A 57,671-nucleotide genomic window follows, 5' to 3' on the forward strand; every position below is an offset into this window, starting at 1 on the left:
GCAAAAAAAATCGGCGACGGCGTGCGCGTCAACGCGGTAGCCCCCGGATTCTTCCTCAGCGAGCAAAACAGAACGCTGCTCACAAACGAAGACGGCAGCCTGACATCGCGCGGCAAGGACATCGTGAAGGCGACGCCCTTTGCGCGTTTCGGACGCTCCGACGAAGTCTGCGGGGCGGTGCACTACCTCTGCTCCGACGCGTCGTCGTTCGTGACGGGAACGGTCATGGCAATCGACGGCGGGTTCTCGTGCTTTTCGGGAGTATAGGGAGGACGCAAAAATGCAAAAGCTCAAAGAGGGTTTCAGATGGTACGGCGACAACGACCCCGTGCCGCTCACGTTCATTCGCCAAAGCGGCGCGACGGACGTATTCGCGTCGCTGCACCACATTCCCTACGGCGAATTGTGGACGGTAGAGGAAATCGAAAAGCACAAGGCGAAAATCGCCGCCTGCGGGCTTGAATGGAGCGTCGTGGAATCGCTGCCCGTCACGGAGGACATGAAACTGCGCTCCGGCGATTTCCGCCGCCACACGGAAAACTACAAGCAGAGCCTGCGGAATCTTGCGAAGTGCGGAATCACGAAAATCGTCTACAATTTCATGCCCGTGCTCGACTGGATTCGCACCGACCTGCACTACAAACTGCCCGACGGCTCGCAGTGCCTGCGCTTCGACCCCGTGCAATTCGCGGCTTTCGACATCTTCGTCTTGAAGCGCGGCGGCGCGGCGGAGGAGCGGACGCCAGAGCAGGTCGAAAAGGCAAAGGCGTTTTACGAATCGCTCGACGCCGCGCGGAAAAAGGCTTTCGAACGCTCGATTATCGACGTTTTTCCGGGGTGCAAAATGGGGCTTGAAATCGGCGACATGCGCAAAATGCTCGCCCGCTACGACGGAATCACGCCGCAGAAACTCAAAGAAAACCTCGCGGAATTTCTGAACGAAGTAGCTCCCGTCGCGGAGGAAGTCGGCGCGATTCTCGCAATCCACCCCGACGACCCGCCATTCCCCGTGCTCGGCCTGCCGCGAATCGCCTCGCGCGTGGAGGACTTCGAGGAAATGTTCGCCGCGTGCCCCTCGAAGGCAAACACAATCTGCTTCTGCACGGGCTCGCTCAGCGCGGGCGCACACAACGACATCTCGAAAATGGTAGACAGGCTCGCCGACAGAATCGGCGTGGCGCACCTGCGCAGCACGCAGGTCAACCCCGACGGCTCGTTCTTCGAGGCGGGACACTTGGAGGGCAGAGTGCCCATGGCGGAAGTAGTAGAAAAGCTCCTGAAAATTCAGGACAAGCGGCTCGCAACCGGCGGCGAAAGATTAATCTTCCGCCCCGACCACGGCCGCGACATGGCCGACGACCTCCTCAAACCGCCGCCCGACAACCCGGGGTATTCGTTCATCGGCAGAATGAAAGGCCTTTGCGAAATCCGCGGAGTGCAAACCGCTCTCTGCGCGGCGCAAAAATAGGGCAAAAAAAAAACGCAAACGCAAGCTTCGGGGAACAACGCCCCGAAGCTTTGTTATTTTCGGAATCGCCGCAATATAAGGTTGACGAGCGCGGAAAATTTTGGAGACTTTGCAATTACTTAATCGGCGGGAATTTTTTTGCGCCGCAAGGGGATTTTTATAAATGAAAGTCAAAGATTCGACAACTATCGACAGCGGATACGACGTTTTTAATTCGCTTGAATTCCTAAACCAAAACCTCGCGTACGCGGCAACTTGCGCGCTCGCCCGCGACACGAAAAAGGAATACATCTACGATTTTTCCCTGAACAGACATCTCGACAGGGGAACGACGCTTGCGGTTGCGCTCGCGCTCAAAGGGTATATCCAGAAGAATTTTCCGGACAGCCAGCGAATCGGCATCGCCCTGCCCGCGTGCTTCCCCGGGGTGGCGGTAAACCTCGCGGCGCAAATGGCGGGAAAATCCTGCGTGAACATAAATTTCACGACGGGGTCGGACTCAGCAAAGGCGTGCCTTGCAAAGGCGGGAATCACCTGCATAATCGGCTCTAAAAAGGTTCGCGAAAAGGTCTCGGCGCACGCGCCCGACTTCCCGTGGACGGACAACTTTGTAGACATCGGCGACATTCTCAAAAGCATAGGCAAAAAGGGCATTCTGCCGCATCTGATTGCCGCGCGGACGCTTTCGGGCAAAATGCTCTGCGCGCTCTACGGAATCCCGAAAACGGGCGGAGACAAAGAGGCGTCGATTATCTTTACGTCGGGTTCGGAGGCCGCGCCGAAGGCGGCGGTTCTCACGCACAGAAATTTGATGGCAAACGCCCGCCAAATGTCGGAAATCGGCATTGTGGGCTCTACGGACTCGCTCCACGCAAACCTGCCGCTGTTCCACAGCTTCGGGCAGTCCGTGCAAATGTGGTTTACGATGATTTTCGGCGTGAGAATCGTGATGGTGCAAAGCCCGCTCGAAGTCCAGACGAACTTGGAGGCTGCGCGAAAGGGCGGCTCTACAATCATGATTTCCACGCCCACATTCCTCCGCGCATACTATAAAAAGGCGACTTCCGCCGACTTCCCCAAGCTCAAACACGTCATCGGCGGCGCGGAAAAAACGCCCGACGGCTTCATCGAAGCGTGGAACGCAAAGTTTCCGCATGTGGCGTACCTCGAAGGCTACGGACTGACGGAGGCGTCGCCCGTGGTTAGCGTCAACCTGCCGCCGAACCTCAGACGCGGCAAGCTCTGCCCGCAGCCGAGCGCGACAAAAGCGGCGTCGGTGGGCGAAATCTTCCCCGGAATGCAGGCTCGCGTTGCCGACCCCGACAGCGGCGCAATCCTGCCCGTCGGCGAAGTCGGACTGCTGCAACTCAAAGGCGCGAGCATTTTCGGCGGATACCTCAACCAGCCCGAAGAAAACAAAAAGAAGCTCTCCGACGGCTGGCTCAACACGGGAGACCTCGCCATGCTCGACTCCGACGGCTTCATTTTCATCAAGGGACGCCTCTCGCGCTTCTCGAAAATCGGCGGCGAAATGGTGCCGCATTCGGGCGTAGAAGAGGCGATTGTCCGCGTGCTTGGGCTGCAAGAGTCGGAGCTGCCGCTCGTGGCGATAGGCTCAAAAATAGACCCCGCAAAGGGCGAAGCACTCGTGCTTCTTGCGGCGGTGGACATCGACATTCCGCAACTGCGCAGACTCCTTACCGAGGCGGGGCTTCCCAACCTCTGGATTCCCAAATACGTCGTGCGGGTTGAGGCAATTCCGCTGCTCGGAACGGGCAAGCTCGACCTCGGCACAATCCACAAAATCTGCAAAAGCGCGGGCTAAGAGCGGCGCAAGACGGGCTTTCACAATGCGCGGAGCGGCATACGCCCCGCGTTTTTTTTGCGCAAAACCGCCGCGGCGGCTCAACTGTAAAGTAAATTTCCGCAACTCTGGTTTGACAAGATGGCTGCGTCAATGTTCAGTATCGGCATAGGACAAAACAACTCAATATGCGGAAGGGGAACAATATGTTGAAAAAATTAATAGCTGCGGCGGCACTTATGCCCGCTCTCGCATTCGCAAGCCTCGACGTTAAAATAGACGCATCGAAAACCCACCAGAAAATCGACAACTTCGCGGCGGCGGACGCTTGGAGCGGACAGTTTGTAGGACAGTATTTCAACGACGCGCAAAAGGGACAAGTCGCAAAATGGCTGTTCTCGCAGAAAATCGGCGCGGACGGCAACCCCGAAGGCATAGGACTTTCGATGTGGCGCTTCAACATCGGCGGAGGCTCGCTCGAACAGGACGGCGCAAACATAGTTCCGTTCCAGCGCAGGGCGGAAAGCTTCCTCACAAAGGACGGCAAAGCCTACGACTGGGGCAAGTGCGCTGGGCAAATGTATTTCGTGAAAAAGGCGAAAGAGTACGGGGTAGAAAAGCTCCTGCTGTTCTCGAACACGCCGCCCGTACAGTACACCCGCAACGGACAGGGCTACGGCAAGCCCAACGACAACAAGGCGAACATCAAGCCCGACTGCTACGGAAAATTCGCCGACTACATGGCGGACGTCGCAAAGAAATTCGGAGAATGGGGCTACAAGGTAGACTACATCAGCCCCATCAACGAGCCGCAGGTAAATTGGGACTCAAACAGACAGGAGGGCAGCCCGTGGTACATCTCCGAAATGAAGCGCGTGTTCGTCGAGCTTGACCGCGCCCTCACCGAGCGCAATCTCGACACCCTCATTTACATAGGCGAAACCGCCCACCCCAAATACAACTATATGAACGCCGCGTGGGACACCCCGCCCTCCCGCTGGAACAAAGACCCCGAAGCGGAACGCCCCACATACATCATCAAAAACTTCTTCGACAAAAACAGCAAAGCCTACGTCGGCAACCTCAAACACATGCCGAAAATCGTGTCGGGGCACAGCTACCACGCGCACCTGCGCAACCCCGACATGGTCAGCGTCCACAAGGCTGTTGCGGCGGAGGCGGAAAAGTACGGCGTCGAATTCCAGCAGTCGGAATGGTGTCTGCTTCCGCACTATACGGCGGCGCAAATGGACGGCTTCACAAAAGACTGGTTCAGCGACAACCGCGCCGACATTCAAACGGCTCTTCTGATGGCGCGCATAATACATTCCGACTTCGTGAACACAAACTCGCGCGCTTGGGGCTACTGGAAAGGCATCGAAATCAAGGGAGACCACGCGCTTGTGGGCGTCTACCCCACGAACGGACGCCTCGAAGACGGCGGCGTTGCCCGCGCAAACAAACTGCTCTGGGCGCTCGGCAATTACAGCCTGTTCATTCGCCCCGATTTCAAGAGAATCGAGCTTTCGGGCGCAAACGATTTGGACAAAACCGCGGGCACGGCGTTCGTCTCGCCAGACGGCAAAAGAATCGTCGCGGTTTTCGTGAACTCGTCGTTCGAGCGCGACACCGCGAAAGTCTCGCTTCCCGAAAACTTCAAAAACGCGAAAGTCCGCGCGTTCAGAACAGACGCAAACTCCGACTTGGCGAACATATGGGCGGATGAATCCTCGCGCGAATTCACAATCGCCCCACGCTCGATTACAACTCTCGTGTTCGACCGCTAAACCGCGCCCGAACGCCCGAAATCTACCCGCAAAACGCGCTTCCGCCCGAAGCGCGTTTTTTATCGACATTGAGCAACAAAGCTCCATTATTTGCCGAAACACTTTCTAAAAACAAAAGGGATTATATGAAATACAAGGTGGGAGCGGTTGGGTTTGCCGCATTATTTGCGTCATTTTTTGCGTTTTGCGGGTGCAAAGAAAATTGCGCAAAGAAAATATTTTTTGCAGGAGCAACCCAAAACGCAAAAGTTTCGCCGAAAGCCGACGGAGCGATTTCGGACAAATTCATTTTCCCCGCGGAAGGCGCGGTGAAATTCGACGGCATGCTCGGAAAATCGCTCGATACGGCGATGAACGGCGACATTCTCGTCTGGAATACCGACGAGCTTCTGCGCCCGTACAGGGAACGCTACGAAAAAAAACCCACCGACTGGCAGTCGGAATTCGCGGGCAAATGGCTCGACGGCGCGGAGCTTGCGTACGCCTACGCGCCCACGGCAAAGCTCGATAAAATCCTGAAAAACATGTCAGGCGAACTGATAAAAACGCAGAAGCCCGACGGCTCGATAACGACGTTCGTTCCCGCCGCCGAATTTTCCGCCGTCTGGGATTTGTGGGGGCGCAAATACGTCATGCTCGCCCTGCTCTCCGAGTACAAAAGAACCGCCGACCCGAAAGTTCTCGACGCCCTCGTCAAATGCGCCGACAACATCATGGCGAACGTCGGCGACGGCAAACGCATAAACAACATCTGCTTCGGCTGGTGGTACGGACTGGTTTCGTCGAGCATTCTCGAACCCTTCGTGGGCGTCTACAAATACACGGGCGACAAAAAATACCTCGACTACGCCGAATGGATTGTCTCCTGCTGGGCGACAAGCAACCTCAAACCCGACCTCCTCAACAAGGGGCTTGCAAACACGCCCGTTGTCAAAATGTTCGCGCCGCGCAAAAGCGTTGTAAAAATTTATCAGGACGGCGGAGAATCGAAAGCCTACGAAATGATGTCTTGCTACGAGGGACTTATCGAACTGTACAGGGCAACGGGCAACGAAGACTACAAAAAAGCGGTGCTCAACACGGCAAGGCAAATCGCCGAACGCGAAATCACGGCAATCGGCTCAGGCTCTATTTGGGAACGCTGGGTAGACGGCAAATTCCTGCAACAGGAAGATTCGCCGTACTGGATGGAAACTTGCGTATCAACCACATGGATAAAGCTTTGCGCCCAACTTCTGCGACTCTCCGCCGATCCCGTTTACGCCGACTACGCCGAACTTGCCGCATACAACGCGCTCGCGGGAGCGCAGGGCGCGGACGGCAAATGGTGGTCGTACTTCGCGCCGCTCAAAGGCGCGCGCAACCCGTCGCCCGAACAGGTAAAAATGCACATAAGCTGCTGCGTGGCAAGCGGCCCGCGCGGGCTTTTTATCTTGCCGAAAATCGCCTACACAGCCGATTCGTCCGACGGGCTTTACGTCAATTTTTACGAAAACGGCGAAGCCAAGCTCGAAATCCCCGCATTTGGGGCAAGCGCGACGCTTAAAGTTTCGGAAGTCGATTTCGGGGCGGAAAAATTGCGGGCAAAAATCGCGGTTTCCCTGCCCGACGGCAAGCCGCAGAAATTCGCCCTCAACGCGAGAATTCCGTCGTGGAGCAAAAACACCGAAATTTTCGTCAACGGCAAAAAATCGGCTTCGCCCGAATCGGGAAAATACGCGGAAATCAGGCGGAAATGGAGGGACGGCGATACCGTCGAAATCGTCTTCGACTCCCGCGCATTCGTTGTCCGCGACCCGAACAATCCCGAAATTTACGCCCTCCAAAGAGGCCCCATTGTCTTCGCCCAAGACCTGCGCTTTGAGCCGAACATAGACAAGCCTTTCAAGTTCGAATTCGAAAACGGCGATTTTGTAAAGAATGTCGAAGTGGTTAAGATTAACGGCACAAACGCCGCGCTCAAAGTAAAAACCGCCGACGGCGGCTACCGCACCTTTGCCGACTACGCTTCGTGCGGAGCTACTTGGGACAAAAACTCGCGGCTGCGGGTTTTCGGCGGCGCGTTTTAATCCGAGCGGCGCGTTTTAATCCGAAAAAACCGGACTTTAAGTCTGGTTTTTTTGCGCCCAGAGAAAACGCCGCAAATTCGGCAAAAAATAGTTGACCGTTTAACTAATTTGCATTTTCATATTTCCGACAAGAGGAAACAAATGAAAAAGAAATTCATCGAAATACTGACAGGGCTTGCCGCGCTCGCATTGCTTGCGGCTTGCGGGGAAAAGGAATCGGGTAAATCGGAAGCTTCGGCAAGTCTCGACGGCAACTGGACACTCTCATACGCCGAACAACCAGAAATTGCGGCGCGCACGCCGTCCGACTTCAAAAAACTGCGCGGGCTTAAAACGATTCCCGCAAAAGTTCCGGGAACGGCGCAGCTCGACCTCCAACGCGCGGGCGTCGAGCCCGACGCCATGATTGGCGACAACGTCTATAAATACCGCAAGTACGAAGCGTTCGAATGGATGTTCTCGCGCGAATTTAAATCGCCCAAGCTCGCAAATGGCGACCGCGCGGTACTCAACATGCGCGGCGTAGACACCCTCGCCGACGTGTTCGTCAACGGCAAGCTTGTAGGAAGCCCCGAAAACATGTTCATTGAGCACGAATTCGACATCACCGACTTCTTGAAAAAGGGCGGCGTAAACAAAATCGACGTAATTATACGCTCGCCCGTAATCGAATCGAAAAAGTACGCAAACATAATCGGCTCGGGCACGGCGGAGCGCACGGAGTATATCAATATCAGAAAAGCACCGTCGAGCTTCGGCTGGGACATTCACCCGCGCATCATCACCGCGGGGCTTTGGCGCAGCGCAACGCTCGAAATCCGCAACGAAGTGCACATCGAAGACGTCAATATTTACACGATTGCGGCGGACGCGAAAAATTCGCAGGTGAAGTTCGGTCTCGAAACAAAAATCGACGCTCCGTACTCGAAATTCGACTCGCTCTTTATGCGCGTTGAGATTTCCAAAGACGGCAAAAAGGTTTTCGAATCTAAAACGCCTTTCATGACGTACGTCAACAAAATCGGCGGCACGCTTCGGAACGCCGAGCTTTGGTGGCCGCGCGGCTACGGGGCGCAAGCGCTCTACGACGTGCGCGTAGACGTTTGCGACGAAAAGGACAGCGTTTTAGCCTCAAAAAAAATGCGCACGGGCTTCAGAACGGTGCGCCTCGAATTCGCCGAAGTGGAGTTGCCCGCGGGCGAATCTTTCAAGTACGCCGGCGCGGGAACGGCGTTCGGCAAAACCGACCTCAAAAAGCTCAAAGGCGAATTTAAATTCTACGTCAACGATGTCCCGATTTTCATGAAGGGCACGAACTGGGTGCCGCTCGACGCCTACCACAACCGCGACAAAGAGCACGTCAAGGCGGCGGTGGACATGCTCGCCGACCTCAACTGCAATATGGTTCGCTGCTGGGGCGGAAACGTCTACGAAGACCACGATTTCTTCGACCTTTGCGACAAGTACGGCATTCTCGTTTGGCAGGACTTCTCCCTTGCGTGCTGCATAACGCCGCAAAATGCGGACTTCGCCAAGAAGATGGAGCAAGAGGTTGCAAGCGTTGTCCGCAAGCTCCGCTCGCACCCGTCGATTGCGCTTTGGGCCGGCAACAACGAGATAGACCAAGCCTACTTCTGGCGCAAAGTCTCCCCCAAGCCGATTAACCCCTCGCACGATAAAATCAGCCGCCAAACAATCCCGAACACGATTTTCGAATACGACTGGACGCGCCCCTACCTGCCGAGTTCGCCGTATCTCTCCGAAAAGGCGTTCGCCAACCCCGAAAAATATTCCGCCCCCGAAGTCCATCTCTGGGGCGCGCGCGGCTACTACAAGACGCCGTTCTACAACGCTTCGCTTGCGCCGTTTGTCAGCGAAATCGGCTACCACGGCTGCCCCAACCGCAAAAGTCTCGAAAAAATGATGACGAAAAAATGCGTCTATCCGTGGAACAAAAAGGGCGAATTTAACAAAGAATGGCAGGCGAAAGCCACAATGCCCTTCCAAAACGGCAAAAGCTGTATTACCCGCAACAATCTCATGGTAAATCAGGCAAAGCTCCTCTACGGCGAATGCCCGAAGGATTTGGACGACTTCATCTTGGCGTCGCAGCTCGTGCAGGCGGAGGCAAAAAAATATTTCATCGAGCTTTGGCGCACAAAGAAATTCGAGAACAAAACGGGCATTCTCTGGTGGAATCTCCGCGACGGCTGGCCGATTCTCTCCGACGCAATCGTAGACTACTACGGCTCGAAAAAGCTTGCGTACTCGTTCATCAAGCGCGTCCAAACCGACGTCTGCGCCATGATTGACGACGACTTCAAGCTCGTCGCCGCCAACGACACCCTCAAAGCCGCCAAGGGGCACGTCAAGGTAATCGACGCCGACTCCAAGAAAACCGTCTTTGAGGGCGACTTCGAAGTGCCCGCAAACGCAAAGACCGACATCGCCCGACTGCCCGCGCAGGACGGGCAGGGCGTGCTGCTTATCGAATATACCGTAGACGGCAAGCCGCAGTTCAACCACTACATGTACGGCAGACCGCCCTTCAAGCTTGCCGACTGCAAACGCTGGCTGAAAACAATCAACGCCAAATAACGCGCGGGGCGCAATCCTCCGTTTGCAAGCTCCGCTTCCGACAAGGACGCGGAGTTTTTTATGTCCCGACAGCCGCGCGACTATTTATGCGCTGTTGTCTGCGCGGCATCAGTTGCGGCATGGCGCAGCCCATTATTATGACAGCCCGTCGCGGGCGCGTCGCAAACAATGAGTTTTAGCATTTAAGAATGCGCCGCGCCGCTATTTACGCCCTATTGAGGGAGTCGCGCGTTATGTGTGTGCCGCATTGGAAGCCGCCTGTGGGCGCATTCTGCGCGGAATTTCGGCGGGGATAAAATGTAGGCGTGTGTATACAAAAAATCTCCGCCTCTACATTCGAAAGGCGGAGTGTGTAAGATAACGAGGAAGCCCTCGGAAATTTCGCGAGACTACTTTCTGACGCGCGAGAATTTCTTCTGGAATTTCTCAACGCGGCCAGCCGTGTCAACGAAACGCTTTTCGCCCGTGTATGCGGGGTGCGAATCAGCCGTGACGTCGCGGGAAATCATGAAGCATTCAACGCCGTCGATTGTTTCGACCTGCTTGCTCTTCATTGTCGAACGCGTAACGAAACGCGCGCCGGACGAAACGTCCACAAAGCAAACGGGGTGTACATCGGGATGGATTTTGTCTTTCATTATATAATGCTCCGAAAAATTAGCCCTGCTTAGCCTTGAAGCGGGGGTTGGTTTTATTGATGATATAGACGCGTCCCTTTCTGCGGACTACTTTGCAGTCGGGGTGGCGGGTCTTCAAAGATTTGATTGATGATACGACTTTCATCTTTTCCTCGTTTCTAATTTAATGAAAAGTGCAAACTTTACTTCCCCCAACGCGTTCGTCAACACTTTTTTTCATTTTTTGAAAACCGCCCTCCCCCGCCCCCCCCCGAAACCCGCCGTGCAAAATCGCGCCCGCCCCGCCGCTTTCGTTTGACTTTTCCGCCGACTAATGAAAACATTTTCCCCAACGACAATAGCTCCGATAACTCTAAAATACGGGAGATTTTTCATATGAAGATGATTAAAGCGGTTATCAAACCCTTCAAACTCGACGAAGTAAAAGAAGCCCTCGCCGAAATCGGAATCGACGGAATGACCGTCTCGGAAGTTAAAGGCTTCGGCAGACAAAAAGGACACTCCGAAATCTACCGCGGCAGCGAATATACCGTGGAACTCCTCCCAAAAATCGTCCTCGACATCTGCGTGCCCGCCGATATGGTAGACAAAACCGTCGAAACTATCCTCAAATCAGCCCACACAGGCAAAATCGGCGACGGCAAAATCTTCGTCATGCCCGTCGAACAAGCCTACCGCATCAGAACCGCCGAAAAAGGCCTCGCCGCCATCTAGGGCGCGAGCCGCGGGCGCGAGTCGCGCCTCCCTACGGAACTTCGTTCCTTTCTGTGATTATGCGGCGCGGGTATCCCCGCGCCTTTTGTCGTTCAGTCCCGTATTGGCTTCGCCAATTACTGGCGGCGGAATTATTCTACGGCAGAAAGAAACTTATCTAAATAGACGCGCTACGCGCGAAAAAATAAAAGCGGAAATCCCACAACTTGGAATTTCCGCTTTTTGTACACTCAACTTTTCTCACAAAGCACTCTAAAAATCTTCGTGCGCAAGCACTGTAATTTTAGGCGCGTCAAAATGCCGTTCAGACGGCGGCTTTCACGCGCTTGCGGGTGCGTGGCGTACGCGGCTTTCCGCAAACATTAGACAACTGACGAAACGCCCCACCCAACTTTTATCCCAAAGCACTCTAAAAATCTTCCGCGCCGTGCGCTGTAATTTTAGGGGCGTCAAAATGCCCCTATAAGAGTGGCTTTGCGAGTGGCTCAGGGTGCGTGGCGTACTGACGTACGCGAGCAGTCTGAGACATTCGCGAAACGCTCTTAGAGGGGCGTTTTCACGCCCCGTGTAAAAAGCGGAGGGATATGTAAAGAGTCGATATCGAGAGGGAGATTAGAACCACAACTACCCCGTTTTTCAAAAACTGCATGAACGAAATCGGGCAGCCGTGCTTTGCCGCGTTTTCGGAAACTATGACGTTTGCCGCCGCGCCGATTAGGGTCATGTTTCCGCCCAAGCACGCGCCGAGCGAGAGACACCACCAGAGCGGGAGGGCGTATTCCGCGCCCATGGAATTGCGGATTTCGGAAATCATGGGAGTCATGGTCGCGGTGTAGGGAATGTTGTCAATCACGCCGGAAATCACGCCCGACGCCCACAGAATCATCAGAGCCGTCGCCGACTGCGAGCCGTGCGTAATTTTCAGAACTTCCTCGGCCATGAGCTTTATGCCGCCCGACGCCTCCAAGCCGCCGACTATTACAAACAGCCCGATGAAGAAGAAAATCGTGTTCCATTCGACCTCCTTGAAGATGTCGGCGGGCTTTTCGAAAATCAGCAAAATGCTCGCGCCGAAAAGCGCGACGACCGACGTTTCGATTTTGAGAATGCCGTGGAGCATGAAGCCCGCAATCACAAGAAACAGCACTAGCAGCGAACGCACCGTAAGGCGCATATCGACGATTTTCGAGAACGAGTTGTCGATTTTCGCAATCTGCGCCATGCGTTCTGGGGTAGTTTTGAGCGAGTGCCTGAACGCGAACGCAAGAAACAGAACCGTCGCGAAAAATATCGCGAACACGATTCCCGTAAGCTCTTCGAGAAAATCGACAAACGACAGCCCCGCCGCGCTTCCGATAATGATGTTCGGAGGGTCGCCGATGAGAGTCGCCGTGCCGCCGATGTTCGAGGCGAAAATTTCGGTAAGCAGAAACGGCACGCAGGGGACGTCGAGCTTTTTGCAAATCGCGAAAGTAATCGGCATGACGAGAATGACGGTCGTTACGTTGTCGAGAAACGCGCTGACAAGCGCGGTAAAAAGCCCGAGCGAAACCAGAATGAGCACGGGGCGGCCGCGCGTCTTCTTCATGATTGCGTTGGCAAGGTAGGTGAAGATTCCGCTGCGGGTCGTGATTGAGACAATAATCATCATCGAAATCAGCAGGAATATGACGTTGAAGTCTATGAAATTTACAAAATAGTTCGGGTTGGGAGAGCCGTCGGGAAGGGATTTCGTCTGCCCCACAAGCCCCAAGAGAATCGCCAAGCACGCCCCCACGAGAGCCACGACCGATTTCGAAACGATTTCGGCGGCGATAAACACATACGCCAAAAGCAGCAAGCCCGCCGACACTGCGACGGAATTTGCCGCAACCCAATTCATTAAATCTTCCATATAAAAAACTGCGATTATGCGGGAAAATCGTCCGTTTTTATAAATATTGCAATCGAAAAAATTTTGTGAAAAAATGCGCGGCAAAAATCGAAATGGACATGGAAAACAAACCTCTTGTAAGCATAGTTTTGGGAAGCGTCAGCGACTGGGACACAATGCAGCACTGCGCCGCGACCCTCGAAAAATTCGGAATCCCCTACGAGCGCAACATCGCAAGCGCGCACCGCACTCCCGCAAAGGCGTGCGAAATAGCGTCCACGGCAATGGAGCGCGGAGTGAAAGTAATTATAGCCGCCGCGGGCGGCGCGGCGCATCTTGCGGGAGTTCTTGCGGCGCACACGCAGCTGCCCGTGCTTGGAGTGCCCATGAAAGGCTGGGCGACCGACGGAATGGACTCGCTTCTTTCGACGGTTCAAATGCCGCGCGGAATACCCGTTATGACGCTCGCGATAGGCAAGGCGGGCGCGGTAAACGCGGCTGTGTCGGCGTTGCAGATACTTGCCCTTTCCGACGCCGGCTACGCGCAAAAACTCGCCGACTTCCGCAGGAGGCAGACCGAAGAGGTCTTGGCGGCAAAATTCCCCGACGAAAAATAATGCCGCAGAAAATCGGATTTCCCGCAGGAGTGCTCGGCGAAAACCCGCTGAGGCTCGACGTGCTTGCGGCAAACGCGCCGCACTTTGTCGCGCTCGACAAACCCGCAGGCATTTTGCTGGACTCGTACCTCGGCTCGCCGAAAGGCAAGTCGGTAATGCTCGCCATGCGCGACACGCCCGAAAAGCCCGAATTCAAGCGGCTCGGTATAGTCTCGCCCTACGCGGTCAACCAAGTCGATTTCGAAATATCGGGCGCGGCGGTGGTCGCGTGCGACAAGGATACGTCGGTAAAAATGCGCAACGCGATGTGGTCGGAGGCTATGGAATTTCAGTACCTGCTGCTGGCAAAGCCCGTAAAGCCCCTCGAAGACGTCTTCGACGCCGACCTGCCCATTCTCATGCACAAGGAACGCCCTGTGTGGCTTGTCTCGCACAGATTCGGGAAAAAGGCGCGGACGCGCTTCGAGATAGTCGAAACCGTCGGCGCGTTCCAGCTCTGGCGGGCGACGACGCGCACAGTGCGCCCGCACCAAATACGCGTGCACGCAAACGAAAACGGGCTGAAAGTAATAGGGGAGCAGCTGTACTCGCGCACGCCGCACGTCTATATGTCCGACCTAAAAGAGGAACGCTACAAAATAGGCTTCGGCGAAGAGGAGCGTCCGCTCTACCCGCACATTTCAATCCACCTGTCGAAAATAACTTTCGACGGCGCGGAGACGGGCTGCGACGGGGTCGGGAAAGTCGAGATAAACTCGCCGCTTCCGAAAGGCTTTGCAACGCAGCTCAAACGCCTCGGCTTCAAAACCCGCGCGTAATTTTTTTGACATTCAGGCAAAGCTCCGCAATATTTTCCGAATGAAAAAGATGTTGCGGAGGTTTCTTATTGCAAATTGTCTAACGCTTGCCCTGTGCGCAAGCGCAATCGGGGCGGAAAACGCGGATACGCAAAAATACGCGCCCGAAGATTTCAGAAACTATTTCGGGCTTGCGTGGAACTCGACGCCTGCCGAAATTCTGCAATACTGCAAAAACGTGGGGCACACATGCGTAATGTACAAGGAAGGCATGGAAAGGAACCCGCTCTCCGACGGCATGACTTTCGTGATTGAAACGCCCGAGTACGCGGCGTATCGGCGGACAATCGACCTGTCGAAAAAATACACAAAAGAGGAAATTGCGAAAATCGAAAGCCTCTGCGCAGTCGCCTTTCCCGAAAAGCCGTTCCCGCAGAACATGGCGACGGGCTGGTTTTTCAACAAAAACCAAGTGAGCATGCAGCTCGACATGCAACAAAAGGCGGTTCACGACATCATAATAAAAAGGATTTTCGAGCGCGTCGAAAAAATCGAAAAGCGCAACCCCCGCTTCAAATTCGCGGGATTCTCGTGGGACGTTCCGCAGCCCTACGGCGACTTCAACATATACGTCGAAAAATCGAAAAACAGAAACAGGCAAACCACCCTCTCCCACTGGACGGGCTTCGACGGAACGCCCGAACGCGCGGGAATCAAGCACGACTACCCCACATATTTCGAGGGCTATTTCGAATTCTACCGCGCCCTCATGGAACGCGCCCGCGCGAAAAATCCGCAGGCGAAATTCATAGTAGAGCCCTACGACATCTACCACGACTGGATTAGACACGCCGAAAGCGAATTCATAAAATCGAAGGGCGCGGACGCAAAAAAATACATGCCCGACTTCATCTGGGCGGAGGGGCGCGGAACGGCTTTTGTCAACGACGCCCGAATCTTCAAGTCGGGACTGTTCACAAAGCGCGACGTGGGGAACTCGTGCCCCGCCGAATTTGCCGAGCAAAAAGTGCGCGCAACGGCGTCAGCCGCCGCAAAGGCCGGCGCGTGGACCGCGTTCTTTGGACGCTACGGCGGCTACAACACCGCCCCGCACGCAAAATCGATACGCGACATCGCCGCCCGCGTGAAGCTCGCAAAGCTTATCCCCGTGTGGGAGAACCTCAACAACACGCCGCTTTCGGAAAGAAAACTCGAAAACGGAGTCTACCAAAGCCCGACCGCGCACATGTCCGCCGACGCGTACTCTGCGGTGCGTCCGCAGGGCGACGGCATGTTCTTTGTGTTCATTACCGACAACGGCTCGGTAAAAATTCCGCAGGGCAAAAAGCTCGACAAGGTCGTGTACCTCGACGGAATTTTCGGAGAATGCGGAGTCGTGCCGAAGGGCATTCTCAAAAACGCGGACGGGGCAATCTACCCGATAACGGGAGGTCTTGCGGGGCAGGCGTTCTGGGCGAAATTCAAATAAACGCGCTTGACCCGCAAACGCGGCGCATTATTTTACTCAAATTTGACACAATCAATATATAGATAGAAGGAGAAAACATACATGACAAGACTCACCCTTGCAACGTTCTGCGCCGCAACGGCAATGCTGTCGTTCGGCTGCGCGTCGAGACCCGACGTTTCGAAAGTCGGCGACAACCGCGTGGAATACAAATTTGAGGACAACAAAAAGCCTCTCGTAAACCCCGGAATGGGCTGGGTGCACCACTACTATTCGGGCAGAACGGGCAACTACGGCTACTACCTGAAACCGTCCGACTCTCTCGACTGGTTTCCGGGGGCAAACGTGCAGTACATGCGCATTCCTTGGGCTTTCGTAGAACCCAAAGAGGGAGAATACAACTGGTCGGTTTTCGACACGCCCGCGCAACGCTATGTGCAAAGCGGCAAACAGTTCGCAATCCGCATAAACTGCTGCGAACACTGGATTCCGTGGGCGACACCCAAGTGGCTTAAAGACAAGGGCTGCAAAGGCGTACAGTTCACAGTCCGCCGCGGGCCCGACCCCAACGGCGCATGCTGGGAGCCCGACTACCTCGACCCCATTTATCTCGAACACCTCGAACGCCTCATAAAGAACCTCGCCGCCCGCTACGACGGCGACCCGAACATTGCGTTTATCGACATCGGCACTTTCGGACTCTGGGGCGAAGGCCACACGGGCGCAAGCAGCAGGCTTCCCCGCGACGTGCAAATAAAGGCGGTCAAGCTGCAAATCGACATCTACACGAAATACTTCAAAAAGACGCAACTCTGCATTAGCGACGACGTTGACGGCTGGAAGGAACAGGAAAAATTCCCCGTGCTCGACTACGCCCGCGCAAAGGGCGTCTCGCTCCGCGACGACTCGATTTTGGTTGACATTCCCGAAGCCCCGAACCCCAACAAAAAGGGGCACAAAAAGGCGTCGTGGTACCACGACGGACTCGCGGGAAAATACTGGCCGACAATGCCCGTAATCGTCGAACACGAGCACTACGGACTTTCAAAAGCCCGCGGCGCGTGGAAGGGCGAATGGCTCGAAAACAGCGTGGAAGCCTACCACTGCTCTTTCCTCTCAATCCACTGGTGGCCCGAACAGTTCTACAAGGAAAACAGGGAGTCAATCGAACGCATCAATTTGAGACTCGGATACAGACTCAATTTGAAGTCGCTCGAAATGCCGAAGTCGGTTGAAATCGGCGAACGCTTCCCCGTGCGCTTCGCGTGGGCAAACGTGGGCGTCGCGCCGTTCTACGCGGGCGGATACGCGACAATCACAATCAAGGACAAAAAAGGCGGCATAGTGGCGGTTCTCGTTGACGACACACTGAACCTCTCGACACTCCCCGTGGAGGAAAAGGGCAAAGAAAAAGTCGTTTCGAGCACAAAGACATTCAATATCGGCTTCCTCAACCCCAAGGAATTCTTCAACGAATTTACGCTCAATATGGAAAAGCGCGACGGCGCGGAATTCTACGGCGCGCCCGTAGTTCCCGCAACAAAGGCGGGCAAGTACGACGTCTACGTCTCGGTGGGCATGCGCGACGGCACTCCGCAAATCGCGCTTCCGCTCGACCTGCCGACGGACGGACACAAACGCTATAAAATCGGAACAATCCGCGTGAAAGAGCCGAGCGTCCCAGGGGTTGAAATCAAGACGCCCGAAAACGCGCCGCTCTCAACGATGGACTACGACGCCAGCGGCAAAAAATTCAAGTGGTAAACCCCGCCGCGCAAACAACACAACGCGCGACAAATAAAAACACAAACCGCACTCCCAACGGAGCGCGGTTTTTTGTTTTGAGAAAACGCCAGAGAGAAACAGCCCCTTTAGTGTTTTGCCTTTTCATAAAGCTAATACACAAAAAATGCGGAAGCATTTTTTAAGAAAACGGCAATCCGCATACTAATCTAAAAAACTTCATGCGCGGCTGTGCGCGGGGAGACAGGCGGAAATTTTCGCGGTAGCGAAAACCGCCTTTTGGGGGCGGCAGCCCCCTCTGCGGCGTGCAGGCTCCAGCCTGCCCCCAAGATAAGAGTGGCGCGGCTCGCGCCCAGATTCACAAGCCAAATCGGCACTTGGGCTATCCGCTAAGCCTCCGCTTATTCGTAAAACTTCCGCAAACCGCCAAGCCACAAAAAATGCGGACGCATTTTTTCAAAACGGCTATCCGCATACTAATCTAAAAAACTCCATGCGCGGCAGCTGTGCGCGGGGGGACAGGCGGGAATTTTCGCGGTAGCGAAAACCGCCTTTTGGGGGCGGTAGCCCCCTCTGTCGGCGTGCAGGCTCCAGCCTGCCGCGCTGCTTAGGCTTGTCAAGCTGAACGAAGAAATGCGGCTTTGCGTAGCGAGGCGCAGGGAGCGTACTAACGTACGTGACCAAGCCGCAGCAAGCGAAACGCATTTATCCGTCAGCTTCACAAGCCCAAAAAAAGCTTGGGCAATGTCTAACCCTCGGAATCTTCTTCGCCGAGAGTCATGCCGCCGACGACCGTGGTGTTGCCCTCAATCGCCGCGCGTATCTTGTCGCAAACTTCGGGGTGCTGCATGAGGTACGCTTTCGCCGCCTCGCGCCCCTGCCCGATAAGCTCGCCGTCGTAGGAAATCCACGCGCCTTTCTTTTCGAGAATCTTCTGCTCAATGCCGAGGTCAATAAGGCTGCCCGTCTTGGAAATGCCTTCGTCGTACATAATGTCGAATTCGCATTCGGTAAACGGCGGCGCAACCTTGTTTTTGACGACCTTGATTTTCGTGCGATTGCCCACAACCTTGCCCGACGGGTCTTTAATCTGCCCGATTCTGCGAATGTCGATGCGCACCGACGCAAAGAATTTCAGGGCGCGTCCGCCGGGGGTTGTTTCGGGGTTGCCGAACATCACCCCGATTTTCTCGCGGATTTGGTTTGTGAAGACGCAGATGCACTTGGTCTTGCTGATTGCCGCGGTGAGGCGGCGCATTGCCTGACTCATCATGCGCGCCTGCAAGCCCACGGTAGTGTCGCCCATCTGGCCTTCAAGCTCCTGACGCGAAACGAGCGCGGCGACGGAGTCTATCACAACGACGTCGATTGCGCCCGAACGGATAAGGGTTTCGGCGATGTTGAGGGCGTCCTCTCCGCATTCGGGCTGGGAAACCATGAGGTTTTCGAGATTGACGCCAACGACTTTCGCGTACTTGGGGTCGAGAGCGTGCTCGACGTCGATGAACACCGCGTTGCCGCCCCTTCGCTGCGCCTCTGCTATGAGCGAAAGACAGAGAGTGGTTTTTCCCGAAGATTCGGGCCCGTAAATTTCGACGATTCTGCCGCGCGGAAGCCCGCCGACGCCAAGCGCGAGGTCTATCGCTATCGAGCCCGTGCTTATGGTTTCGACATTCATCTTGAACGCTTCGCCGAGCCTGATGAGCGAGCCTTCCCCGAACTGCTTGTTTACCATGCCTAAGGCGGTTTCGAGAGCCTTGTCGTCCTTGTTTATAATAGTTATTGGTATTTTCTGTTTTGCCATAATGTTATAAATCCTGCTAAGATAAAAGGCGCAAAGCCTTAAAATTTAATCCGCAGGCAACCCTATTTAAAAAGCCGCAACGTGTCCACAAAAATGTTGATTAAAATTTTTTCTTGCAAGTCGGCGGGCGATGCGCATTAATTGTCGGCTTAAACGAGGAGACGCCGACGCATTCGGCGGCAACCCCGATGGGGGCGTAGCTCAGCGGATAGAGCAGCGGTTTTCTAAACCGTTGGTCGAGGGTTCGAGTCCCCCCGCCCCTGCCATTTAACGCACAGGCGCAAGGTGCGCCACCCTACGGAACTTCGTTCCTTATGATGATTATGCGCGGCAAGTATACTTGCCGCTTTCCCCGATTAGTTCGTATTGACTTCGCCAATTACTCGCGTTGGGAAATTGCATACATAAGAAAGAAACCAATAAAAATAGACGCGCTACGCGCGGGCGCGAGCCGCGCCGGTCGTCGGAGTTTCGCCCCTTTCTGTAATAATGCGGCGCGGCTATAACCGCGCCTTTTCTGTATCAGTTCGTATTGCCTACGGCAATTACTGGCGTTGGGATATGCGATATTTAACGAAGAAACCAATTAAAATAGACGCGCTACGCGCGGAAAAAGAAAAAGCGGAAATCCGCAAACATGGATTCTCCGCTTTTTTGTAAACTCTTCTTTTCTCCCAGCGCATTCTAAAAATCTTCGTGCGTCTGCACTGTAATTTTAGGCGCGTTAGAGTGCCGTTCAGGCGGCGGCTTTCACGCACAGGCAGGGCGCGTGGCGTACTTTCGTACGCGAGCGGTCTGACTGTGCGGGGAAACGCCGCATCAACGGTGCTATAACGCGCCGCCTTTAGGGGCGTCAAAATGCCCCTATAAGAGTGGCTTTGCGAGTGGCTCAGGGTACGTGGCGTACTAACGTACGCGAGCAGTCTGAGACACTCGCGAAACGCCCTACTTAACTTTTATCCCAGCGCAACTTAAAAATCTTCCGCGCCGTGCGCTCACTTGTTAGGCGCGTCAAAGTGCTTTCATAAGGGTGGCTTTCCTGTGCGCACAGGGCGCGTGGCGTACTTTCGTACGCGAGCGGTCTGGGCGCACAGGGAAACGCCCTTAGGGAAGTGCTTTCACGCGCCGTCTAAACGCCATGCGCTGTAATTTTAGGGGCGTCAAAATGCCCCTATAAGAGTGACTTTGCGAGTGGCTCAGGGTGCGTGGCGTACTAACGTACGCGAGCAGTCTGAGACACTCGCGAAACGCTGTTAGAGGGGCATTTTCACGCCCCGTCTCAGATGGAGCCTTTTGTTGAGGGTATATTCGCGCCGCGGCGGGGGTCTTTTGCAACCGACATCGACAGCGCCTTTGCAAAGCACTTGAACGCGCCCTCCGCGATGTGGTGCGGTTCGTCGCCGTATTCAAGCTTGATGTGGAGGTTTGCGCCCGCCTCGTTGGCGAACGCCTGAAAGAACTCGCGGCAAAGCGACACGTTGAAATCGCGCACGCGGGCGTCGAAGCTGCCCAAATTGTAGACAAGAATCGGTCTGTTCGAGAGGTCTATTACCGCGCGGACAAGCACTTCGTCCATGGGGAGAATGAAGAAGCCGTAGCGGTTCATGCCCGCCTTGTCGCCGACCGCCTTTTTCACCGCCTGACCGAGCACAATGCCGACGTCCTCAACCGTGTGGTGGTAGTCGATGTCGATGTCGCCGACCGCCTTGATTTTGAGGTCGAAAAGCCCGTGCCGCGCGAAAAGTTCGAGCATGTGGTTAAAGAACGGAATGCCCGTGTCGATTTCGTAGTTTCCCGCGCCGTCGAGGTTTATTTCAAGCTCGATTTGCGTTTCCTTTGTGTTGCGGACTATTTTTGCGCTGCGTTGATTCATTGGACTCTCCTATTTTTGCGCCCATTCGAGCGCGGCTTTCTTGAAAAGTTTCATCTGCGCCGCCGTGCCGATGGACAGGCGGATACCGTCGGCTATTTTCTTTTGGGTCGGGAAATAGCGCATGAGGATTTTCTTTCCCCGCATGAATTCGAAGAGGTCGGCGGCGACTTTCGCGCCCTTTTTGCCGTTTTTATTCGGGCGGAAGAACACGAAGTTTGCGGAGCTTTTGTGGTACTGCCAGCCGAGCTTGTCGAAGAATTTTTCTACGCTCTCGCGCTCGGCGATGACCGCGCCGCACTTCTGCGCGTAGTAGGGGGCGTCGGCAAGCGCGGCTATTCCCGCCGCCTGCGCGAGTCTGTCGAGGTTGTAGCTGTCGCGCACTCTGTCGAGCACTTCGATTATCGCGGGGTTCGCGAACGCCCAGCCGATTCGCATGCCCGCAAGCCCCAAGCCCTTCGACGACGTTCCCGTGACGATGAGGTTGGGGTATTTTTCGACAAGCGGCACGCAGGAGTAGTCGGCAAAAGGCGCGTACGCCTCGTCAACAAGGACGATTCCGTCGAAGCCCGCGGCGATTTTTTCGACCGTCGCGCAGTCGAAGCCCACGCCCGTGGGGGCGTTGGGGTTTGTGAAGAAAAAGATGTTCGCCCCGCAGGAAAAGATTTTGTCGAAATCTATTTCCATATTCTTTTTGAACGGAATCTGGACGAGCTTGGAACCCTGTAATTTTGCGAGGACGGGATAGAGAGAGTAGCTGGGGTCGAGGGTGGCAATCGGGCGGGAGTCGTCGGAGAACGCGCGGATTACGACGTTCAGGGCGTCGTCCGAGCCGTTTGCGGCGAACGCGCACGCGGCGGGCACGCCGAAGTATTTGCCGAGCTGCTCGCGCAGCTTGGAGCTTTCGGGATTAGGGTAGAGGCGCAGCGACGCGCCGTCCCTGCCAAGCTCGTTTTTAATAGCCTCGACGACTTTCGGGCTGGGCGGGAACGGAAATTCGTTCGTGTTGAGTTTCACCCATTTTTCAATGTCTTTCGGCTGTTCGCCGGGGGTGTAGCCCGCCATGTTGGCGACGGATTTTGAAATGCGTTTTTTCAGATTAAATTTTTTCATTTTTCGGATTCCCTCGTTTCCATGACATACCCGCGAATGTCGGGAATTTGCTTTACGCGCGCGCCGTTGGCGAGCCGCTCCATGTAGGGGTCGGGCTTGCGTTCGAGGCTGAAAGGTTCGTCGGGTATGTTGTTTTCGTCAATGTCAAGCTCGTCGATTGGGTCGATGTCGTCGAAGAGCATTGAGATTCTCCGCGCCTCCTCGATGAGAAGCTCGACGGGGTTTGCGACTTCGAATTTTTTATCTACAAGCTCGAAGCGCATTGGGTAGCAGAGCTTTTCGTAGCGCGATTTTATGTCGGCGATGTCGCGATTCGGGACGCCCGAACGGCGCGAAAGCAGCATGCAGTCGGCAAAATGCGCGAGAGCGTCGGCGAAGGGGGCGCATTCGTCGCGGTGTCGGACAAGCGTTGCGCAGTCGAGCACGCTCCAAATGCGGGCGAGCCTGATTTTCCCGCAATCGACGGTCTTCTTGAACTCCTCGATTTCGTCGGCGGGGTTTTTCGACGAGTCCGCGACGTAGAAAACGTGCGTGAAGCGCGATTCGTCGAGCGCGTCGATTTTCGCGCGGGCGTCGGCGGCGTCGGAATAGCGAACAAAGCCCGCGTTCGGAGCGGAGGCTATTTTTTTGTCGAAGTCCGTGCGGGCTTCGTTTTCGGAAATGAAAACGCCGCAAAAATCGTCGTCGCCCAATGCCTTGTAGATTACGTCGGCGCAGATTCCGCAACGCCCCGATGTCGGCGTGCCCAAAATCAAATATGCGGGAATGCTCATAAAATTCGGCTCCTTACTGTTCGTTGTATCAATATTGCATCGGCACAAACCAGAGCCGCCATAGCCTCGACAATCGGCACTGCCCGCGGAAGCACGCACGGGTCGTGCCGCCCCCTGCCGACGACGGCGGTTTTTTCAAGCCCGCGCGTAAGGGTGGGCTGCTCCTTTGCGATTGTTGCGGTGGGCTTGAACGCCACGCGGAAATCGACGGGGCGCGATGTCGTTATTCCGCCGAGCACGCCGCCCGCGTTGTTCGTGCGCGTGGTGATGCCGCCGTCTTCCGACAGTTCGAAAATGTCGTTGTTCTGCGAGCCGAACATGCGCGCCGACGCAAAGCCGCCGCCGATTTCAAAGCCCTTTGTCGCGGGAATCGAAAGCATCGCCTTTGCAAGCTCCGCCTCGAAGCGGTCGAAGACGGGGTCGCCAAGCCCCGCGGGAAGCCCCTCTATTCGGCAGCGGATAACCCCGCCCACGCTGTCGCCCTCGGCGCGGGCCTTTTTGATGAACTCTTCCATTCGCGCCGAAACCTGCGGATTCGGGCAACGCACGGGGCTTTTTTCGACGTCCTCGAAACTCGGCATCTCGCGCTGCAAGGGCATTGCTATTGAATGCACGCTCTCAACCCACGCGGTGATTTTCACGCCGCCGCCCAAAAATTTCCGCGCGACAGCCCCCGCCGCCACGCGCCCGATTGTCTCGCGGGCGGAGCTTCTGCCGCCGCCGCGCGGGTCGCGCAAGCCGTACTTGGCGTCGTATGTGAAGTCGGCATGCGACGGACGCCAGAGCTTTGCGATTTCGGAGTAGTCTTGCGAGTGCTGGTTTTTGTTGCGCACAACAACGCAAATGGGCGTCCCCAGCGTCTTGCCCTCGTAGACGCCCGAAAGGATTTCGCAGGCGTCGGCTTCGTCGCGCGGCGTCGTGAGCGAATTCTGACCGGGTCTGCGCCTGTCGAGCTGGAATTGAATGTCGTCGGACGAAAGCTCCAACATCGACGGACAGCCGTCGATAATGCAGCCGACCGCCGCGCCGTGGCTCTCGCCGAAAGTCGATACCCTGAAAACTCTGCCGAAAATGCTTCCCATTTGTTTTATATAACACACGAAAGCCGCCCGCGTTTCAAGCCAATTCGCGCCTCCGCCCCGCCGTTTGAACAAAAAAAAAGAACGTCCTCTTACGAGGACGCCTTTTAACCTACTCTACTACTCTAATTCCGAAACCGCCTTGCGGCGTTCCGAAATCGGGGACGATAATAACATATCCAGCCCCCGCCTCCAAACTTTAAAAACGGGTATTTTTTCAAAAATGGGTATGTTTTACCGCAACGGACACACGAAACAGGTTGCGCACAGATAACATTGCATAAAAACGACATACAAATAAAAACCGACAACGCAACAAAACGGCAAGAACTGGCAAAAGACAAATTTTTTGCAAATAGGTCGGATTTTTTCGAAAGAAAAATTCAAAACGCGGAATGGCGAAAATGCAAATACGGAAAAAACGCCGCATACAAGCCGCGCCGCGTAAGAATCCCATTACCATGAAAAATGTGAAAAATTTGCTTGCGCCAAACGCGCCCTTGGTGTTTCATGCAAACTTTTTCCGAAAATCGCACGGTGCGGCTTTCGATAAAAACAACCTCAAAACAATAGAAATATCCCAGGTTTGCCGAAAGGCAAATACGGAGCATAACATCATGAATATCACAGTAAAAGACCTCCTCGACGCAGGCGTGCATTTTGGTCACCAGACACGCCGCTGGAACCCGAAATCGAAGCCCTATGTCTACGACCACCGCTCTGGCGTTTCGATTATCGACCTCGAAAAAACCTACGCGCAGCTCGAAAAAGCCGCCGCGTTCCTCGAAGAAATCGTTGCGTCGAACAAGGACGTCATGTTCATCGGCACAAAGCGTCAGGCTCAGGAAATCCTCCGCGAAGCCGCCACAATGTGCAACATGCCCTTCTGCGTAAACCGCTGGCTCGGCGGCACGCTCACAAACTTCGAAACAATCCAGTCGAGCCTCAAAAAATACAAGAAGTTCCTCGACATGGAAGCTTCGGGCGCACTCGACAAGCTCTATGCAAAGGAAGCGGCAGCTATCCGTCGCGAGATGGACAGAATGAACCGCAACTTCGAAGGCATCAAGGAAATCAAGAAGCTCCCCGGCGCGGCGTTCATCGTAGACATCAAGAACGAGGAAATCGCCGTTGCGGAATGCCGCAAGCTCGGAATTCCGGTCGTTGCGGTCGTCGATACAAACTCCGACCCGACGCTCGTTGACTACCCGATTCCCGCCAACGACGACGCAGTAAAGAGCATTCGCCTCATCACCGAAATCGTAGTGGAAGCTATCCAGAACGGACTCAGCCGCCGCACGGTTCAGGTAAAAAATCCGCAGATCGTAGCCCAGAAGGACGAAGCGAAAGCGGAAGAACCCAAAGCTTAACAACTAATTTATTACCGACATGGAAATCACCGCAAAGATGGTAAGCGACTTGCGCGCGACGACGGGCGCAGGTCTGATGGACTGCAAAAAAGCCCTCGCCGAAGCCGAAGGCAACGAAGAAAAAGCTATCGAAATCCTCCGCAAGAAGGGCGTTGCGACGGCGGCAAAGAAAGCCGGCAGAAACGCCTCGCAGGGCTTGGTAGCAGCTTATATCCACTCGAACAACAAGGTGGGCGTGCTCATCGAAGTTGCGTGCGAGTCGGACTTCGTGGCAAAGAACGAAGACTTCAAGTCTTTTGTGCGCGACCTCTGCATGCACATCGCGGCGGCCGCTCCCATCTGCATTAAGCGCGAAGAAGTTCCCGCCGACCTCGTCGAAAAGGAACGCGAAATCGCCCTTGCGCAGCTGGCGGAAGACAAGAAGCCCGAAGCAATCAAGCAGAAGATTGTCGACGGTAAAATCGACAAGTTCGTCGCGGGCATTTGCCTGCTCGAACAGCCCTTTGTCAAGGACGACAAGTTCACGGTCGGCGACATGCTTACGCAGAAAATCGCGACAATCGGCGAAAAAATCGAAGTCAAACGCTTCACGCGCTACCAAATCGGCTAATCGAGTTTTTCATATCAACAAAGAACGGTTTCGGGTTTCCGAAACCGTTTTTTTTGCGAACGCACAAACAAAAAAAATACTTGCAAAATACGCGGGACAACATGTATGATATTTTAACATAAACAAACATATTATGAAAAAATACATACTTATTATCTTTTCGGCATTCTTGGCGTTGTCTTTGCAGGCGCAGAGCGCGCGCATTACGCTCGACCAAAAGGTCTCGCGCCACGAGAGCCGCAGACAACTCTCAAGCGACCACGACGACTTCGTCAAAAACGTCTCGCGCAAAAAGGCGTTCACCCTCACGGTTGCGTCAACAACAAGCCTCGACGTTTTCGTGGTTTTCTTCACGATCGCGGGCGGCGAAATGAACTGCGACACCGTTGTCGGCAAAGCGACAATGGCAAAGCCTTTCGTCTACACCGCAGGCGCAACAGGAGAGTCGGAGCAAGTCAACATTGCGTTCAAGAAATACGGCTGGGGCGACGACTTCAAACGCTTCTACGGCAACGCAAAGGTCGAAGCCGCCGCGTACGTCTACAACCGCAAGGACGGCAAACTGCTCGGGCAGAAATTCACTTCAAAGGCGTTTGCCGACAAAATCGAAAAGAAGTTCAAAACCGACATGCAGAACGCCGCAAACGAAAACATGCTGAAATAACAAAGTCGACGCGTTCGGCACAAAAAACGCGGAAGTTCGCATTGGCGATTCCGCGTTTTTTGTGCCGCGAAAAGTTGGGGCGCGGCATAAATACGTCGAACGTGTCCGCGCGAGTGTAAGGTTAAATAGAAGCGGAATTTTAAATCAAAGCCGCACTCGCAGCAATGCGGCAGTCCCGCGCGGGGAAAGGCTAATCGTCGCCGTAGACGAACACCATGATTATGTAAATCGCGACCCCTACCGTAATTCCGCAGTCCGCCACGTTGAACGCAGGCCAGCGGTAGTTTACAATAGGCAGGTGCACGTCGATAAAGTCGATAACGTGCCCGTAGCTGATTCGGTCTATCAAATTTCCGATAACCCCGCCGACGAAAATCCCCAGAGCAATCCGCCCCCAGAGGCGCGAAAAGCCGAGGCTGTTGCGGAACAGCCATACAGCCGCGAGCGCGAGAACCGCAATCGACGCAAGCAGGTACGTCTGCCCCGACAGAATCCCCCACGCCGCGCCCTCGTTTGTGATGTGGACGATGTAGAGGAAGTTGTCGATTGCCGAAATCGGCTTGTTTTCGCCGCCGAAGTGGTATGTCGGGTTGTCGAAAGACCACGGTATGTTTTTGACGACGGCAAATTTTGTGAGCTGGTCGAGCGCGACGGTGAGAACCGCCGCGACGAAAAATGCCGCCGAGGGGGTCTTTTTGCCCTTGTATTCCGATTTTTGTTCCACGGCGAAAAAAGTTTAAGAACCCGCTTCCTCGTCGGGCGATGAGGAGGACGCCGAGCCGTCTCCCATGTCGTAGAGCGCGGAACGCTGGCTTGCCTTTATGCGCTTCGCCTCGCGCTCCTTGATTTCCTGCCCCTCTTTTGTGCAGCGCGTGTAGGGAATCGACATCAGGCGCGATTCAGGAATGGGTTTGCCCGTGATTTCGCAGATTCCGTAAGTGCCGTTTTTGATGCGCTTGATAGCCTCCTCGATTTCCGAAAGAACCTCTTTCTGGTTCGATATGAGATTGTACGCCATATCGCGCTCGAAGCTTTCGCTGCCGGCGTCGGCGAGATGCTGCCCGTACGATGACAGGTCGCCCGCGTCGTCCTTTGCGGAGCGTTTAAGCACCTCTTCGGAGCGTTGTTCCACGCCGCTCGAATGGTGTTTGCGGAGATCGACGAGCATTTTGTAGTACTTTTTCCACTTGCGGGGAACGTCCTGCTCGTCGAGTTTTTCGTGGGTTTGCGCCACGACGGGGTTAAGCCCAAGAATGTCGAAAATGGTTGCCACCGCGAGCGGTTTTTTGGGAACTGCGGGCGCGGTGACGGGCTTTGCCGACGCCGCAGACGCGGTTTTCTTCGCCGCCGATTTCTCTTTCTGGACGCGTTCCGTCTGGGCTTCGCGCTTTTCGAAATACGCGTTCAGGTCTTCGATTGAGAAGTAGATGTTGTGCGACGGGCGCAGGTGCGCTTTTTTGCGCTTCGAAGCCGGCGCGGCGAATTGGCGTTCCGGCTCTTTCGGAGCGGGATCCGCCTTTTGCGGTTTTTCGGTTTTTTCGGCAACAGAAGCTGCCGCCTTTGTTTTTTCCGTTTTGGCGGGCTTTTTTTCCGCCGTTTTTTTGGAAGTTTTTTTCACGTTTTCCGTTTTCTTTTGCGCGGCGGGCTTGGGCGCGGAGATAGTCGCCTGCGCTATGCGTTTCGGCTGCGCCTTGGCGTTTACCGACTCGCGCAGTTTTGCGAGCTTGTCGGGCTTGACCGAGGCTATTACGCGCCTTGCAGGCGCGGCTGCGCCATTCTTTGCCGCCGAAACCGCCGCCGCTTTCTTTGCGGGCGGCGTTTTTTTGCCGACCGCCGCCTTTTTGGCTGCCGGCAAAACCTTCTTCGGCGCGGATTTTGCCTGCACCGGCTTTGCGGATTTTTTGGCTGACTTTTTGGGGGCGGTCTTCTTGCTCATAATGCTATTTGTTTGTTGATTCGATTGCCTCGTTGCAGCGCGGGCAGATTCCGTGATCGTCGAGATTTTTCAGGATTCGCCAGCAGCGGACGCAGCGTTCGCCCTCCGCCTTGCGCGCCTGAATCGCCAAGTTTTCGAATTTTCCCTCGACGATGCGCACGGAGGAAACGATGAAAATCTCCGGCAGTTTATCGGCAAATTCGCGCAAAATTGCGGCGTCTTCGCAGGATTTGTCAATCGCGATTTCGACTTCCGCTTCGAGGCTCTTGCCGATTGTCTTGTCTTTGCGGAGCTTTTCAAGCTCTTCGTTGACCCTGTCGCGGATTGCGAGAATGCGGTCGATTTTCGCGGCGGTCGCCTTGTCGGCGTATTCCGCGCCGTAGGACGGCCAATCCTGCAAGTGGATTGATTCCTCCGAAAATTCCGCGCCGTTCTTGAAGTCGAACGCCTCGTCCGCCGTGAACGTGAGAATGGGGGAAGCCACTTTCAGCAAGATGTCGTTTACGATGTCGATTGCCGTCTGCGACGACCTGCGCTCGAACGAATCCGCCGCGCAGGTGTAGAGCCTGTCTTTGAGAATGTCGTGGTAGATGCGCGAGAGCGTTACGCCGCAAAAGTTGTCGATGAGTTTGTAGACTTTGTGGAATTCGTAGGCTTCGTACGCCTTGTCCGCCTCCTCCGCGAACGCGACCGCCTTTGCGACCGCCCATTTGTCGATTGCGTCGAGCTTTTCGGGCGCGACCGCGTTTTTCGAGCGGTCGAAGTCGTAGAGGTTTCCGAGCTGGTACATGACCGTGTTGCGGAAGCCGCGGTAGGCGTTTGCGACATGCGCGAGAATGTCGTCGGAAATCGGAATATCGTTCTGGTAGTCCACGGAGCTAATCCACATGCGGATAATGTCCGCGCCCCACTTGCCGACGTACATGTCGGCGGTGTGCGGTTTTCCGTCGCTTTTGGAGATTTTCTTCCTGTTTTGGTCTACGATAAACCCGTGCGTGATGACCTTTTTATACGGCGCTTTCCCGCGCGTTGCAACCGCCGTCCACAGCGAGCTTTGGAACCAGCCCCTGTGCTGGTCGGAGCCTTCGAAGTAGAGGTCGGCGGGCCAAGCCAAATCGGGATTCCGCGCGAGCACGGCGGCGTGGCTCGAGCCTGAGTCAATCCAGACGTCGAGTGTGTCCGCGCCCTTGCGGAGCTTGGAGGCGTCCCAGCCTTCGGGCAGTTTTATGCCGTCGAGGATTTCCGCCTCGCTTGCGTTGTACCAGAAATTCGTGCCGAGCTTTTCGACCTTGTCGGCAATTCCGCGGATTACGCCTGCGTCGAGATACGCGCCGCCGTTTTCGTCGTAGAACGCGGGAATCGGCACGCCCCACGAGCGTTGGCGCGAAATGCACCAGTCGGGGCGCGACTCGACCGCTCCGCGTATTCTGTTTTCGCCGCGTTCGGGCACCCACGATACGTTCGAGATTTCGTCGAGGGCGCGCTGGCGCAGACCGTCCTTGTCGAGCGCGACAAACCACTGGTCCATTGCGCGGAAGATGACGGGCGTCTTCGAACGCCAGCAGTGCGGGTATTGGTGCGAAATTTTCGCGATTTTCAGCAGCGCGCCGCAGCGGTCGAGAATTTCGAGAACCTTGCCGTTTGCCGCGCTTCTGCCCGCGTCGTTTTCGAGCACGCTCAAACCGACGAGTTCGGCGGGAATCTGTCCGTCGTCGACATAGCAGCCGTTGTCGTCGAGCGGCGAGTAGATGTCGAGCTTGTTGTCGAGCCCTACCTGATAGTCTTCGAGCCCGTGCCCGGGGGCGATGTGCACAATGCCCGTGCCCGAATCGGTGGTTACATAGCGCGCGCAGACAATGGGGCTTTTGCGGTTCATGAAGGGGTGGAAGCCCTTTGCGCCCTCCAACTCCGAGCCTTTGCAAAGCTTTTTGATTTCCGCGTTTTCGAGACCCACCGACGACACGAAGTTTTCCGCCAGAGCCTCGCACACAATGAAAGTTCTGCCGTTTGCCGAGACCGAAACGTAGTCGATGTCGGGGTTTACCGCCATCGCCAAGTTCGAGGGCATTGTCCACGGGGTTGTCGTCCAGATTACGGCTTCGGCGTTTTCGAGACCGAGCTTTTTGTTCGACTCTTCGTCGAGCTTGAACGCCACCCAAATCGACGAGCTTGTGTGGTCTTTGTATTCGATTTCCGCCTCCGCAAGAGCCGTCGCGCACGGAATCGACCAGTACACGGGCTTCTTGCTGCGGTAGACCATTCCCTTTTCGACGAACGCCGAGAACGTGCGGAGAATGTCCGCCTCGTACGCGGGGTTCTTGGTTTTGTACTCGTGCTCCCAGTCGGCGAGAATGCCGAGGCGCAGAAACTGCCTGCGCTGTTTTTCGATAAATTCGGAGGAGAAGTTTGCGCATTCCTCGCGGAGCTGGGCGGTATCGACGTCGCGCTTCTGCTCGCGCAGCATTTTAACCACCTTGTGCTCGATTGGCAGCCCGTGGCAGTCCCAACCGGGAACGTAGGGCGTGGCGAAGCCTTTGAGAGACTTGTAGCGCAGAATTACGTCCTTCAAAATTTTGTTGAGCGCGGTGCCGATGTGGACGTCGCCGTTCGTGAACGGGGGGCCGTCGTGGAGGACGAATTTGGGGTGTCCCGCGTTCTTTTTCTGAATGCGCCCGTAGAGGTCGGACTTTTTCCAGTGTTCGATGCGCGCGGGTTCGCGTTTGACGAGGTCGCCGCGCATGGGGAACTTTGTGTTGGGAAGGTTGAGGGTGTCTTTGAAGTCTTTTTCCGACATTTTGTAGTTTGCTTAAATTTATCTTAGAACGGGAACATGTGGTCCCACACGCTCGACTCCGCGGGTTTGCGGGTTGCGCTCTGCGATTCCACTTTCGACTGCGACGCCGATTTCACGGTGTCCGCGTACGCCTCGCGCGACGCTGACTTGGACGAAGCCGATTCGCCCGCAGTCTGTTTCGCCGCCGCCTTTTTGACGTCGGACGCAGCAACCGTTGCCGCGACGGCGTCGCGCTTCATTTTGCGGATTTCCTTTTTGAGCGAACGTATTTCCGCGCGCAGAGCCGAAATTACGCCTGCGTCGTCGGCGATTTGCGTTTCCAACGCCGCGATTTTCGCCTTCAACTGCGGGACGGAATCCTGCTGTTGGGCGCAAATCCCGTCCGCCCCGAAAACGGCGGCGCACAGGCACATGATTGACGCGATTTTTTTCATAGCGCACGATTTAAGCAAAACCCCCCGCGCATTGCAAATTTTTTCTGCCGTTTCGGGCAATAAATTCCCCGCAAAAACGCGTCCCGCGGCGGGCGGTTTTATAAATTTGACTAATTTTCATTCCGAAGCATATATGTTTTTTCGCATGAAAAAACTTATATATATGGTGTTGTGCCTTCCGTTTCTTTTGACGGCATGCAATTCTTTCGAAAAAAGGCCCGAACTTGCGACCACATTGGCGACATTCAACCTGCGCCTCGCGCCCAAGCCAGACTCGAGCATCTCGTATATGTGGCAGGACAGGAAGGACTCCGTGGGGAGGCTCGTCCTCGCCCACAATTTCGACATTTTCGGCACTCAGGAGGGCTTCAAACACCAGCTCGACTACATCGCAAAAACCACGGGCTACAAGTATTTCGGGGCGGGACGCGACGACGGGAAATCGGGCGGCGAGCACGCCGCGATATTCTACAACCCCGCGCGTTTCGAAGTTCTCGACAGCGGAGACTTCTGGTTCGCCGAAACGCCCGACAAACCCGTCAAGGGCTGGGACGCCATGTGCAAGCGCGTCTGCACTTGGGGCAAATTCCGCGACAAGCTCACGGGGGCGCAGCTCTACTTTTTCAGCCTGCATTTCGACCACGTCGGGAAAGTCGCGCGGACGGAATCGGCCAAGCTTCTGCTGAAAAAGGCGCGCGAAATCGCGAAGGACGCGCCCGCAGTCTGCGTGGGCGACTTCAACGCGCTCGAATCCGACGAACCCATGAAAATTATCCTCTCCGACGGGCTTCTGCTCGACTCGCGCAAGCTCTCCAAGACCCAGCCCTACGGGCCGAACGGCACATATCACAATTTTACGGGAACTCCCCTCTTCGACAGGATAGACTACATTTTGACGACAAAGGGAATCGACATTCTCTCCTACGAAGTCGTATCCGACAAGGCGTGCGGCTTCGACGCAAAAAAGCGGGCAAACCCCAAGGCGAAAATCCCCGAATACCCCTCCGACCACTTCCCCGTGGCGGTCAAGGCAATCATAAAATAGCAAACGCAAAAAGCTCCCGCGCGAACGGGAGCTTTTTTGTTTCGGCAATTCGAAAGCGGCATTCGAAAGGCGGCGGGGCAATCAGCATGCCGCCGTCGCGCCGCGCGGAAACGCTACGCGTCGCCGTTTCTGATTTCCTCCGCCGCCGCCTTGACGTTGTGGCGCACGATTATGCTGTGCTTCATGTAGATTACGTCTTCGGCAATGTTCGTGCAAAGGTCGGCGATGCGCTCGAAGCACTTCGAGACAAGCAGGTAGTTGATTTCCGCCATCGCGCTTTCGGGGGCGGACTTCACGCCGCGCTCGACCGCGCCGTAGCACCTGCGGTTTTCGGAGTCCACAATTTCGTCGTCCTCGCAGACGCCGATTGCGAGAAGCTCGTCGCCCCTGAGGAACGCGTCGATGCTGCTTCTGAGCATGTAGATTGTGCGCGACGCCATTTTGTCCAAGTCGAAGGGAATTTCGATTTTCGGCTGGGCTTTTAGCATGATTGCCCGCTTCGCAACGTTCGCGGCGACGTCCCCGATGTGTTCTAGCTCGTTGTTGATTTTAAGCACCGTCACCACAAAGCGCAGGTCGCTTGCCACGGGCTGGTGGAGCGCGAGAATTTTAAGGCACTCCTCCTCGGTATCGACCTCCATTTTGTCGATTCCCGCGTCCGCCGAAACGACTTCGCTGGCGAGCGGCTCGGATAGCTCGGTAATGGCGCGGACGCTTTTGCGCACGTTCTCCTCTACGGCAATCGCCACTTTGAGGAGGCGGTCTTTGAGTTGCTTTAAATCGTGTCTGAGATGGCTGTTCATTTTAACCGAACCTCCCCGTTATGTAGTCGTTTGTTGCCTTGTTTTTGGGATTCGTAAAAAGCCTGTCGGTCGCGCCGTATTCCACGAGAGAGCCTTCGTAGAAAAAGGCGGTGAAATCGGAGACGCGCGCGGCCTGCTGCATGTTGTGGGTGACGATTGCGATTGTGTAGTCGCCCGAAAGCTCGCCGATTAAGTCCTCTATCCGCGCGGTCGATTTGGGGTCGAGGGCGCTGCACGGCTCGTCCATGAGAAGCACCTCGGGGCTTACCGCGAGGGCGCGGGCAATGCAAAGCCTCTGCTGCTGTCCGCCCGACATTCCCAGCGCGTTCGAGCGAAGCCTGTCCTTCACCTCGTCCCAAAGGGCGGCGCGGCGTAGGGAGGTTTCGACGATTCCGTCAAGCTCGCTCTTCGACACTCCGCCTTTGAGGCGCACGCCGTAGGCTACGTTGTCGTAAATGCTCTTCGGGAACGGATTCGGACGCTGGAAGACCATGCCGACGCGCCGCCTGAGCTCGGGGACGTCGAGACGCTTGTGGTAGATGTCGACGCCGTCGAGCGAAAGAAGCCCCGTCGTGCGGCAGCCGTCCACGAGGTCGTTCATGCGGTTTATGCAGCGCAAAAAGGTGCTCTTTCCGCAACCGCTCGGCCCGATTATCGCCGTCACCTTGCCGCGCTCGAATTCGACGTCCACGTTTTTGACCGCGTGGAATTTTCCGTAGTAGACGGAGAAATTTCTGGCGGCTACGGCGAAGTCGCGCCGTTCGGGGGCTTCGGTTGGAATTTTTATGCTGTTTTCCACTTTTGTTTTTTCTTCGTTGTATGTTTGCGTCATGATTTCATTTTGCTCCTCATGCGCGCCCTGACCCATATCGCGACCCCGTTGAGAAGCAGGACTATCGATATGAGCGTGAGCACCATTCCGTACTGGACGTGCGCGACGCGCTCGGCCATTTCGTGTTCCGAACAAATATTGTAGATGTTCCACGGCAGCGCGGGCGTCGCCTGCGTGAACACTTCGCTTAGCGCGAGCGCCGCGCCCGTGCTCGTTGCGGCGGTGAAGATAATCGGCGCGGTTTCGCCCGCGGCGCGTCCCATCGAAATGATTATGCCCGTAAGCATTGAGGGCAGCGCGGCGGGGAGAATCACCGTGCATATCGAGCGCCACTTGCCCGCGCCCAAGCCGAGCGCCGCCTCGCGGTACGAGTTGGGAACCGCCTTCAACGCCTCCTCGCAGCTTCGGATAATTGTGGGCAAAATGAGAAGCGCGAGGGTTATCGCGCCCGCAAGCACGCTCTTGCTTTCCGACACTTTCACGGTGTTGATTAAAAACGCCAAGCCGAACAGGCCGAACACTATCGACGGAACGCCCGCGAGAGTTCCCACGCACATGCGCAGAACGGAGGCTACGCGCCCGTTCCTTGCGTATTCGGCAAAGTATATCGCGGCGATTATTCCGAGGGGCGCGGCTATCAGCATCGAGCCGAATGTGAGGTAGAACGTGCCCAAAATCATCGGGAATATTCCGCCGAAAATGTTGGAATCGTAGGGGTCGTCGAAGAGGAATCCCAAGTAGAGGGCGAAGTGCGGGCGCAGCATGGCGTCGAAATTTCCGTCAACATACGCCACGATTTTCTCGACGGGTGTGCCTCGGAAATACTCTGCCGACGAAACGCGTTTGAGGAACTCCGCCCCCGAAGCGTCGCGCCCGCGAACCGTGATTGTGTTCACGGAATTTTCAAGAACCGCGCGGGCGTTGTCGAGGCGCGTCTGTCCGTACTTGCGGCGCAGAAGCTTTGCGCGCTCGCGGGCGGCGGAATCGCGCGGGCCGAGAAGCTCGGCTATGCCGTCGCTCAGGGTTTCGTAGGCGCGGTTGTTTTCCTCCAACACGGCGAGGGCTTCGGCGATTTTCTCGTGCGGAATTTCGCCCGCGTTTCTGCGCAACGCGCTCTTTTCGGAAAACGTAAGCTTGCGGATTTTTCCAAGCTCGGCGATTTCCCCGCGAACGGCGTCGGCGATTTTTCCCTCCTGCCGCGCGAGGATTTCGGCAAGCGCAAAAGATGTGCCCGCAGCCGAAGCGTCGGCAACTTCGCGTTCGAGCGCGGAAACGTAGGGCTTCCAGAATTTTTCGGACGCCGCGCGGATTGCCTTTGCGCGTGCCGCGCCGCCCAATTTGAGAGCCGCGAAAATTTCGCCCGATTCCGCAGGCATTCCCGCAGCCGACTTCGCGAACGCCTCGTCAAGCCCGCGCTCCAAAGCCTTTGCCGAGGCGGGGTTTTCGTATTCGGACATCATTTTGTAGAGCGGCTCTCGCGCGGCGTCGGCTTCGGCTATCCGCGTTTTTTCGGATTCGGAAAGGTCGTCGCCGACGACTTCGCCGAGGAATTTTTCGTGCTCGACAGTCGCCGTAAAGGCGAACGCCCCCGCGCCGTTCCAAATTATCGGCGCAAGGAAAAGCACAACCGCCAACGCCATCGCCGCAAGCGAGGAATACGCGAGCGCGGTAAACGCCTTGTCCAAAATTTTTCTGTTTGAAACGTTCATTTTCTTTTCGATTTAAAGCCCGACCCGACCCACTGTCCCGCGGCGTTCAGAAGCAGCCCGCCGAGCAGCAGGCATAGGCTCACGGCAAACAGGACGTGGTATCTGTCCGACCCCGTGCTCTGGTCGGCTTCGCCCATTTCGCCCGCAATTGTCGCGGTGAGCGTGCGCACGGGTTCGAGGAAATTGTAGAAAGGTTCGGGGATTTTCAGCGAGTTTCCGCTCGCCATCCACACGACCATCGTTTCGCCGACAACCCTCATCAAGCCGAGAATCACGGCGACAGCTATGCCGCTTTTTGCGCAGGGAAGCAACACTTTGAAAATCGTCTCGAAGCGCGTGGCTCCGAGCGCGAGCGAACCCTCGCGCATGTCGCGCCCGACCGACGCAAGGGCGTCCTGCGAAATGCTCACGATAGTCGGCAACGCCATCACCGCAAGAATCACCGACGCATTCAGCGCGTTCGTGCCGCTCGAAATTTCGACGAACGAAACGCGGTACGCCGCCGCGCACACAAGCGCAAGCCCCGCCGCGGTAAAAGCCGCGTCGAACGCCGCCCTCGCGCCCGCCTTTTTGAAAAGCCGCCCCGAAATGCCCGCGCCGAACGCAAGCCCGAAAATCAGCGCAAGCGGCACGCCCGCAAGCAATATCGCGGCGGAAAGCAGCGCGCCGCCGCGCGTTTGGAGAATCGGCGCGAATACTACAATCGCGAAAAACCCGTACGCCACGGAGGGAATCGCCGCAAGAAGCTCGACGACGGGCTTGAAAATCTGCGCGGTCTTTCCGCCCACGATTTCGTTCAGGCAGACCGCAGTCAAAATGCCGAGCGGCACGGCGACCGCGCACGAGCCTGCCGTTACCATCAGCGTTCCGTAAAAAATGGAGAGCGCGCCGAAATGCGGATTCGCCTCTTTCGACGGGCTCCAATCCGTGCCCGTGAAAAACTCTTTCAGGTGCGCCAGATTGTCGAAGAACGGCAGCGCCTCCTTGGTTATGAAAAATATTATGAACACGACCGCAAGCGTCGGAACGGCGGTAATACACAGCAAACCCGCCCTGCCGAGGCGACCGGCGACGGCTTTCGCCGCGTCGGTACGCGCGTCCATAATCAGACTGTTTTTCCTGCTTTCCATGGAGACGCCGCCTCGGGGTTGTTATTCGCAAACGGGAATGTATCCGAGGTCGGAGACGATTTCCCTGCCCTCCTTCGAGAGGTGGAGCGTTACGAAGTTATACACGTCCGAACCCATTTTCGGGTAGCCGTTTGTGAACATGTAGAGGGGGCGGGCAATCGGATATTTGCCCGTCGAAACGCTCTTTGCGGCGGGAAGAATGCCCTCCACGGAAAGCGGTTTTACGGTGTCGTCAACGAAGCCCAAGCCGACGTACGCGATTGCGTTTTTGGTCGTGTTGACGCGCGTGCGAGCCTGACCGTTGGAGCCGACGTATTCGGCGTCCTTTGTAATGGCCGCCTTTTTGAGGACAAGCTCGTTGAAGGTTTCGTAAGTGCCGCTGTTTGTGTCGCGCGAGACGACCACGATTTTCGCGTCCTCGCCGCCGAGCTGTTTCCAGTTGGAGATTTTGCCCGTGTAGATGTCGGCGATTTGCGAAACCGTCAGAGCCTTGACGGGGTTCTTGGGGTTGACCACAACCGCGAGACCGTCGAACGCCACGACGTGCGCCACGGGAAGAATGCCCTTGTCCACGCAGCTTTTAAATTCGGCGGGCTTCATGAAGCGCGACATGTTGGCGATGTCGCAGGCGTTGTTCATGAGGCTCTTTACGCCGTTGCCGCTGCCCGATTCGCTGATTGTGATGTTTACGCCGGAGTGGTTTTCCTTGTAGAAGTCGGCAAATGCCTTGGAAATCGGGCCGACGGTCGTCGAGCCGTCGATTACGATTTTCGTTTCCGCAGAAGCCGCCGCGCCGCAAAGCGCGAGGACGGCAACCGCCGTGATTTTTGCTATTTTCGACATTGTGTTTTTCATGTTGTCGTTTCCTTTCGGTTGAAATTTTTATGCGTTAGAAGAGAACCTGAACCTGCGCGCGAACCGCGTTTGCCTCGGAGTGCTGCGCAACCGATGCCGCGCCCGCCTTTACGCCGTTGAGCTGCGCCCATTCGTAGCCGAGCTGGAATTTGAGGGCGTCGCCGTTGATGTACCAGTTTGCGCCAATGTACACGCTTTGCGCGGCGTCGAACGCGGAGTTTGCGTTGGCGTTGCGCACGCCGTCGGACATCTTCACGCCGCGGCCGTCGGTGTCGAGCCATGCGTAGCGGACGACGGGGGCGATTTTTCCGAAGTCGCCGATGTCGAACCTGTATTCCGCGGCGACGTTCGCGCCCATGGGCGTCGCGTTTTCGGAGTACGAATTTCTGCCGTCCTCGACCTGCGCGAGCATGAAGTCGGCGTAGAAATTAAGGCCGAGATACTGCGCGGTGATGTAGGGATTGACGCCGATTACCTCGCGGTGCTGCCCGTTGTTGTTTACGTTCATGCCGTTCGTGTAGGCGAAGTTCGCGCCCGCCTTCAAGGACACTTCGTCGATTTTCGCGCCGTAGGCTACGATCGCGCCGTACATGAGGTTGTTGTCCGCGCCGCCCGCCATTTTAGTCGGGCTGTTGTTATAGGAGTTCGTGACGGAAAGACCGTATTCAAGCCCCTTTACCTGCGGAATTTTTCCCGCCCAGAAAACGCCCGTGTGGCGTCCGCCGAAGCCGAGCCTTCTGCCGTTCGCGTTTTCGGTGAAGTAGCGCGTGGCGGGCGAACGCTCTATCGTAAGCAGTTTCGACGAAGAGGTGTTTTCCTCCAAGCCGAAGTTGATTTTCCGGTATCCGAAGCCGAGCTTGCCTTGGAGCGAATCCCAATCGACCTTTTTGGTTATTACAGCCTTGTCGATGTAGCCGTCGCCGTCGCGTGCGAAGTCGGCAACGAGTTCCGCCGACCAGCCCGAACCCAGGTCCGCCGCCGCGCCGAGGAACATTCGCCTCATGATGAAATCGTTTTTGGCGGCAAGCGAGCTTTCGACACCGCCGGCGGTTTCGTCCACGTTTATGTTTTCGTACTGCATTTGCAGCCTGCCGATTAGCTTAATCGACTTTGTGGTCTTTTCCTTCGGCGCGACCGCAACCGATTTCTTCGAAACGGAAGCCGCCTCCTCTTTTGTAATAATCCCTTTGCTCACGAGCAAATCGAGAGTTTGTTTGTCCTGCGCATTCAGAACCGAAGCCGCCGCCATGAGCAGCGTTCCGATTACCGTAGATGTGATTTTGTAGTTCATTTTGTTTTTTTGCGTTTCGCCGAATGTCTTTTCCGACCTTCGACGCCGCATATCTTCGCATTTCCGTGTTTGCGCTTTATTGGGACTTCGCGGGGATTCCGTTTTTTACGCGTTAAAATATCGCACACAAAAATTAGCCCTTTATGCGCCCGATGTTAGAAGTTTGTTAGCGCGAAAAACATCGTTGACGCCGCCCCGACATACGCTAAAAGACGGGTAGACAATTCCGAATATGGCATACATAAAAAAGTCGAGGGGCGTTTTCGCCCGAATCTTCGCGTCGGCGACGCTTGTCGGCGCAATAATAATCGCGGCGTTCGCATTCGCCGCGCACGGCATAGCCGAACGCACCTACCGCGAAAGCGTCGAAAGGCTGCTGTCCGACTCCGCCGATTTCGTCGCGGACGCGGTAGACGAAAAACTGCCCGCCGAAACGCTGTCGAAAATCTGCGCCGTCCACGACAAAAACACGGGGATACGCACGACGCTCATAAACGCAAAGGGCGAGGTTGTTGTTGACTCCCGCGCCGACAGCGAAACGATGCTAAACCACCTCAACCGCGCCGAAATTAAAAAGGCTCTCGACGGCAAAAAAACCTTCACCGTGCGCTACTCCGACACCCTGCGGACAAAAATGGTCTACGCCGCAGTCCCCGCGGGCGCGGAAGGCCCCGACGGCTACGAATACTGCGTGCGGCAGTCGATGCCCATGCAGAAGCTGCTTGCGGCAAAGAAGCTCATTTCCGCCGAAATAATCGGGCTTTCGCTCGCGGCAATCGTGATGGCTGCGGCGTTTTCGTTCGCGCTGGCAAAGCGCATTTCAGCGCCCCTCAAACGCCTGACGTTCGCCGCCGACGAATGCGCGCGCGGCAACTTCGACGCCCCCGTGCCGTCGAGCGACATTTCCGAAATCGAACGCCTCGGCAAGTCGGTTCTCGCGATGTCGCAAAACCTCAAAAAGCGCATAAACTCGCTCTACAAGCGCAACTGCGAGCTTGACGAAATGTTCGGATATATGACCGACTGCGTTTTCATATGCTCGCAAAAGGGAGTTTTAAAGAAATTCAACAACGCATGCGCAAAACTGTTCGGATTGGACAATTCCGAGGGCAAAATAAGAACGGTAGAGGCGTTCAGAAACAGCGCAATCCTCGACGCAATCGACGAGACTTTCGGCGGCAAGGGGGAAGTTCGCAGGGACGTCGAGATTTCGAGCGGCAAAACCTACGCGCTCGTCGGCACGCTCCTGCCCTACGAATCGGCGACGCCGCGCGCGCTTTTCGTCATGCGCGACGTCTCCGCGGCGAAGCGGAACGAAGCCCTCAGGCGCGAGTTCGTGGCGGGCGTCTCCCACGAGCTGAAAACCCCGATTACCGCAATCAAAATGGCGGCGGAAACCCTCGAATACTCCGACGGAAACGCCGACGACGAAAAGCGGTTCGTGGCGATAATCGAAAAGGAGTCTGACAGAATGGACACGCTCGTAAACGACATGCTTCTGCTTTCGAAAATCGAATTCGAAAAGAAGTTCGACGCCGAAAATTTCGAGTACTTCCCAATCCGCTCGGCGATTGAAGAGTCGGTCTCGGCGCACGAATCGCAGGCGCGGGCGCGGAGGGATTCGGTCGAAATCGAATGCCCCGAAAACCTCCAAGTGCGCGGCGACTTCCAGCTTATCCGCCTTGCGGTAAGCAACCTCGTGGGCAACGCGGTGAAGTATGCCGGCGACGGCGCGAAAATCAAAGTATCCGCCCGCAATGGCGAGCGCGGCGGCGTGAAAATCACGGTGTCCGACAACGGCGCGGGAATACCGCCCGACGCCCTGCCGCACGTCTTCGAACGCTTCTACCGCGTGGACAAGGGACGCTCGCGCGCGATGGGCGGCACGGGGCTTGGGCTTGCACTCGTAAAGCACATAGCGATACTCCACAAAGGCGGCGTTTCGGCGCGGAGTGTTTTGGGAAAAGGCTCGGAATTTTCAATCACAATCGGATAGGATTTGCCATGTTCGACAAAAAAATATTAATAATCGAGGACGAGGAAAGCATAGGAGAGCTTATCGAATTCAACGTCGAAAAAAGCGGCTACAAGTGCTCGCGCGTCGATTCCGCCGAAAAGGCGCTCGCGCGGCTCGAAAAGGGCGAACTCTTCGACCTCATTCTGCTCGACCTCATGTTGACGGGCATGGACGGGCTGGACTTCTGCAAAATCTACCGCGCGGAGAAATCCTACCCGCAGGTGCCGATTATCATGCTTACCGCAAGAAGCGAGGAGGCGGACATCGTAAGCGGGCTTGAATTCGGCGCGAACGACTACATCACAAAGCCGTTCAGCCCGCGCGTCCTGCTGGCGCGAATCAAGGCGCAGCTGCGCGACGACAAGTCGGGCGCGGAGGAGGCTGCTGCGACGGTCTCGCGCAACGGAATAGAGCTGAACCCAGAATTCCACGAGGTGAAAATCGGCGGCAAGCCCGTCGAGCTTACCGCGAACGAATTTTCGATTCTCGAAACATTCCTGAAAAACACGGGCAGGGTCTTCACGCGCGACGCCATCATAAAAAGCCTCCACGGAGACGGATACCCCGTCACCGACAGAGCGGTGGACGTCGCGATTGTAAACCTCAGAAAAAAGCTCGGAAGCCGCGCAAAGCTGATAGAAACCGTGCGCGGCGTGGGCTACAAAATGTCGAGGTAGAACCCGCGCGAAAATTAGGGCGCAAAAAAATTCCGCGAATCGGACATTCGCGGAATTTTTGTTTTCGGAATTTCGGATTAGTCTATTTTCAGCTCGTGAATAGACCAGTAGAACGGCTTTGCCTTTTCCGCGACAAACTTCACATAACGCGCCTTGAAACCCGTAGGGAACTTGACGACTACGGCGTTTTTGGAGCGCGAAATTCCGACGGCGGCTTTCGAAAGCGCGGCGTCGGACGCGCCCGCAAAAACCGAAAATTCGTCGGGGAAGTCGCGCGCGGAAGCGCCGAGGTTGAAGGACACCGCCGAGACGCGTTTCGGGAAGCCGAAATCGAAGGCAATCCAGTCGCCCGCGCTTATTGTAGAGCCTGTGGTGAAGCGGGTTTTGGGGTCGCCGTCGAGCGCGTATTTGAAGTTCTGCGCGCCCCTGCACGCAAGGTATTTCGTCTTGGCGTTCTTCACGGCGGCGCGGATTTTTGCAGCCTCCGCCGGCATTCCCGCCCTTTCGAGCGGTTCGGCGGTGTCGGGCGACGGGAACTTTACGGCGGACTCGGCAAGCGACGCCTTTTCGGCGTCGGAAAGCGGCTGCGAAAGCATGTACGCGATTGTCGCGTCGTCGAGGCCGCAACGCGCGGCAAGCGTCAAAATCGCGGCTCTCGCCTCAGATTTCGCGCCGTCGGTCTTCGCCGTTTTCGCGATTGCCACAAGCGGCGCCAACGCCGACTGGTTCTTCCACTGTCCGAAAGTTTTTACAGTCTCGGAGCGGAATCCGTCGGTAAACGCGCGTTTCATGAAATCAACCGCGGCTTCGGAGGAGTCGAACGCCGCGAACCTCACGAGGTTGCGCTTCACGGCGGGCTTGCACTCGCCGTACGCCGCCACCGTTTCGGAGAGCATTTGCGGAGTGAAATCCGCCGAAGAACACTTCAAAAGCACCTTGACCGCAGCGCGGCCTAGCTTTGCGTCGAGCGTCGGCAGAAGCTTTGCGACGGTCGAGAAGACTTCGGGGGTTGCGATTGTCTCCGCCGTTTTGAGCGCGGAAAGTTTCGTCTCCGCCGCCGCGGCGTCGAAGCCCGCGAACAGCTTGGGGACGAATTGCGAAAGGTCGAACTTTGCGAGCGCGCCGACGAGGAACGCCGACCGCGCTGGCGTGTCGGCTTTCGCGGCAAGCAGCATCAGGGCGTCGGCTACGTCGGCGTTTTTCGCCGAAACCGCGTAGCCAATCATTGCGGGGCGCATCTGCGCGGAGACATATTCCGACGCCGCCAAGACCTTTTCGGTGTCGGAGGTTTTGCCCTCGCGCGAGAACACCGCCGCAAACGCGACGGCGAACGCCTCCGACTTCGGTTCGAACGCAAGAGCCTCCGCCGCCCTTTCGCCGCGTTCGAGTAGCGCGTACGCGAGCATCGCCCTTCCCGTTTCGTCGAGATTTCCGAAGTTCAGATACTGCGGAATTTTCGCGTCGGGATTTTTCGAAAGGAACTTGAAGAGTCTGCAACGCTCCGCCGCGCTTTCGGGAAGCGACGCGGGAACGGCGAATTTCGCCTCAGAATTTTTCGCAACCCTTTCGCCGCGGCGGCAGTCGAGCGCGGCGGAAAGTTTGTTGCGAACCTGTTCGGGCGTGCCGCCGTCGGAGGCGAGCTTTTCGAGAACGCGCAGGTTTTTGTCGGACGAGATTCCCGACGCGTCGAGCAGCTCGCCGAGGAATGCCCTGTATTCCGAGCTTCCCTTCGCGGCGGAAAGCTCGGAGACCGCGAAGTTTTCGATTTCGGCGCAGTATTTTTTGTCGAAGTTGTTTGCATAGACGCCGAACAGAATTCCGTTGATTTCCTCGTCGCGCGGCTGTCCGAATTTGAGGTCGGCAAGCTTTGCGATTTGCGCGGGCGCGGGTTTTTCCGACATCGGCGCGAGCACCGACTTCCCCGTAAACGGAAGCGGCGAAGTGTCCGCCTTCAAGTCTCCGCATGCGAACTGCGCAAGGCGCAGGAAAAACTCCTGAACTTTCGGATTGTAGTAGTTGTTGTCGGCGTGCCCGATTGTCGTGTAGGCAATGCGCCCCCTGCCGAAAGTCTTGACGTATGCGGCGGCGAAGTCGTTGTCGGAGCGGAACGCGAAACGCGCCTCGCGGGCGGCGGTCGTAAGCGGACTGCGCGACTTGTCGAGCCGCAAAATCACGCGGCACTTCGAGCGGTCGTAGGACTTGCCGAGCATGTAGATTTCCTCGCGGAGCTTGAACGCCTCGCCGTCCCAGATTCCCCTGACGAGCGGCGACTGCGCGTCGTCCATGACCAAAGTCACGGGCGCGTTGGAGAAATACCACGGGTGCGCGACGAACTCTCCGCCGAGCATGTCGGTGTACGCGCGGTTGCGGAACGCGTTGTAGTTGTAGCTGTCCACCGCCGCGTGGATTGCGAATATGCCGCCGCCGTTGCGGACGTACTCGATTACGTTTTTGCAGATTTCGTCGGAGCGTTTCTGAACTGCGGCGCGTTCGGCGGGCGGCAGTTTCGACATTTTCTGCTGCGGCTCGCCGAAGCACATGCCCGTTGTGTTGTTGAGCACAAGGCAGTCGTACTGCGCGAGGCTTTCGGGCGACAGGTCGGACAAATCCTCCGAAATTTTCGCGCTCCAAACGCCGAGCTTTTCGCCCATGTTCGAGAGCGCGAGCTTCGCCGCTGGAATGCCCTGTTTGTGGCGGTATCCGCATGTGCGCGAGAACACGAGAATCTTGCGCGGTTTCCGCGGGGCTGCCGCGGCGCGTTTCGGGCACGCGGCTTCGATGTTTTCGAGGTTCTTCCCCTTTATTTCCATGTCCTGCGCGAACGAGAGAATCTGCGCCGACACCGCGAAAGCCGAAAAAATTGCGATAAGTTTTTTCATCTTGCAATGTTCCTCCCTGTTAGGCGATATTAGCCCATTCGCCGCGGTTTTTGCGCGACAGATATTTGTTCGCATCGGAATCGCCCACAAAGCGGCGGGTCTTCCAGTCCCATTCGAGCCTGCGTCCGAGCTTGTAGGCGATGTTGCCTATGATGCACATGTTGCAGCTCGACACCCCGATTTCCGCAGGGCAAATCGGCGGGCGGCCCGTGCGGATTGCGTTGAAGAAATTGTCCTTGTGCCCCTCGCAGACGTAGGGGAAATCCTTTTTGGGCGCGATTTTCCCCGAACGCAGAGACGGCTTGTCCGCCCAGAAAATTCCGCCGCGCGACGCCGTCGCCACGCCCTCCGTCCCGACGAAAGTCACCATCGCCGAGCCGTGCGGATAGCCTCTTTCGGCGAGAATCTTCGGCTGCCCGTAGTAGACCATGACGCCGTTTGCGTACTCGTAGCAGATGTTGCGGGTGTCGCTTTTAATGCTTCTGTTTTGGTCTTCGAAAACGTGGACGTACTTCGGGCCTTTGCCGTCCATGCCAAGCCCCCACTGGGCGATGTCGAAGTGGTGCGCGCCCCAGTCGGCCTGCATGCCGTTGCCGTAGTCGTAGTGCCAACGCCACGCGCCCCACTGGTGCGAATAGCGGTTGGGCGGAGGGGCGAGGAACGGAAGCAGGTTGCTCGAAAACGGACGCATGGGCGCGGGGCCAATCCACATGTCCCAATCGACGCCCTTCGGGGTTTCCTCCGCCGCCCAATTATAGATTACGGGAAACTTTCTGCCGATGTTGCACCAAACCTGCTTGATTTCGCCGAGCATGCCGCTGCGGGCAAGCCTTACCGCCTCGCGGAAGCTCGCCTCGCTACGCTGTTGCGAGCCTGTCTGGAAGACGACGCCGTTTGCGTTCACCGCGTCTATAATCTGCCGCCCCTCGTCCACGGTGAACGTGAGCGGCTTTTCGCAGTAGATGTGCTTGCCCGCGCGGGCGGCGAGCACCGAAATAATCGCATGCCAGTGGTCGGGGGTTACGATGAACACAGCGTCAACCGACTTGTCGGCGAGCAGGTTTCTGAAATCCTTGTGGGTTTTGACCGCCACAGACTCTCCGCGCTTTTTGTAGAAAGACTCTATTCTGTTTTTGTTGAACGACAGCCGCTCGTCGTCAACGTCGCAAATCGAAGTAATGCGTACGGACTTGTCGTAGAGCAGCCCCGATATGTGCCCGCTCATCATTTTGCCGAGACCGATAAGCCCCAGATTGATTTTGTCGTTGGGCGAGCCGTTCGCAAAAAGTCCGTTCGAGACAAAGAACGGAGCGGCGGCGGCAAAACCCGCGTTTTTCAGAAATGTGCGTCTTTCCATAATTAATGTGTGTGCGTTTACAAATTCAAAACTATTCGGGACGCCCGAATTCGGGCAAGCAAATATTTACAAAAGCCGATTAGGCAAACCTCATTCGATTGAGCGCCTCCCACAAAAATCCGCATATCCATTATTTGCAACAAGTAAACCCCGCGAAGGCGGCGGACAATCTTTTAAGTCGAATTGTGTTGACGTATGCGGGTTTCGAAAGCTATATTGGAGGGCAATTTTTTAGAGTCGGTGGGCGTATTTTGCGCAAACCGGCGTTTATTGTAGCTCTATTTTAATACATCATACAATCATGAAGAAAAACAACAGCGTAATTACGGACGGCAACGAAGCGGTAGCCTCGATTGCCTTCCGCGTAAGCGAAACAATCGCAATTTACCCAATCACGCCGTCGTCGCCTATGGCGGAGTCGTGCGAGGAATGGGCAGTTAAAGGCAAGAAAAACATCTGGGGAGTTACCCCCTCAATCAGCCAGCTCCAAAGCGAAGGCGGCGTTGCCGGCGCGGTTCACGGCGCGCTCCAAACGGGCACGCTTATGACCACCTTCACGGCGTCGCAGGGTCTGCTGCTGATGATTCCGAACATGTACAAGATTGCGGGCGAACTCACAAGCTTTGTCATGCACGTTTCGGCTCGCGCCCTCGCCCACCACGGCCTCTCGATTTTCGGCGACCAGACCGACGTAATGGCGTGCCGCCAGACGGGCTTTGCAATGCTCTGCTCGAACAGCGTTCAGGAAGCGCACGACATGGCGCTCATCGCGCATGCGTCGACGCTCGAATCGCGCGTGCCGTTCTTGCACTTCTTCGACGGTTTCCGCACTTCGCACGAAATCAACACTTACGAGCCCATCTCCGACGACATAGTAAGGCAGATGATTCCTGAGGAAAAGGTTCTCGAATTCCGCAAACGCTCGCTCAGAAACGAAAATCCGTTTATCCGCGGCACGGCGCAGAACCCCGACGTATACTTCCAGAGCTGGGAAGCGCGCAACCCCTACTACGCGAAATGCGCGGAAATCGTCGCCGAACAGATGGAAAAATTCGGCAAGCTCACGGGCAGAATCTACAAGCCCTACCAGTATGTGGGCGCGCCCGACGCCGAAAAGGTCGTAGTCCTCATGGGCAGCGGCGCGGAAACGACCGAAGAAGTTTCGGCGTTCCTCAATAAAAACGGCGAAAAGACGGGCGTTCTGGCGGTCAGAATGTTCCGCCCGTTCAGCGTCAAGATGTTCGCGGAAGCCCTCCCAAAGACGGTCAAGACAATCACGGTTCTCGACAGAACAAAGGAACTCGGCGCGATGGGCGAACCGCTCTATCAGGAAATCACAGCCTCCATTGCGGAAGCGCGCAACAGCGGTTTCCTCCCGCGCTCGTTCGACCCCGTCGTTCTCGGCGGCAGATACGCGCTCGGCTCGAAAGACTACACCCCCGCGATGGCGAAGGGCGTGTTCGACAACATGTCGGCGGCTACCCCCAAGAACCACTTCTCGGTCGGCATTATCGACGACGTTACCAACAACTCGATTTCGTACGACGAATCCTTCAAGCTTGACGACCCCGCCGTTCTCAGCGCGGTATTCTACGGTCTCGGCTCGGACGGCACGGTCGGCGCGAACAAAAACACAATTAAAATCATCGGGCACGAAACCCCGAACTTCGCGCAGGCGTACTTTGTGTACGACTCGAAAAAGAGCGGCGGCATAACCGTTTCGCACCTGCGCTTCGGTCCCAACCCGATTCGCGCGCCCTACCTTGTGCGCCACGCGCAGTTCGTGGGCTGCCACCAGTTCTCGTTCATGCAGAAATACAGAGTGCTCGACTGCGCGGCGGAAGGCGCGGTATTCCTGCTCAACTCAATCTACGACGCAAAAACCGTTTGGAACCACCTCAACCGCGAGGTTCAACAGACGATTATCGACAAGAAGCTCAAATTCTACGTCATTGACGCATACCGCGTCGCCAAGGCGATGGGCATGGGCGGCAGAATCAACACGATAATGCAGACCTGCTACTTCGCGATTTCCGGCGTCCTCCCGAAGGACGAAGCAATCGCGAAAATCAAGGCGGCAATCGAAAAGACCTACGGCAAAAAAGGCCCGCAGGTTGTCCAGAAGAACTTCGCGGCGGTTGACGCTTCGGTCGAAAACCTCCAACAGGTCGAAGTTCCCGCGGAAGCTACGGCGGAGGCAGGCTTCCCGCCCGCGGTTTCCGACAAGGCTCCCGATTTCGTCAAACGCGTGACGGCTATCATGATGAGCGACGAGGGCGACAAGCTCCCCGTTTCGGCTCTGCCCGTTGACGGCACTTGGCCGTCGGCTACCACGCAGTGGGAAAAGCGCAACATTGCAATCGACATTCCCGAGTGGAATCCCGACCTCTGCATTCAGTGCGCAAAGTGCGCCACAATCTGCCCCCACGCGGCGATTCGCGCAAAGTTCTATCCGAACTCGGTTCTCGAAAACGCGCCCGCAGACTTCAAGCACGTCGCGTTCCGATCGCCCAAGAACCCCGACTGCTCGTTCACAATTCAGGTTGCTCCCGAAGACTGCACGGGTTGCGGTCTCTGCGCGACGGTTTGCCCCGCAAAGAGCAAGACCGAAGAGGGCGTCAAGGCTCTGATGATGACCGCGCAGGAGCCCATTCGCGAAAAAGAGGAAAAGAATTTCGAATTCTTCCTCTCGATTCCGAACCCCGACAGGCTCAAGCTCGGCGACACCGTCAAGGACGTCCAGTTCCGCCAGCCGCTCTTCGAGTTCTCCGGCTCGTGCGCGGGTTGCGGCGAAACACCCTATGTCAAGACGCTCACCCAGCTCTTCGGCGACAGGCTCTTCATCGCAAACGCGACGGGTTGCTCCTCCATTTACGGCGGCAACCTCCCCACGACCCCCTACTGCGTCAATCAGGAAGGCAGAGGCCCCGCTTGGGCGAACTCGCTCTTCGAAGACAACGCAGAATTCGGCTACGGCTTCCGCATTTCCCTCGACAAGAAAGAGGAAATGGCGAAGGAACTCGTAAAGAAGTTCGCCTCCAAGCTCGGCGACGACCTCGTTAAGGACATTCTCGAAGCAGACCAGTCCACGGAAGCGGGCATTGCCGCGCAGCGCGAAAGAGTCGCGGCGGTCAAGGAAAAGCTCGCGGGCGACAACTCCGCGGAAGCGCAGTCGCTGGCGGTTCTCTCCGACGACCTCGTCAAGAAGTCCGTCTGGATTCTCGGCGGCGACGGTTGGGCGTACGACATCGGCTACGGCGGTCTCGACCACGTTCTCGCAAGCGGCAAGAACGTCAACATCATGGTCATGGACACCGAAGTTTACTCCAACACCGGCGGCCAGATGAGCAAGTCCACGCCTATCGGCGCGGTCGCAAAGTTCGCCTCGCAGGGCAAATCCACCCCGAAGAAAGACCTCGGCATGCTCGCGGTCGACTACGGAAACGTGTATGTCGCCCAAATCGCAATCGGCGCGAACGACGCTCAGGCTATCAAGGCGTTCAACGAGGCCAACAGCTATGAGGGTACTTCGCTGATTATCGCGTACTGCCACTGCATCTCGCACGGCTACAACCTCGTAAACGGTCCCGCCCAGCAAAAGGCGGCTGTCGATTCGGGCTACTGGCCGCTGTACAGATACGACCCGCGCAAAATCGCGCTCGGCGAAAATCCCTTCAAGCTCGACTCGAAAGACCCGAAGATTCCCGTTGCGGACTACATGAAGGTCGAAAACCGCTTCAAGATGCTGCAAATGCAGAATCCCGAACGCGCGGCCATTCTCGATGCCGAAGCTCAGGAATTCGTAAACTTCCGCTGGCAGAAGTACAAATACCTCGCTAATAGGTAGCGGGAACCTGCGGGACTTGTTTGTTCCGTAGCAGAGTCATACTCGAAAACGAAAGGGGGCAGTACTCAAGTACAGCCCCCTTCCTTTTTCTCCGTGTGCCTCTCCTACGGAAGCAAACCGTTCCCCGCAGAACCCCGCTGGGTAGTGTGCGGATTGCCGAGAGGTTTGTAATTTTAGGGCGCGAGGTTTTCGCGCAGGTAGATTTGGATTTTTTTCTTTTAGGGTTGCCTGTCGGAGTGAAGTTGGGGGCTGGGTGTTTTCTCTTGGTTATTTTGCATAAAGGCGCATGAAACTTCGGGATTGTTTTGTTCCGTAGCAGAGTCATACTCGAAAGCGAAAGGTGCGCAGTACGAAAGTACAGCCCCCTTTTGTTTTCTCCGCGAGCCTCGCCTGTGCGCCAAACCGTTCCCCGCAGAACCCCGCTGGGTAGTGTGCAGATTGCCGAGAGGTTTTTTATTTTTGTGCGCGATGTTTTCGCGCGATAAATTTTGATTTTGTTTTTAGGATACCTCGCGGAGGAAGTCGGGTTGCAAGAGTTTTCTGTTTTACTTTTTCGCGGGGAATCTTCTATTCATATATTTATTGACTCGAAATGGCGATGGGGTTATTTGTTTTTCATGTTCAGGTTGTTTGTTGTTTACTTTTTTTTAATTGGCTCGCTTTTTGCTTCTGACGATGTTTTCAATGTGCGCGATTTCGGAGCTATTGGAGACGGCTCGGTTTCGGACACCGCCGCCATTCAAAGAGCCATTGACGCCGCCGCAAAGGTCAACGGCACTGTTATTTTTCCCGACGGAAACTACCGTTGCGCGGGACTGAAAACCTATCCAAACATAAAACTGAAAGGCGAGCCGAAGTGGGGCTATTCGGTTTCCTATGGCGCGAATTTGATTCTCGACGACTATTCCGCAGAGTGTCTCATCGACATCACCGATTCCCGAAACATTCACATTTCGGGGCTTAATCTCAACGCCTCCCGCAAGCCGAACTCGAAAACGCACGGAATCATGTTCGACAAAAAGGGCAAGCCGCGCAATTCCGACACCGACACTATAACAATCGAAGACTGCAAAATCCGAGGGTTTTCGGGGCACGGCGTCTATCTGCGCAGTGTCTTTGTTCTGATTATGCGCCGCTGCATGATAAACAAAAATCTCGGCAGCGGCGCAGAGTGCAGCGGCTGCGATTTCTATGTCATAGACAACGTATTCGGCGCAAACGGCAAGTACGGCTTCGGCGGGCGCGTGTCTTCGGGCATGTTCACGCACAACCGCGTTGAATGGAACGAGTCTTACGGACTGTATCTCGGCAGGGGCGGCAACTACTGGAACATTGTCGGCAACCAATTCGACCACAACCACGGCGCGGGCGTTTTTATTGACGGCGTGTGGTCGGTTGCAATCAACGGCAACGCTTTCCGCCGCAACGGCAGAAATTCGGCAAAGCTATTCGAGGGCGAAAATTCCGCGAATTTATTGGTAAGGTCGAAGGGCGTTTCCGTAGCGGGCAACACCTTTATGGCGGGGCACACCGACGGAAAAAAAGACTACTACACGCCGCGTTTCGGCATTCTTTTTGACGATTCGGAATCTTGCGCGGCAATCGCAAACACGATGCACCACGGCTACACGGAAGCTCCCGTTAAGGCGGTAGGCAAATTCGAAAACTGCGAAGTCAAAGACAATCCGCACTCGCCGCACCCGCAAAACTACTGATTCTGAATGGGCGAAAAAAAAACAAAACCGCAAGGCTGAATGCTTTGCGGTTTGGGAAAGGGTTTGCGCGGGCGTTTGCATGAAGCAATCGCGCCGATTATCCTGCGGTTTCCTGAACGAGGATATGAATTACTTTGATATGTATTTCCTGAACGCGGTCGGAGTATTCCGACATCGGCGCGCGGATTTCTATATCGGCGAGTTTTGCGAGTTCGCCGCCGCCTTTGCCCGTCAGCGCCACCACAGTTATCCCCATTTCGCGCGCGGTTTTCGCCGCTTCGACAACGTTTTTCGAATTTCCGCTCGTGCTAAGCGCAAGCAGGACGTCGCCTTTTTTGCCGACTCCCTCGACGTATCTTGAAAACACGATGTCGGGCGAGAAGTCGTTTACGGTGCATGTAAGATACGCGGGGTCGTTGATTGCGATTGCGGGGAATGGGCGGCGGTTTTTTCTGAACCGCGCGGTAAGTTCTTCGGCAAAGTGCGTGGCGTCGCACAGCGAGCCTCCGTTGCCGCAGGCTAGTATTTTATTGCCGCAGTCGAGGGCGATTTTCATCGTCTTTGCCGCGCTTTCGATTGCGTCGATTGTCGCGGGGTTGGATACGAATTTGTCGAGCGCGTTTTGCGCCTCTTTTAGCGAATTTACGATGTCCTCTCTCATTTTATTTCTCCGATTGCAAAATTCCGTTTGCCGCAACAGACACCGCCGCGATGTCGCCTATCGACTCGCCGAGAAGCGCGGGAACAACTTTGCATTTTTTTGCGGCGTTCGGCAAAGCTTCCGCGTCTATGATTTTCTGCATTTCCCTGCGGATAAGGTTTTCGGAGCGGGCGAAAATACTGCCGATGACTATTGTCTGAGGGTTCAGAATGTCGATTAGAATCGAGATTCCGAAGCCCAGTTTCCTCGCCGAAATTTTATACACTTCGATTGCCGTCGGGTCTCCCGCGTCGGCGGCTGCGGCTATGTTTTTTGCGCTCACCAAGTCCAATTCGGCGGGCGACGCGCAGAATGCGCACGCTTTGCCCTGCTGGAAAAGTTCCGCCGCCTTTGCCCTGCCGAGCTGGGCGATTCCCGAACCGCTGCAAAAACCCTCGAACGACCCCGCCTTTGCGTAGCCCACAGGCCCGAATTCCGACAGTCTGACGTGCCCGACCTCCCCCGCGTTGTCGTTTGTGCCCGCGTAGAGTTTGCCGTCGAGGATAAGCCCCGCGCCAAGCCCCGTGCCGAAGGTCATAAACACCATATTCTTGGAGCCTTTGCCCGCGCCGTAGAGCCATTCGGCGAGAGCGCATGCGTTGGCGTCATTTTGGAGGAATGTAGGCACGCCGAGTCTGCGGCGAACGATTTCGGTAATTTTAACGTTGTCCCAGCCTACGAGGTTCGGAGGCGACATTATCACCCCGCGCGAGCTGTCGAGCGGCCCACCGCAGCTTATGCCGACCGCCGAAACGCTCTTTGCGCGGGCTGCCGTCTTTTCGGCGGTTTCGAGGATTTTTTCAATCGTCGCCTCGGGATTGCCGACAATCGTCGGAAAGGACTTTTTTTCGAATATTTCGGGCGTTCCGCCGTCGGCGCGTTCGCGGGCGGCAACCACGGCGCATTTTGTTCCGCCGATATCGATTCCTATAAATTGTCTCATAAAATTCCTTTTAGTTTAACGTTTAAGTGAAAATTAAAAGCTTCTTTTTCTTGGTCAAACAAAAAAAGGAAAATTCGAAGCAAAATTACGCGCCGAGGGTCGAAGCGCGTTCGACAATGTCAACCTTTACGATTTCCGTTTTAGGCTCAGCGGAGGGAGATGCTATGCGGCGCAGCACCGTTTCCGCGCCGACCGCCCCGATTTCCTCGCAATCGACATGCACCGTAGTAAGCGGCGGCGTGCAGCGGGTTGCAAGAACCGTGTCGTCGAAGCCGCAGAACGCGACGGCGTCGGGTACTTCAAAGCCCATCGACAGGGCGCGGCACATAAGCGAGGTCGCCAAATCGTCGTTGCTTGCGAGCACCGCGGTTGGCCTGTCGGGCAATTCGAGCAGTTTTTGAAGTTCGTCGCCGCCCTCTTCGTTAGTCGCGAAATTGCGCACAACTCTCGGCGCAAGCCCCGCGTTTTCGACAGCCGCAAGGTAGCCCTTAATGCGCATGTCGGTATTGAAGTCGGAATTGTCGTAGGCAAGATAGGCGATTTTTTTGTGCCCCTGCGCGGCGAGCCGTTCGACAAGTTTTTGCGTGGCGGAAAGCCCGTCGGTATAGATTGAGTCTATTCCGGCGTAGAAAGAATCGAGCATGAGCATGGGAAGCCCGCAGTTTTTCAGCGACTCCGCCGCGCCGTCGGGAATGCGCCCGAGAGCCACGATTGCGTCCGCCTTTCCGCGCGACACGAAGCGCGGCTGCGCCCCCGCCTCCGCCACGTCCTGCGGAATTTCGGAAAGCAGGATTTCGTAGCCCAGCTCAGACAGGCGTTTCTGGAATCCGCACGTCATTGTGAGGTAGTATTCGCTCTTGAAAATATCGACGTTCGGGCGGTAGAACACCAACGCCACCGTCTCCGACTTCCCCAAGCGCAGCGCGCGCGCCGACGGGTTCATTTTGTAGGAGTATTTTTTTACGATGTCCAAAATTTTGTCGCGTATTTCCTCGCCGAACAGCCCCTTGTTGTTGAGGACGTTCGAAACCGTCGTCGTGGAGCAGCCCGCGAGTTCGGCTATGAATTTGAGTGATACTTTTTTGTTGCGCGCCTGTTGCATTATGGCGCAATTTTCACACGAGCCCGCCGCGCGTTCAAGCACAAAAAGACATCGCGTGCAACGCCGCAACCACGGCCGCAAGAACGGCGATTAGAAGCAGCCCCACAAGCACGTTTTTGAGTCGCAGGCGACGGGGTTTGGAATCGGTATCGGTGCGAGGTTTCATATTTTAAAAATCGGAAAAATTTAATTGCCTTAAAGCGAAGGCGCGGCGATATTGAAGCAAGCGATGAGAATTAAATACATGCACGTCGAAAATTTCAGGGGGCTCGTCGACGAACGCATAGAGTTCGACGAATCCATGACCGTGCTCGCGGGCGGAAACGGCGGGGGAAAGTCGTCGCTGCTGGAGGCGATTTCCATAATGCTTTCGTGGCTGCCCGCGGGGCTTCCGTCGGCGGAGCGCACGCCGATGAAGATACGGACTTCCGACATCACCGTAGGCAAAAGCTACTCGCGCCTCTCGATGATTCTCGGCGAGCGGCGCAAGCCCGACATCTCGCTTGCGCTCGTCAAACGCGCAAACCGCTCCGCGCCGAAAATCGACGGCAACATGGACGGCGCGAAAAAATACGCCTCCGACATGCGCGTCATGCTCGACTCCCCGCGGGGCGTCTCCGCCGACATACCCGTTTTCGTCCACTACGGCACGCATCGCAACGGCCGCTCCGCGCCGCTTCCGATGCGCAACGCCGACCGCACGAGCGTCTACGCAAAGGCGTTCGACGCGGGGACGGACTTCGGCAAATTCTCGCGCTGGATTTCGAAAGCGGTGCTCGACCGACGCCGCGAAATGGAGGACGCCGCCGCCCTTCCGCTCAAAGCCGCGAACAGGCGGCGCGAGGAAATCAACCTGAAATACGCGTCGGTCGCCGCCGTCAAACGCGCCATCGCCGACTTCGGCGACTCCTACTGCGACTTTTCAGTAAAGGACGGCGCATTGTTTTTAGGCTCAAAAAACGTCCCCGCCGCGAACCTTTCCGACGGCGAAAAAACCGTAATCGCGCTAATCGCCGACATCGCCATGCGCATGGCGGTCGCAAACCCGCAGAAGAAAAACCCGCTCGACACCTCCGCAATCATTCTCGTAGACGAGCTTGACCTGCACCTGCACCCCGACTGGCAGACGGCGATTGCCGAACGCCTGCCGCGCATTTTCACAAACGCGCAGTTCATAATTTCGTCGCACTCGCCGTCGATAATGTCGCTTGCGAAGAGCCTGTACAGAATCAGGGGAGACGGCGGGGAGTCGCGCCTCGAACACATAGACTCGGCTTTCGGCAGAAGCCCCGCCGACCTGCTTTCGTCGGTGCTCAACGCCTCGCGCGAATCCACTACCGCCGCGAAAATCGCGAAGATGTACGAGTTTATCGACGAGGGCAAATACGCCGCCGCCCGCGACATAATCAACGAGCTTGACAAACAGATTCCCGACGACCCCGAAGTCGTCCGCGCCGAATACCTCGTCCGCGCGCTGTCGGCAAGGAGCGGCGGCAAATGAGATACATTCCCAAACCCGCCGAGTCGGAAGCCCCCGAAGCTTTCAAACGCTGGAAAAAACGCCACCCCAACGCGAAGTATTCGTCGTTCCACAACGTGAGGGCGAAGTCGGCGTTGAAAGAGTCGCTGATAAGGCGGCAGAAATTTTTGTGCTGCTATTGCGAGTCGCGCATAACGGAGGAGACGTCGCACATAGAGCACATAGAGCCGCAGATGGGCGGGCTTTCCGCGCATACGATGGACTACGGCAACATGGCGGCGTCGTGCATAAAAGACCCCAAGAAATTCGAGGAAAAGTCCGAAGCCGCGCAGGCGGGCGTGGGCGTCTTGCGAGACGCCTACCTGCACTGCGGGCACGCGCGGGGAACGCGCCCCGCGGCGTCGCCCTACGACCCCGTCGTGGACGAGCTTTTCCGCTACTCTTTCGGCGGCGAAATCAAGGTGTCGCCCGAACTTTCGGACGAATCGAAAATCGAACTCGCGCGGGAAACTATCGACAACCTAAGGCTGAACGTCCCGACGCTCGCAAACCTCCGCAGGCTCGCCATGTACGAAACCGTGAAGCTGCTCGAAGCGGGAATACCGCCGGCGGTGATTCTGCGCGAAATCAACGGAAGGCTTCCGCCCTTCATAACGTCGGCGCAAAAGGCGGTGGAGGCATGGACGCGGGCGGCGGAAACCGCAGAAAAGTCGAAACAGGGAACACAATGCAAACAGGAAATTTCAAAATAGGCTGCCATCTCTCGTTCGCGGGCGGATACGCGCAAATGGGCAAAGACGCGCTTTCGATAGGCGCAAACGCATTCCAGTATTTCAGCCGCAATCCGCGCGGAGGAAAGACAAAGGACTTCGACCCAGCCGACGCCGAAAAGCTCAACGCAATCGCGGAGGAAAACGGCTTCGCGCCCTACCTCGTCCACGCGCCCTACACCTACAACCCCTGCTCGGCCGACGAAAAACTGCGCGTCTTTGCAAAAACCGCAATGGCGGAGGATTTGGAGCGGCAGGAAAACATCGGACACAGCTTCTACAACTTCCACCCGGGCTCGCATGTCGGGCAGGGAATCGAGCGCGGAATAGAGCTTATTGTGGAGCTTCTGAAAGAGGTTTTGCCGAAGGCGAAAACGACTGCGGTTCTGCTCGAAACAATGTCGGGAAAGGGAAGCGAAGTCGGCGGAACTTTCGAGGAGATTGCCGAAATAATCGACGGCGCGGGAAACCCCGAAAACCTCGGCGTGTGCCTCGA

The 57,671-nt window shown here is 56.2% G+C and carries 46 protein-coding genes and 1 tRNA gene (2 of these 47 cut by a window edge); 23 read left to right on the forward strand and 24 right to left on the reverse strand.

The genetic code is table 11. The annotated features are described in order from the left end of the window. The 6 genes from P3B99_005260 to P3B99_005285 all read left to right on the forward strand — a co-directional run. Nucleotides 1-267, forward strand: partial view of an SDR family oxidoreductase gene (locus tag P3B99_005260; protein WYJ06620.1) — the end only. It extends 549 nt beyond the left edge of the window; only the last 267 of its 816 coding nucleotides appear in the window; the start codon falls outside the window, past its left edge; the stop codon is at nucleotides 265-267. Between the two features lie 13 nt (nucleotides 268-280). After that, on the forward strand, nucleotides 281-1,468 hold the full coding sequence (gene uxuA / locus P3B99_005265) for a mannonate dehydratase (protein ID WYJ06621.1): 1,188 nt from the start codon (nucleotides 281-283) through the stop codon (nucleotides 1,466-1,468). Nucleotides 1,469-1,631: 163 nt separating this feature from the next. Then, entirely contained in the window at nucleotides 1,632-3,293 is a 1,662-nt protein-coding gene (locus P3B99_005270; protein ID WYJ06622.1) for an AMP-binding protein, read from the forward strand. A gap of 185 nt (nucleotides 3,294-3,478) precedes the next feature. Further along, nucleotides 3,479-5,059, forward strand: a complete 1,581-nt coding sequence (locus P3B99_005275; protein ID WYJ06623.1) for a glycoside hydrolase — start codon at nucleotides 3,479-3,481, stop codon at nucleotides 5,057-5,059. A 125-nt stretch (nucleotides 5,060-5,184) separates the two neighbouring features. After that, entirely contained in the window at nucleotides 5,185-7,128 is a 1,944-nt protein-coding gene (locus tag P3B99_005280) for a beta-L-arabinofuranosidase domain-containing protein (protein ID WYJ06624.1), read from the forward strand. Nucleotides 7,129-7,269: 141 nt separating this feature from the next. Further along, the gene (locus P3B99_005285; protein WYJ06625.1) at nucleotides 7,270-9,726 is read left to right on the forward strand and encodes a sugar-binding domain-containing protein; all 2,457 of its coding nucleotides are present in this window, start codon (nucleotides 7,270-7,272) and stop codon (nucleotides 9,724-9,726) included. Nucleotides 9,727-10,115: 389 nt separating this feature from the next. Here the strand turns inward: P3B99_005285 and P3B99_005290 are convergent, their stop codons facing one another. Beyond that, nucleotides 10,116-10,364, reverse strand: a complete 249-nt coding sequence (locus P3B99_005290) for a type B 50S ribosomal protein L31 (GenBank protein WYJ06626.1) — start codon at nucleotides 10,362-10,364, stop codon at nucleotides 10,116-10,118. Nucleotides 10,365-10,383: 19 nt separating this feature from the next. Next, nucleotides 10,384-10,509, reverse strand: coding sequence for a type B 50S ribosomal protein L36 (ykgO, locus tag P3B99_005295; protein WYJ06627.1), 126 nt, complete (start codon nucleotides 10,507-10,509; stop codon nucleotides 10,384-10,386). A 230-nt stretch (nucleotides 10,510-10,739) separates the two neighbouring features. Here ykgO and P3B99_005300 point away from each other — a divergent pair, with 230 nt between their 5' ends. Further along, nucleotides 10,740-11,078 carry a P-II family nitrogen regulator gene (locus P3B99_005300; protein ID WYJ06628.1) on the forward strand — a complete coding sequence of 113 codons (339 nt, stop codon included), beginning with the start codon at nucleotides 10,740-10,742 and terminating at the stop codon, nucleotides 11,076-11,078. Between the two features lie 556 nt (nucleotides 11,079-11,634). On the opposite strand, the gene P3B99_005305 is transcribed toward P3B99_005300, so the two are convergent. Then, nucleotides 11,635-12,972, reverse strand: coding sequence for an ArsB/NhaD family transporter (locus P3B99_005305; GenBank protein ID WYJ06629.1), 1,338 nt, complete (start codon nucleotides 12,970-12,972; stop codon nucleotides 11,635-11,637). 98 nt (nucleotides 12,973-13,070) lie between these two features. Here P3B99_005305 and purE point away from each other — a divergent pair, with 98 nt between their 5' ends. From purE to P3B99_005325, 4 genes are all read left to right on the forward strand, one after another. Then, the gene (gene purE / locus P3B99_005310) at nucleotides 13,071-13,568 is read left to right on the forward strand and encodes a 5-(carboxyamino)imidazole ribonucleotide mutase (GenBank protein ID WYJ06630.1); all 498 of its coding nucleotides are present in this window, start codon (nucleotides 13,071-13,073) and stop codon (nucleotides 13,566-13,568) included. Then, a complete protein-coding gene (locus tag P3B99_005315; protein WYJ06631.1) occupies nucleotides 13,568-14,386 on the forward strand; it encodes a pseudouridine synthase in 819 nt (272 codons plus the stop codon). The genes purE and P3B99_005315 overlap by 1 nt, the downstream gene beginning before the upstream one ends. A 40-nt stretch (nucleotides 14,387-14,426) precedes the next feature. Next, on the forward strand, nucleotides 14,427-15,854 hold the full coding sequence (locus tag P3B99_005320; GenBank protein WYJ06632.1) for a hypothetical protein: 1,428 nt from the start codon (nucleotides 14,427-14,429) through the stop codon (nucleotides 15,852-15,854). Nucleotides 15,855-15,935: 81 nt separating this feature from the next. Further along, nucleotides 15,936-17,597, forward strand: coding sequence for a DUF4832 domain-containing protein (locus P3B99_005325; GenBank protein ID WYJ06633.1), 1,662 nt, complete (start codon nucleotides 15,936-15,938; stop codon nucleotides 17,595-17,597). Nucleotides 17,598-18,324: 727 nt separating this feature from the next. Here the strand turns inward: P3B99_005325 and recA are convergent. Then, nucleotides 18,325-19,380: a recombinase RecA gene (gene recA / locus P3B99_005330; GenBank protein ID WYJ06634.1), complete on the reverse strand. Its 1,056-nt coding sequence runs from the start codon at nucleotides 19,378-19,380 to the stop codon at nucleotides 18,325-18,327. Nucleotides 19,381-19,570: 190 nt separating this feature from the next. Between recA and P3B99_005335 the strand changes: the two genes are divergently transcribed. Then, nucleotides 19,571-19,646 (forward strand) — tRNA-Arg (locus P3B99_005335). Nucleotides 19,647-20,659: 1,013 nt separating this feature from the next. On the opposite strand, the gene hisB is transcribed toward P3B99_005335, so the two are convergent. From hisB to aroC, 4 genes are read right to left on the reverse strand one after another with little or no spacing between them, the layout of a single operon-like run. Further along, nucleotides 20,660-21,253: an imidazoleglycerol-phosphate dehydratase HisB gene (gene hisB / locus P3B99_005340; protein ID WYJ06635.1), complete on the reverse strand. Its 594-nt coding sequence runs from the start codon at nucleotides 21,251-21,253 to the stop codon at nucleotides 20,660-20,662. Nucleotides 21,254-21,262: 9 nt separating this feature from the next. Further along, entirely contained in the window at nucleotides 21,263-22,363 is a 1,101-nt protein-coding gene (gene hisC / locus P3B99_005345; protein ID WYJ06636.1) for a histidinol-phosphate transaminase, read from the reverse strand. Continuing rightward, a complete protein-coding gene (locus P3B99_005350; protein WYJ06637.1) occupies nucleotides 22,360-23,136 on the reverse strand; it encodes a hypothetical protein in 777 nt (258 codons plus the stop codon). Before P3B99_005350 ends, hisC begins: the two co-directional genes overlap by 4 nt. Beyond that, the gene (gene aroC, locus P3B99_005355) at nucleotides 23,133-24,218 is read right to left on the reverse strand and encodes a chorismate synthase (GenBank protein ID WYJ06638.1); all 1,086 of its coding nucleotides are present in this window, start codon (nucleotides 24,216-24,218) and stop codon (nucleotides 23,133-23,135) included. The genes P3B99_005350 and aroC overlap by 4 nt, the downstream gene beginning before the upstream one ends. Before the next feature lie 614 nt (nucleotides 24,219-24,832). On the opposite strand from aroC, the gene rpsB reads away from it, so the two are divergent. The 3 genes from rpsB (at nucleotide 24,833) to P3B99_005370 (ending at nucleotide 26,859) form a co-directional block, all read left to right on the forward strand. After that, nucleotides 24,833-25,585, forward strand: a complete 753-nt coding sequence (gene rpsB / locus P3B99_005360; protein ID WYJ06639.1) for a 30S ribosomal protein S2 — start codon at nucleotides 24,833-24,835, stop codon at nucleotides 25,583-25,585. A gap of 19 nt (nucleotides 25,586-25,604) precedes the next feature. Further along, a complete protein-coding gene (gene tsf, locus P3B99_005365; GenBank protein ID WYJ06640.1) occupies nucleotides 25,605-26,195 on the forward strand; it encodes a translation elongation factor Ts in 591 nt (196 codons plus the stop codon). A gap of 133 nt (nucleotides 26,196-26,328) precedes the next feature. Continuing rightward, nucleotides 26,329-26,859 (forward strand): hypothetical protein, encoded by a 531-nt coding sequence (locus tag P3B99_005370; GenBank protein WYJ06641.1) that lies wholly within the window; start codon nucleotides 26,329-26,331, stop codon nucleotides 26,857-26,859. A 190-nt stretch (nucleotides 26,860-27,049) separates the two neighbouring features. Here P3B99_005370 and lspA read toward each other — a convergent pair whose 3' ends face one another. The 4 genes from lspA to P3B99_005390 are packed head-to-tail and all read right to left on the reverse strand — an operon-like array spanning nucleotide 27,050 to nucleotide 32,023. Continuing rightward, nucleotides 27,050-27,583, reverse strand: a complete 534-nt coding sequence (lspA, locus tag P3B99_005375) for a signal peptidase II (GenBank protein ID WYJ06642.1) — start codon at nucleotides 27,581-27,583, stop codon at nucleotides 27,050-27,052. A 12-nt stretch (nucleotides 27,584-27,595) separates the two neighbouring features. Continuing rightward, entirely contained in the window at nucleotides 27,596-28,795 is a 1,200-nt protein-coding gene (locus tag P3B99_005380) for a TraR/DksA C4-type zinc finger protein (protein ID WYJ06643.1), read from the reverse strand. A 4-nt stretch (nucleotides 28,796-28,799) separates the two neighbouring features. Continuing rightward, nucleotides 28,800-31,589 carry an isoleucine--tRNA ligase gene (ileS, locus tag P3B99_005385; GenBank protein ID WYJ06644.1) on the reverse strand — a complete coding sequence of 930 codons (2,790 nt, stop codon included), beginning with the start codon at nucleotides 31,587-31,589 and terminating at the stop codon, nucleotides 28,800-28,802. Nucleotides 31,590-31,612: 23 nt separating this feature from the next. Further along, nucleotides 31,613-32,023, reverse strand: a complete 411-nt coding sequence (locus P3B99_005390; protein ID WYJ06645.1) for a hypothetical protein — start codon at nucleotides 32,021-32,023, stop codon at nucleotides 31,613-31,615. A 145-nt stretch (nucleotides 32,024-32,168) separates the two neighbouring features. Here P3B99_005390 and P3B99_005395 point away from each other — a divergent pair, with 145 nt between their 5' ends. Further along, nucleotides 32,169-33,068: an endonuclease/exonuclease/phosphatase family protein gene (locus P3B99_005395; protein ID WYJ06646.1), complete on the forward strand. Its 900-nt coding sequence runs from the start codon at nucleotides 32,169-32,171 to the stop codon at nucleotides 33,066-33,068. 113 nt (nucleotides 33,069-33,181) lie between these two features. Here the strand turns inward: P3B99_005395 and phoU are convergent, their stop codons facing one another. The 6 genes from phoU to P3B99_005425 are packed head-to-tail and all read right to left on the reverse strand — an operon-like array spanning nucleotide 33,182 to nucleotide 39,688. After that, nucleotides 33,182-33,871, reverse strand: a complete 690-nt coding sequence (gene phoU, locus P3B99_005400; protein WYJ06647.1) for a phosphate signaling complex protein PhoU — start codon at nucleotides 33,869-33,871, stop codon at nucleotides 33,182-33,184. 1 nt (nucleotide 33,872) lies between these two features. Continuing rightward, a complete protein-coding gene (gene pstB / locus P3B99_005405; GenBank protein WYJ06648.1) occupies nucleotides 33,873-34,703 on the reverse strand; it encodes a phosphate ABC transporter ATP-binding protein PstB in 831 nt (276 codons plus the stop codon). Next, nucleotides 34,700-36,412: a phosphate ABC transporter permease PstA gene (gene pstA / locus P3B99_005410; protein ID WYJ06649.1), complete on the reverse strand. Its 1,713-nt coding sequence runs from the start codon at nucleotides 36,410-36,412 to the stop codon at nucleotides 34,700-34,702. The genes pstB and pstA overlap by 4 nt, the downstream gene beginning before the upstream one ends. Further along, nucleotides 36,409-37,542, reverse strand: a complete 1,134-nt coding sequence (locus P3B99_005415; protein WYJ06650.1) for a PstC family ABC transporter permease — start codon at nucleotides 37,540-37,542, stop codon at nucleotides 36,409-36,411. Before P3B99_005415 ends, pstA begins: the two co-directional genes overlap by 4 nt. A gap of 21 nt (nucleotides 37,543-37,563) precedes the next feature. Continuing rightward, nucleotides 37,564-38,397, reverse strand: a complete 834-nt coding sequence (locus tag P3B99_005420) for a phosphate ABC transporter substrate-binding protein (GenBank protein ID WYJ06651.1) — start codon at nucleotides 38,395-38,397, stop codon at nucleotides 37,564-37,566. 34 nt (nucleotides 38,398-38,431) lie between these two features. After that, a complete protein-coding gene (locus P3B99_005425) occupies nucleotides 38,432-39,688 on the reverse strand; it encodes a porin (protein WYJ06652.1) in 1,257 nt (418 codons plus the stop codon). A gap of 232 nt (nucleotides 39,689-39,920) precedes the next feature. Between P3B99_005425 and P3B99_005430 the strand changes: the two genes are divergently transcribed. Both P3B99_005430 and P3B99_005435 read left to right on the forward strand, forming a co-directional pair. Continuing rightward, complete coding sequence (locus tag P3B99_005430; protein WYJ06653.1) at nucleotides 39,921-41,684, forward strand: ATP-binding protein; 1,764 nt, start codon at nucleotides 39,921-39,923, stop codon at nucleotides 41,682-41,684. Between the two features lie 8 nt (nucleotides 41,685-41,692). Further along, entirely contained in the window at nucleotides 41,693-42,382 is a 690-nt protein-coding gene (locus P3B99_005435; GenBank protein ID WYJ06654.1) for a response regulator transcription factor, read from the forward strand. A 77-nt stretch (nucleotides 42,383-42,459) separates the two neighbouring features. On the opposite strand, the gene P3B99_005440 is transcribed toward P3B99_005435, so the two are convergent. Continuing rightward, complete coding sequence (locus P3B99_005440; GenBank protein WYJ06655.1) at nucleotides 42,460-45,261, reverse strand: ThuA domain-containing protein; 2,802 nt, start codon at nucleotides 45,259-45,261, stop codon at nucleotides 42,460-42,462. 19 nt (nucleotides 45,262-45,280) lie between these two features. Then, complete coding sequence (locus P3B99_005445; protein WYJ06656.1) at nucleotides 45,281-46,618, reverse strand: Gfo/Idh/MocA family oxidoreductase; 1,338 nt, start codon at nucleotides 46,616-46,618, stop codon at nucleotides 45,281-45,283. 301 nt (nucleotides 46,619-46,919) lie between these two features. Between P3B99_005445 and nifJ the strand changes: the two genes are divergently transcribed. After that, a complete protein-coding gene (gene nifJ, locus P3B99_005450; GenBank protein ID WYJ06657.1) occupies nucleotides 46,920-50,465 on the forward strand; it encodes a pyruvate:ferredoxin (flavodoxin) oxidoreductase in 3,546 nt (1,181 codons plus the stop codon). Between the two features lie 686 nt (nucleotides 50,466-51,151). Continuing rightward, nucleotides 51,152-52,180 (forward strand): right-handed parallel beta-helix repeat-containing protein, encoded by a 1,029-nt coding sequence (locus P3B99_005455; GenBank protein WYJ06658.1) that lies wholly within the window; start codon nucleotides 51,152-51,154, stop codon nucleotides 52,178-52,180. A gap of 97 nt (nucleotides 52,181-52,277) precedes the next feature. On the opposite strand, the gene P3B99_005460 is transcribed toward P3B99_005455, so the two are convergent. The 4 genes from P3B99_005460 to P3B99_005475 form a co-directional block, all read right to left on the reverse strand. Beyond that, nucleotides 52,278-52,841 carry an SIS domain-containing protein gene (locus tag P3B99_005460; GenBank protein ID WYJ06659.1) on the reverse strand — a complete coding sequence of 188 codons (564 nt, stop codon included), beginning with the start codon at nucleotides 52,839-52,841 and terminating at the stop codon, nucleotides 52,278-52,280. A gap of 1 nt (nucleotide 52,842) precedes the next feature. Further along, nucleotides 52,843-53,823, reverse strand: coding sequence for an ROK family protein (locus P3B99_005465; protein WYJ06660.1), 981 nt, complete (start codon nucleotides 53,821-53,823; stop codon nucleotides 52,843-52,845). A gap of 85 nt (nucleotides 53,824-53,908) precedes the next feature. Continuing rightward, nucleotides 53,909-54,925: a LacI family DNA-binding transcriptional regulator gene (locus P3B99_005470; GenBank protein ID WYJ06661.1), complete on the reverse strand. Its 1,017-nt coding sequence runs from the start codon at nucleotides 54,923-54,925 to the stop codon at nucleotides 53,909-53,911. 34 nt (nucleotides 54,926-54,959) lie between these two features. Next, nucleotides 54,960-55,091, reverse strand: a complete 132-nt coding sequence (locus P3B99_005475; GenBank protein WYJ06662.1) for a hypothetical protein — start codon at nucleotides 55,089-55,091, stop codon at nucleotides 54,960-54,962. A 63-nt stretch (nucleotides 55,092-55,154) separates the two neighbouring features. Here P3B99_005475 and P3B99_005480 point away from each other — a divergent pair, with 63 nt between their 5' ends. The 3 genes in view from P3B99_005480 to P3B99_005490 are tightly spaced (each overlapping or abutting the next) and all read left to right on the forward strand, a layout consistent with a single transcriptional unit that may run on beyond the window. Then, nucleotides 55,155-56,426 carry an AAA family ATPase gene (locus P3B99_005480; GenBank protein ID WYJ06663.1) on the forward strand — a complete coding sequence of 424 codons (1,272 nt, stop codon included), beginning with the start codon at nucleotides 55,155-55,157 and terminating at the stop codon, nucleotides 56,424-56,426. Further along, the gene (locus tag P3B99_005485) at nucleotides 56,423-57,157 is read left to right on the forward strand and encodes a retron system putative HNH endonuclease (protein WYJ06664.1); all 735 of its coding nucleotides are present in this window, start codon (nucleotides 56,423-56,425) and stop codon (nucleotides 57,155-57,157) included. The genes P3B99_005480 and P3B99_005485 overlap by 4 nt, the downstream gene beginning before the upstream one ends. Next, nucleotides 57,133-57,671, forward strand: partial view of a deoxyribonuclease IV gene (locus P3B99_005490; protein WYJ06665.1) — the 5' portion only. 304 nt of this gene lie beyond the right edge of the window; only the first 539 of its 843 coding nucleotides appear in the window; the start codon lies at nucleotides 57,133-57,135; its stop codon lies beyond the right edge, outside the window. The genes P3B99_005485 and P3B99_005490 overlap by 25 nt, the downstream gene beginning before the upstream one ends.

The organism is Opitutia bacterium KCR 482 (genome assembly GCA_029269845.2).
Lineage (GTDB): Bacteria > Verrucomicrobiota > Verrucomicrobiia > Opitutales > Intestinicryptomonadaceae > Merdousia.

What these genes read in the sequence shown, in the direction of transcription:
- uxuA (WYJ06621.1), top strand. Translation starts at nt 281, where the DNA reads ATGCAAAAGCTCAAAGAGGGTTTCAGATGGTACGGCGACAACGACCCC.
- P3B99_005270 (WYJ06622.1), top strand. Translation starts at nt 1,632, where the DNA reads ATGAAAGTCAAAGATTCGACAACTATCGACAGCGGATACGACGTTTTT.
- P3B99_005275 (WYJ06623.1), top strand. Translation starts at nt 3,479, where the DNA reads ATGTTGAAAAAATTAATAGCTGCGGCGGCACTTATGCCCGCTCTCGCA.
- P3B99_005280 (WYJ06624.1), top strand. Translation starts at nt 5,185, where the DNA reads ATGAAATACAAGGTGGGAGCGGTTGGGTTTGCCGCATTATTTGCGTCA.
- P3B99_005285 (WYJ06625.1), top strand. Translation starts at nt 7,270, where the DNA reads ATGAAAAAGAAATTCATCGAAATACTGACAGGGCTTGCCGCGCTCGCA.
- P3B99_005290 (WYJ06626.1), bottom strand. Translation starts at nt 10,364, where the DNA reads ATGAAAGACAAAATCCATCCCGATGTACACCCCGTTTGCTTTGTGGAC.
- ykgO (WYJ06627.1), bottom strand. Translation starts at nt 10,509, where the DNA reads ATGAAAGTCGTATCATCAATCAAATCTTTGAAGACCCGCCACCCCGAC.
- P3B99_005300 (WYJ06628.1), top strand. Translation starts at nt 10,740, where the DNA reads ATGAAGATGATTAAAGCGGTTATCAAACCCTTCAAACTCGACGAAGTA.
- P3B99_005305 (WYJ06629.1), bottom strand. Translation starts at nt 12,972, where the DNA reads ATGGAAGATTTAATGAATTGGGTTGCGGCAAATTCCGTCGCAGTGTCG.
- purE (WYJ06630.1), top strand. Translation starts at nt 13,071, where the DNA reads ATGGAAAACAAACCTCTTGTAAGCATAGTTTTGGGAAGCGTCAGCGAC.
- P3B99_005315 (WYJ06631.1), top strand. Translation starts at nt 13,568, where the DNA reads ATGCCGCAGAAAATCGGATTTCCCGCAGGAGTGCTCGGCGAAAACCCG.
- P3B99_005320 (WYJ06632.1), top strand. Translation starts at nt 14,427, where the DNA reads ATGAAAAAGATGTTGCGGAGGTTTCTTATTGCAAATTGTCTAACGCTT.
- P3B99_005325 (WYJ06633.1), top strand. Translation starts at nt 15,936, where the DNA reads ATGACAAGACTCACCCTTGCAACGTTCTGCGCCGCAACGGCAATGCTG.
- recA (WYJ06634.1), bottom strand. Translation starts at nt 19,380, where the DNA reads ATGGCAAAACAGAAAATACCAATAACTATTATAAACAAGGACGACAAG.
- hisB (WYJ06635.1), bottom strand. Translation starts at nt 21,253, where the DNA reads ATGAATCAACGCAGCGCAAAAATAGTCCGCAACACAAAGGAAACGCAA.
- hisC (WYJ06636.1), bottom strand. Translation starts at nt 22,363, where the DNA reads ATGAAAAAATTTAATCTGAAAAAACGCATTTCAAAATCCGTCGCCAAC.
- P3B99_005350 (WYJ06637.1), bottom strand. Translation starts at nt 23,136, where the DNA reads ATGAGCATTCCCGCATATTTGATTTTGGGCACGCCGACATCGGGGCGT.
- aroC (WYJ06638.1), bottom strand. Translation starts at nt 24,218, where the DNA reads ATGGGAAGCATTTTCGGCAGAGTTTTCAGGGTATCGACTTTCGGCGAG.
- rpsB (WYJ06639.1), top strand. Translation starts at nt 24,833, where the DNA reads ATGAATATCACAGTAAAAGACCTCCTCGACGCAGGCGTGCATTTTGGT.
- tsf (WYJ06640.1), top strand. Translation starts at nt 25,605, where the DNA reads ATGGAAATCACCGCAAAGATGGTAAGCGACTTGCGCGCGACGACGGGC.
- P3B99_005370 (WYJ06641.1), top strand. Translation starts at nt 26,329, where the DNA reads ATGAAAAAATACATACTTATTATCTTTTCGGCATTCTTGGCGTTGTCT.
- P3B99_005380 (WYJ06643.1), bottom strand. Translation starts at nt 28,795, where the DNA reads ATGAGCAAGAAGACCGCCCCCAAAAAGTCAGCCAAAAAATCCGCAAAG.
- ileS (WYJ06644.1), bottom strand. Translation starts at nt 31,589, where the DNA reads ATGTCGGAAAAAGACTTCAAAGACACCCTCAACCTTCCCAACACAAAG.
- P3B99_005390 (WYJ06645.1), bottom strand. Translation starts at nt 32,023, where the DNA reads ATGAAAAAAATCGCGTCAATCATGTGCCTGTGCGCCGCCGTTTTCGGG.
- P3B99_005395 (WYJ06646.1), top strand. Translation starts at nt 32,169, where the DNA reads ATGAAAAAACTTATATATATGGTGTTGTGCCTTCCGTTTCTTTTGACG.
- phoU (WYJ06647.1), bottom strand. Translation starts at nt 33,871, where the DNA reads ATGAACAGCCATCTCAGACACGATTTAAAGCAACTCAAAGACCGCCTC.
- pstB (WYJ06648.1), bottom strand. Translation starts at nt 34,703, where the DNA reads ATGACGCAAACATACAACGAAGAAAAAACAAAAGTGGAAAACAGCATA.
- pstA (WYJ06649.1), bottom strand. Translation starts at nt 36,412, where the DNA reads ATGAACGTTTCAAACAGAAAAATTTTGGACAAGGCGTTTACCGCGCTC.
- P3B99_005415 (WYJ06650.1), bottom strand. Translation starts at nt 37,542, where the DNA reads ATGGAAAGCAGGAAAAACAGTCTGATTATGGACGCGCGTACCGACGCG.
- P3B99_005420 (WYJ06651.1), bottom strand. Translation starts at nt 38,397, where the DNA reads ATGAAAAACACAATGTCGAAAATAGCAAAAATCACGGCGGTTGCCGTC.
- P3B99_005425 (WYJ06652.1), bottom strand. Translation starts at nt 39,688, where the DNA reads ATGAACTACAAAATCACATCTACGGTAATCGGAACGCTGCTCATGGCG.
- P3B99_005430 (WYJ06653.1), top strand. Translation starts at nt 39,921, where the DNA reads ATGGCATACATAAAAAAGTCGAGGGGCGTTTTCGCCCGAATCTTCGCG.
- P3B99_005435 (WYJ06654.1), top strand. Translation starts at nt 41,693, where the DNA reads ATGTTCGACAAAAAAATATTAATAATCGAGGACGAGGAAAGCATAGGA.
- P3B99_005440 (WYJ06655.1), bottom strand. Translation starts at nt 45,261, where the DNA reads ATGAAAAAACTTATCGCAATTTTTTCGGCTTTCGCGGTGTCGGCGCAG.
- P3B99_005445 (WYJ06656.1), bottom strand. Translation starts at nt 46,618, where the DNA reads ATGGAAAGACGCACATTTCTGAAAAACGCGGGTTTTGCCGCCGCCGCT.
- nifJ (WYJ06657.1), top strand. Translation starts at nt 46,920, where the DNA reads ATGAAGAAAAACAACAGCGTAATTACGGACGGCAACGAAGCGGTAGCC.
- P3B99_005460 (WYJ06659.1), bottom strand. Translation starts at nt 52,841, where the DNA reads ATGAGAGAGGACATCGTAAATTCGCTAAAAGAGGCGCAAAACGCGCTC.
- P3B99_005465 (WYJ06660.1), bottom strand. Translation starts at nt 53,823, where the DNA reads ATGAGACAATTTATAGGAATCGATATCGGCGGAACAAAATGCGCCGTG.
- P3B99_005470 (WYJ06661.1), bottom strand. Translation starts at nt 54,925, where the DNA reads ATGCAACAGGCGCGCAACAAAAAAGTATCACTCAAATTCATAGCCGAA.
- P3B99_005475 (WYJ06662.1), bottom strand. Translation starts at nt 55,091, where the DNA reads ATGAAACCTCGCACCGATACCGATTCCAAACCCCGTCGCCTGCGACTC.
- P3B99_005480 (WYJ06663.1), top strand. Translation starts at nt 55,155, where the DNA reads ATGAGAATTAAATACATGCACGTCGAAAATTTCAGGGGGCTCGTCGAC.
- P3B99_005485 (WYJ06664.1), top strand. Translation starts at nt 56,423, where the DNA reads ATGAGATACATTCCCAAACCCGCCGAGTCGGAAGCCCCCGAAGCTTTC.